This window comes from Mycolicibacterium peregrinum (assembly GCF_001665625.1).
GTDB classification, from domain to species: domain Bacteria; phylum Actinomycetota; class Actinomycetes; order Mycobacteriales; family Mycobacteriaceae; genus Mycobacterium; species Mycobacterium peregrinum_B.
Genome location: NZ_LZSY01000028.1, coordinates 1 through 54732, shown reverse-complemented (window position 1 = coordinate 54732; position 54732 = coordinate 1). Strand labels below are relative to the sequence as shown.

Below are 54732 nucleotides of genomic sequence, written 5' to 3'. Positions count from 1 at the left end.
GTTCGTCGATGTCGAACGTCGGCTGATGTAGATCGAGTTGCGGCCCCTGTCCGCTCCAGACGCCGAGCCGGCCCATGGCACCGGGCACGTCTTCCAGGTACCACGAGAAATCCTCGCCACCGCCGGACTGATGGGTGTCGGCGAGCACGTCGGGGCCGATGGCCTCGATGGCGTGCGTGAGGATGCGGGTGGACACCTCTTCGTTGACCACCGGGGGCACGCCGCGCCGGTAATTGAGGCTGTGCGAGATGTTCAGCGGCGCGAGCAGCGACGTAACCGTCTCTTCCACAATCGATTCCAGCGTCAGCCAGGTATCGCGACTTGCCGTGCGGATGGTCCCGGCCAGGGTGCCGATCTGCGGGATGGCATTGGCCGCCACACCCGCATTGACCGCGCCCCACACCATCACGGTGTCGTGGCGGGGGTCGATGCGACGGGACAGCACGCCGGGCAGCCCGGTGATCAACGTTCCCAGCCCGTAGACCAGGTCACCGGTCAGGTGCGGCCGGGAGGTGTGCCCGCCGGGCGAGTGCAGGGTGATCTCGATGGAATCTGCAGCCGACGTGATCGGTCCGGGCTTGGTGGCCACCTGGCCGACGACCAGCCGAGGGTCGCAGTGCAGAGCGAAGATCCGGCTCACCCCGGTCAGCACACCCGCGTTGATCGCGTCGATCGCGCCGCCGGGCATCAGCTCCTCCGCCGCCTGGAACAGCAACCGGACGCCGACCGGCAGCTCCGGCACCGACGCCAACGCCATCGCAGCGCCGAGCAGTACCGCGGTGTGGGCGTCGTGCCCGCAGGCGTGCGCGACGTTGGGCACCGTGGAGGCGTAGGACGCGCCCGTGCGGTCGGCCATCGGCAGGGCGTCCATGTCGGCGCGCAGCGCGATCCGCGGGCGGTCCTCCGGCCCGAAGTCACACGTCAACCCGGTGCCGCCGGGTAGCACCTTGGGGTTCAGCCCGGCCTCGGCCAGGTGTCGGGCCACGAACTCGGTGGTCGCGAACTCCTGGCGACCAAGTTCAGGATGGGCGTGCAGGTGCCGCCGCCACGACACCATCTCGTCGTAGTTGGCCGACAACCAGCGGGCAGCCGCATGCTGCAGCACACTCATGACGCCTGCCTCCTCTGCAGCGCCTCCAGGACCCGGTCCCGCTGCGCAGGCGTCTCGGCCAGCTGAACGACGCTGCGGGCCAACATGATTGCACCTTCCAACACGGCCTTGTCGGCACTCGGACCCGCCGCGGCAGCCGTGAACGCCGGTTGGTGGATCGCGGCGCCGCCCGAGTCGATACCGATCACCGGATGGATGCCGGGCATCACCTGACTGATGTTGCCCATGTCGGTACTGCCCAGTGGCACACTCGCCTCCACGTTCTCCGGCAACGGGTTACGGCCCAGGCGCAGCATCTCGGCGCGGATGGTCTCCGAGAGCCACGGATCGGGCACAAGTTCGGCGTAGGCCGGGCCGATCTCGGTGACCTGGTGCTCGCAGCCCGTCGCCAGTGCCCCGGCCGAAAAACAGCCCGCCATCCGGTCTTCCAGCTCGCGCAGGGCCGACATGTCGGTGGCCCGCATCGTGTATCTCATTTCGGCCCGACCGGGAATGACGTTGGTGGCCTGCCCGCCGTGGGTGACGATGCCGTGCACCATCTGCCCCGGCATGAGCTGCTGACGCAGTAGCCCGATCGCGACCTGCGCGACGGTGACCGCGTCACCGGCGTTGACACCCAGATAGGGCGCCACGGCGGCGTGCGATTCCCGGCCGGTGTAATTCACCGTCACCTCGGAGAGCGCCAGCGAGCGCGCCGCGGCGATGTCCACGGGCCCGGGATGCAGCATGACCGTGGCGGCGATGTCGTCGAACACACCGGCATTGAGCAGCAAGACTTTTCCGCCACCGAGTTCCTCGGCCGGGGTGCCGATCAACACGACGGTCAGGCCGAGCTCGTCGGCGACATCGGCGAGAGCCAGCGCGGCGCCGACCGCCGAGGCCGCGATGATGTTGTGTCCGCAGGCATGCCCGATCTCGGGCAGGGCGTCGTACTCCGCGCAGATCCCGATCACCAGCGGGCCGCTGCCGTAGGAGGCCCGGAACGCGGTGTCCAGCCCGCCGGCTGCCGCGGTGATCTCGAAGCCGTACTCGGCCACCAGCGCCTGGGTCTTGGCGCAGCTGCGGTGCTCGGCGAACGCCAACTCAGGCTCGGCATGTATCGAGTGGGAGAGTTCGACGAGGTCGCCACGACGCCGGTTGATGGCGTCCTCGACGCTCAGCGAGGCGGTGGCAGACGGCATCCTCGCAGTATCTCACTGCCCGTTTCCGGCGGTTAAGCTCGCCTATCGTGACCGATCCCCAGGCATCCAGCCAGGCAGCCGCCGCCATCGCCGAACGGACCGGCGTCGAACGCCACGATGTCGCGGTGGTGCTCGGATCGGGTTGGGCACCCGCGGTAACCGAGCTGGGCGAGCCGGTGGCAACGGTGCCGATGGCCGATCTCCCCGGCTTCACCCCGCCGACCGCGACCGGCCACGGCGGCCTGGTGCACTCGGTGCGCCTCGGGAGTCACCGCGTGCTGGTGCTGGCCGGGCGCATCCACGCTTATGAGGGCCACGACCTGCAGCATGTGGTGCATCCGGTCCGGACGGCTGCGGCAACGGGCGTGTCCACCGTGGTGCTGACCAACGCGGCCGGCGGGCTGCGTGCCGAGTATCAGGTGGGCCAGCCGGTACTGATCAGTGACCATCTCAACCTCACGTCGCGGTCGCCGCTGGTAGGTGCGCAGTTCGTCGACCTGGTCGACGCCTACTCCCCCAAACTTCGAGCCCTGGCCCGAGAGATCGAGCCGACCCTGGCCGAGGGCGTCTATGCCGGGCTGCCGGGCCCGCATTACGAGACCCCGGCCGAGATCCGGATGCTGCGCACCCTGGGAGCCGATCTGGTCGGCATGTCGACGGTGCACGAGACCATCGCCGCCCGGGCCGCCGGCCTGCAGGTCCTGGGCATCTCGATGGTGACCAACCTGGCTGCCGGGATGACGGGTGAACCGCTCAGCCACACCGAGGTCCTAGAGGCCGGGCGTCAGTCCGCAACCCGGATGGGTTCCCTGCTGGCTTCGGTGATCAGACAGATCTAGCCGACGAGATACCGCTGCAGGGTGGGGCCGATCCAGTCGACGACCTCCTGACGCGACATCGTGACCAGCGGCGGGAATTCCAGGACATAGCGGCACAACGCCATGCCCAGTACCTGGGACGCGGCGAGACTGGCCCGAACCGGGGTGTCGGGAGCGTCGCCACTGGTCTCCGCTATCGCCGGGGCGAGCTGTGCGGCGAAGATCGTGCGCATCCGCTCGGCCACTGCCTCGTTGGTGACACCGGCGCGCAACAGGATCAACAGCGCCTCGTCGCGCTCCCAGCGTTCGAGGAAATGCGCGGCCAGCGCGGCGCCGATCTCTTCGCGTGGGATCCGCGTGAGATCCGGTAGTTCCAAGTCGAATTCGGCGGCCGCGGCGAACAGCCGCTCCTTGTTGCCGTAGTAGCGCATCACCATCGCCGGGTCGATCCCGGCGTCGGCCGCAATCGCCCGGATCGTCGCGCGCTCGTATCCGTCGGCGGCGAAGCGCTCCCGAGCCGCGGCGAGGATCACGGACTTGGTCTCGGCTGCCGGTCGTCGCATGTCAACAAGTGTAGGTCAACGACCGTTGACATCCAGCCCGCCACGGGCCTACCTTGAAGTCAACAAGCGTTGACCAACAGTTGTTGACAAAGGAGTCGAAGATGCAAGCGCTCACCACCGACGTCCTGATCGTCGGAGCCGGACCCGTCGGCCTGACCGCCGCCATCGTGCTCATCCAGCACGGTCACGAGGTGACCGTCGTGGATCGACAGGCCGAGGGCACCAACACCTCGCGGGCCGCCGTGGTCCACCCGCACACGCTGGAATTGCTGGAGCCCTACGAGGTGGTCGCGGACCTCGTCGCTCGCGGCGTGCACACGCCGACCTTCGCCATCCGGGACCGCGACGATCTCCTGGTCGCGGTGCCGTTCAGCCAGCTGCCGACCCGCTACCCGTACACATTGATGATCTCGCAGGCCGACACCGAGGCGTTCCTGCTCAACCGGCTCGAGGAGCTGGGCGGCAAGGTCGTCCGCCCCGCTTCGGTCATCGGGATCCAGCAGACCGCCGACCAGGCGATGGCTACGTTCGCCGATGGCCAGCAGATCCGGGCCCGGTACCTGATCGGCGCCGACGGCATGCACAGCACGGTCCGCGAACACGCCGGGATCGCGTTCAACGGCGGCACCTACGGCGAGTCGTTCGCGCTGGCCGATGTCCGGCTGTCCGGCGGCGTGCCGGCCGACGAGGTGATCCTGTACTTCTCGCCGGCCGGGCTGGTCGTCGTCGCACCACTGCCCGACGGGATGTACCGCATCGTCGCGACGGTGGACGAAGCCCCGCAGCACCCGGACGTCGCGTTTGTGCAGTCGCTGCTGGATGAGCGCGGCCCGGTGGCCGAGCCCGCCGTGGTCGAAGAGGTGGTGTGGGGCTCCAGGTTCCGGGTGCATCACCGAGTTGCCGACGCGTTCCGCGACCACCGCATCCTGCTGGCAGGCGACGCCGCCCACGTGCACTCCCCCGCCGGCGGGCAGGGGATGAACCTCGGCATCGAGGATGCCGTCGTCCTCGGCGAGCACCTGGCGCAGGTACTGGACGCCGGAGCCGACGACGCCGTGCTCGACGAGTACGCGGCCACCCGCCGCCACACCGCACGTCGTGTGGTCTCGATGACCAGCCGGCTCACCGAACTCGCCACCGCATCGGCCCGCCGCCGCCCGCTCCGCAATCGCGTCATGCGACTGGCCGGCAAGCTGCCCGCCGTCCGCCGCGCGCTTGCCTGGCAGTTGTCCGGCCTGAACCGGCGATGAGCAGGCCGATCAGCTATCGCCCGACGGCGGCCACCGGTTCGTCGGCCTCCCGGTCGTGAGGCTCGTCGCGGCGCCGGGCCAGCCGGGCCATGACCCGCGCCATGAGCGGGGCGGCGAACAGCATCAGCAGCACCCGGAGCACCTGGGCGGCGATGATGAAGGTGACGTTGGACCCCGTCTCCACGGCGGTGGCGAGCACCGCATAGACGCCACCCGGACTGGTCGCCAGGTAGCCCTCCAATTGCGTCATCCCGGTGACGTTGGCCAGCACCACCCCGAGTCCGGCGGTCGCCACGCCGAGCACGACTATCAATGTCAACGCCAACGGAAGTATCCGGCCGATCGTCCGTAGCGAGTCGCGGGTGAAGGCGATGCCGGCCTGCCAGCCGATCACCATGTAGGCGGCCTGCACCAGAAGCACCGGAACGGCCAGCCCGAAGGACAGACCCGTGAGCTGTAGTGCCACCGTCAGGGCCAGCGGGCCGAGCAGTCCGGCGCCCGGCAACCTGGCCCAACGCCCGCCGACCACCCCGACTGCGACGATCGCGGCAAGCATGGCCAGGCTGAGATACCAAGGTGCCGAAGCAGTTTCAGCCGGGTCCGACGGCGGATGCGACCGGTCGGCGTGGAAGACCAGGGTCACCACGAGCGGAATGGTCCCGGTGACCAGTGCCACCCGAAGATATTGGACGACGGACACGACGCGATCGTCGCCGCCGAGTTCCCGGGCGATGGCCACCAGGCCCGACGCGCCCCCGGCCACGAGCGCGAGCGAGCCGGTCAGCGGACTGACGTCGCGGTGCAGACCGAGCAATCCGCCGGCGAGGATGCTGAGCACCAACGTGGCCACGGTGATCACCAGCACGATCAGCCAGTCCGATCCGAGCGCACTGACGGCGTCCCGATGGACCATCGTGCCGATGTACACGCCCAGCACACCCTGGGCGATCACCCCCGCCGGGCGCGGCATCTGTTCCGGGGCGAGCGAGACCAGCGCCAGCACGATGCCTACCGCGAGTCCCGCGAACAGCGCGGCCGAGGGCACGTCGACGAGGGTGAGCGGGACGGTGACGGCGACGGTCGCGACGAGAAGCAACATCCACCGCAGCGTCCGTGTCATCCCCGTCATGCACCTCCTACCGAGATAGTAAGGGATACCTTCGCAATATTCACGGTGTAATGGCATTCAAATGCTTCAATCGCGTCGAATACCAAGGTATAACCTTCTTATGGCAGCAACATCGGCGACTGAACTGCGCGAGTCGATGATGGCGGTGACCCGGCAGATGCGGCGGCACCGTCCGGATCACGGCCTGACGTTGAGCCAGCTGGAGCTGCTGGGCGAGGCGAGCCGCAGCGGAACCACCACCCCGGCCGAGATGGGCGCGCGGCTGCATGTGCGGGCCCAGTCACTGACCGACAGCATCAACGAACTGGTGCGCCGCGGGCTGATCGCGCGACGTCCCGACGAGAACGACCGCCGCCGACAGCTCATCGAGATCACCGCGGCAGGAGCTGCGTTGCTGCAGGCCGACCGTGACGAACGCGATGCCTGGCTGCACGCCACGATGCGGGAAAACCTCACCGATCTGGAGTTCGATCTGCTGATGCTGGTGGCACCGGTCCTGCGCAAGCTGGCGTACTCCGACGCCGCTGCGGGCACACTTGGGTCATGACCACCATCGCGACCGCCGCCGCCGAATGGATCGCGCATGACCCCGACCCTCAAACCGCGGCCGAATTGTCCTCTTGCACTCCCGAAGAACTCGACCGCCGGTTCAGCAATCCGCTGACCTTCGGCACCGCCGGGCTGCGCGGACCGTTGCGGGGCGGGCCCGATGCCATGAACCTGGCCGTTGTCATCCGTACCACCTGGGCACTGGCCCAGGTCCTGAAGGACAGATGCCTGGGCGGGTCGCACGTGGTGGTGGGCCGCGATGCCCGGCACCGTTCCGACGAGTTCGCTCTGGCGGCCGCCGAAGTCCTTGCCGCCGAGGGTTTCCAGGTTGTCCTCATGATGGCCGCAGTCCCCACACCGATCGTCGCTTACACCGTTCGGCACCTGCCTGCCGTTGCCGGCATCCAGATCACCGCGTCGCACAATCCGCCGACGGACAACGGCTACAAAGTGTTTCTCGACGGTGGCATGCAGATCATCTCCCCTGCCGACCGTGAGATCGAGGCAGCGGTGGCTCGGGCGCCGTACGCAGATGAAATCCGCCGATCCCCCGTGGAAACCGGTGGGCGCCATCAGGTCTACGGATACCTGGAGCGGGCCGCCCGAGTCCGTCGCAGCACAGGTTCGGTGCGGGTGGCGCTGACGCCCCTGCACGGAGTCGGCGGCGAGTACGCGCTTGATGCCCTGGCCCTGGCCGGATTCGACGACGTGCACGTGGTCGAGGAACAGTTCGCGCCCGACCCGGACTTCCCCACGGTCAGCTTCCCCAATCCCGAGGAGCCGGGTGCGGTCGACGCGCTGCTCGCCCTGGCTGACGACATCGACGCCGAGATCGCGATCGCCCTTGACCCCGATGCCGATCGGTGCGCCGTCGGGGTGCCGGGCCCAGACGGTTGGCGCATGCTCACCGGTGACGAAACCGGCTGGCTGCTCGGCGATTACATCTTGTCTCAGCTCGAGCCCGGCCCGGTGAGCGAAGCTGCCCTGGTCGCCAGCACCGTGGTGTCCTCGCGGATGCTGGCCGCCATCGCGGCGGCGCACGGTGCCCAGCACGCGGAAACCCTCACCGGATTCAAGTGGTTGGCCCGCGCCCAGTCACCCGGTAACACCCTGGTCTACGCCTACGAGGAGGCGATCGGGCATTGTGTCGACCCGGCCTCGGTACGCGACAAGGACGGGATCAGCGCGGCCATCCTGGCCGCTGATCTGACGGCCGCACTACGCGCTCAGGGGCGCACCATACTCGACGCCCTGGATGCGCTGGCCAAGGCGCACGGCGTGCACGTGACGGGCGCGGTCACGCGCCACGTCGACGACGCCGAAACGGCCATGGCCCGATTGCGCGAGGACTCGCCGACCGAACTGGCCGGGATCGCCGTCACCGTCGAAGATCTGCTGGAGCGGCGTGGACAACAACGCACCGATGCGCTGATCTTCACCGGTGAGGACGCAGGCACCTCGGTCCGCGTGGTGGTACGTCCATCGGGAACCGAGCCGAAACTCAAGTCCTACACCGAAGTTCGTTGTGCACCGACCGATGATCTGGATACCGCACGGGCCCACGCTCAGAAGCTGAGCCAGGACCTCGCCGACGCCGCCGCGCGCTGGTAGCCGGATACGTAATGCCGGACTGGACTTATCAACCGCTTCGCCCCATCGCGTCCGCCGTCCTCGGGGAACACCGCACCCAGCGCTGGGCGTTGCGGTTTCTGGCCACGCTGGTCGAGGCGGGCGGGTATCGCTGGATCCCAAGGGTTTTCGATCACCCGCCGGTCCCGCCGGAGTGGATAGGCCGCTTCGGGGCGGTGGTCCCGCCGTCGGTGGCGCGCGACGCCGTACTGGTGTTGCCGGTCCAGGGTGCCGGCATCATCGAGATCGCACCCGTGACCGCCGCCGACGTCGAAACCGTACGTCGGGCCGCCACGGGTCGGCGCTGCCGTGTCGTCGCGCGGGTGGATTCGGCCGAGGTAGCCGAACTGATCGCCGCTGACGTCGACGACGTGATCATCGGTGCAGGCCGTGAGCACCGCTACCTGTCGGATCCTGACGTCACGGCCACCGTTGTGGCGCTGCAAGATCCGGACGTCATCGTGCTGGCCCGGCCGAGCGTGCTGCTCGCGACCGGTCCGGGCTGGTTCAACCGCGTGATCGAGGCGGCCTCGCAGACATCGACACCGCCGCCGGGCCTGGCCGATGCCGGGCTCAACCCGTTTCGCTGGCCGGGCTGGCTGTGGGGTGTGCTGGCCGGACTCGGCTTGATGGTGGCCGGTGTCGGTGCCGGCGCCATCACGCTCGGTCCGGTGTTGCTCAGTTATGACCGTTCCTATCTCGACCTCGGGGTGGATGACCTGCGCCAGATCAACGACAACCTGGTGCATTTCATCCAACATGACCGGATCAGCATGGCGGGCAACATGATCGGCCTCGGCGCGCTGTACACCGGATTGTCCTGGGGCGGCATCAGGCGCGGCTTGGCATGGGCGCGCACGGCCCTGCTCATCTCGGGCCTCGTCGCGTTCCTCACGCTGTTCTACTTCGTCGGGACAGGGTTCGTCGATCCCCTGCACACGCTGGTGGTGGTGACGCTGTTCCCGATGCTGCTGGCCGCGGTCTGGAACAAGCCCGACCCGACCCGATGGCGGTCATTGCCGGACGGTCCGGAGCCACAGCGCCGGCGCGCGTTGTGGGGACAGTTGCTGTTCATCGGACTCGGCGCCGGGCTCGCCGTCGCCGGGGCGACCATCTCGTTCGTCGGGCTGACCGACGTGTTCGTCAGCACCGACCTGGGCTACCTGCACACCCACGGTGCGACGCTGCGGGCCGCCGAACCGCAACTGCTCGGCTTCATCGCCCACGACCGGGCCGGATTCGGTGGGGCTCTGATCGGTTCCGGGCTCGCGATCGCATTGATCGCGCTGTGGGGATTCCGCCGCGGCGAGCGCTGGGTGTGGTGGTCGTTGTTGATCGGGTTCGTGACGGGCACGTTGCCTGCGCTGGCCGTGCACTACGCGATCGGGTACACGACCTTCATCCATCTGCTGCCGGTGTATGTGCTCATGCTGGCCACCGCGGCGGCGCTGGTGTTGTCCCGGCCGTACCTGACGGCGACCGAGCCTGAGCGGCCTTAACGCGGGCCGAACTGACGGTCCCCGGCGTCGCCGAGCCCCGGGACGATGTAGGCGATCTCGTTGAGGCCCTCGTCGATGGTCGCGGTGATCAACCGGATCTCGGGGGCGACCTTCTCCAGCGCGGCGATCCCCTGCGGAGCACACACCACACACACCGCGGTGATGTCGTCGGCGTTGCGCTCTTTCAGCAGGTTGAGGGTGTAGGCCATCGATCCGCCCGTCGCCAGCATCGGGTCGAGCACGAACACCGACCGCGTACTCAGGTCGTCGGGCAGCGACGCCAGGTAGGGCGTGGGCTGGTGCGTCGACTCGTCGCGCGCCATCCCGACGAACCCGACCTGTGCCTCCGGGATCAGCGCGTGCGCCTGGTCGACCATCCCGAGCCCCGCCCGCAGCACCGGCACCAACAGCGGCGGATTGGCCAACCGCGACCCGGTCGTATCGGTCACCGGGGTGCGCACCGCGATCTGCTCGCAGGGAGCGTCCCGGGTCGCCTCGTACACCAGCATCATCGTCAGATCACGCAGCGCCGCACGGAACCCAGCGTTGTCGGTCCGCTCGTCCCGCAGGGTGGTCAGCCGCGCGGCGGCCAGGGGGTGGTCGACGACGCGCACATCCATGCGCTGACCTTAACGGTCGGCGCCGTCGGCGTGCATGTCTATCCGGTGTCCACCCCACGGACTACGAGGACCACGGATTCTCAAGGGTCCGCTACGAGCTTTCGCGAACCAGGCTGAGGACACATTCGTTCTTGTTCTCAAACGCTGGAGTTCTGATCATGACGAGAGTCGTAACCGCCCCGTCAGCCGATATCACGTCAGTAGCCGACTGTGACGCGCAACTGGCTGCCCGGTTCGTGCGCGACGCCATGCCATTTCACTCCGTCCTGCTGCGCACCGCGCGGCGCCTGACGCACAGCCAGGCCGACGCCGAGGACCTGGTCCAAGACACATTGATGAATGCCTACACCGGTTTCCACCGGTTCGAACCGGGCACCAATCTCCGTGCGTGGCTGTTCCGCATCCTGCACAACCGGTGGATCAGCACGCACCGCATGAAGCAACGTCGTCCCGACACGTTCGCCGTCCCCGAGTTCACCGACAGCGACATGTTCGGCAGCGCAACCCATTCCACGACCGTGCAGCGCTCCGCCGAGGACCTTGCGCTCGACCTGTTCTGCGACGACCGGATCCGTGATGCGTTGCAGGCACTGCCCGAGGGTTTCCGAACGGTGTTGTACTACGCCGACATCGAGGGTTGCACATATGCCGAGGTCGCCGCACGCATGGGAATCCCCCTGGGAACCGTCATGTCACGCATCGCGCGCAGCCGCGAACGCCTGCGGGCCGCGCTCGCCGATGTCGCAGACGACCGCTGGACCACCCACGAAGACGGCGGCACCCGAAATGTCGCGTGACGAACAACGAGAGGACACCATGGAATCCGGATCGACAGAACTCAACGGCTATCGCGCACTGGTCACCGGCGGCACCGCGGGCATCGGCCTGGCCTGTGCCGACCTGCTGGCCCGAGCCGGCGCGGCGGTGACCATCACCGGGCGAGATGAACAACGGGGACGCGACGCCGCGGCCACGCTCGGTGGGGACGTCCGGTTCGTCAGCGCCGACCTCGCCGACCTCGACTCGGTGCGATCTCTCGCACAGCAATGCGGCGAGCTCGACATCTTGGTCAACAACGCCGCGGCGTTCCCCGGTGCACTCACCGTCGAACAGGATGTCGCCTCCTTCGAGCGGACTTTCGACACCAATGTGCGGGGCACCTATTTCCTCGTCGCACACCTGGTGGGCGGCATGCTCGAACGCGGCCGCGGCAGCATCGTCAACGTCACCTCGATGGTCGCGTCCAAGGGCGTACCAGGTGCCTCGACCTACAGCGCTTCCAAGGCCGCCGTCGAATCGCTGACCCGCACCTGGGCCGCCGAATTCGGTTCCGGCGGAGTGCGAGTCAACAGTGTCGCGCCGGGGCCCACCCGCACCGAAGGCGTCGCGGCTCAATGGGGCGACACCAACGAGGAACTCGGCCGCGCCCTACCCCTGGGACGCACGGCAACCCCGGAGGAGATCGCCCACGCGGTGCTGTTCCTGAGTTCGCCGCGGGCGGCATTCATCACCGGCTCGGTATTGCATGCCGACGGCGGTGGCACGGCCATCTGAGAGTCAGGTCTGCCTCGGGCGCTGCGCCGGGGACCGGGCATGCGAACGCGGCGCGAATCACGCGGAACCGATCAGGGGCGGCGGACGTCCTAACCACATGACCGCCGACCCCCTGCGCGCCGACATGACGGGCATCCACGCCCTCGGCGGCGCCTTCGACGCACACGCCACCGATCTCAGCGCGGTGGCGGCAACCCTGCGGTCGATGCCGTCACCGGCAGGCGCCCTCGGCCCGATCGGCGAACGATTCGTAGCCGCGTTCGCCGCATCCGTCAGCGCCCACATCGACGCGGTGGCGGCGCTGAGTGCCCGGGCCGACGCGGGTGCCGTCAGCGCCGGGGCCACCGCCGCCGGCTACGACGCCGCTGGTCAGCGGGCGGCCGCACTGTTGCCGCGGGTATAGCCCGTGCCCGCGTCCGCCGCCGCGCTGGCCACGCCGCTGTATGCGCTGCGTGACCTGGTGGGCAGTGGCCCGCCGGAAACCGGGCCCACCGTGACGACGCTGGACGCGGCGCATTCCGCATTGTCGGATATCGCCGCGGCACTCGGCCGATCGTGGGAACGCGCCGCCGGCGACTGGTCGGGTACGGCGGCAACAGCGGCCGCCGACTTCGCCGCAGGCACCGCGGCGGAGGTGACCGAGCTGGCCGCGCAGGCTCAGGTACTGAGCGCTGCTGCCCGGCGTGCGGGCTCAGCCGTGGCGGAGGCGAGGTCGCGACTGCAGGCGATCATCGACCGCTTCGAGGATCGCGCCGCATTGTTGATCCCCCATCTCGACGAACCCGGTGTGGCTCAGGAGCTGCAGGCCGAGGCGCGGCGCGCGGTCGCTGAGGCGTCGGCCGTCGTCGACGAACTGCGCGCTGAACTGGACGGTCAGGCCGGTGCGGTCACCGCCGGGATGCACGCGGGCTCGACGGGGCTCCCGGCCGGTGCCCCGACGTCGTCGGGATTCCCAGGGTCGGGATTCTCAGGGTCGGGATTCTCAGGCGCCGGGCCTCCGGAGGCCGGGTTCTCCGGCGCGGGGCTCTCGGGAGGCACACCGCTGGGCGGCTGGGGTGGCGCCGCAGACCTACCGGCGGCATCGGGTGTCGATCGCTCCGAAGCGCCGACCGGGCTCCGTGACCCGGGGATGTTCGGCGACGGCGTAGCGGTGCGGCTGCCCGACGGCAGTACCGCGGTGGCCCCCAATGCCGTGGCAGCCAGCGCCGTGCGACATGCGCTGACACAACTCGGGGTCCCCTACCGGTGGGGCGGCACGACACCGGGCGTCGGCCTGGACTGCAGCGGGCTGACCCAATGGGCCTATCACGAAGCCGGGCTGGACATTCCGCGGCTGGCCCAGGAGCAGGACATCGGCAAGGCGGTCTCAGCGGGGACCCTGCGCCCGGGTGACCTGGCGGTATGGGACGGCCATGTCGCCATGATCGTCGGCGAGAACACGATGATCGAGGCGGGCGACCCGGTCAAACTCTCGCCCGTCCGAACGACGAATGCCGGGCAGGGCTTTCAGGGGTTCTGGCGCCCCACGGTGTGATACCACCCGAACCGGTCCCCGAACGGGAGACAACCTGACTGGCGTCAGAGGCGTCCCATTAGGCTGTGCCGCATGGCTGCTGACATCGTGCCGATCAGGCTCGGGCTGACCAAGGGCGACCTCTACACACTGTGGGCTCCGCGTTGGCGGGATGCCGGTGACGAGTGGGAGGCCTTCCTCGGCGAGGGTGACGCCCTGTTCGCCTTCGAATCGGTCGCTGACCTCGCGGCTTTCGTCCGCACCAACACCGACAACGATCTCGCCGACCACCCGGCGTGGGAGAAGCTGACCGCAGCCAACGCCCACAAGCTGCAGCCGGCCGACGACCGTGAATACGACATCGTCGGGCTGCCGGACCTGGTCGCCGACAAGCCGACCGAAGAGTCCGTCGCGACGGTGCACCGCACGCTGGTGGTGGTGTCCTCGATCGGCTCGGTGTGTGAACTGGCGGCCATCAGCAAGTTCTTCAACGGCAACCCGGTGCTCGGCACCGTCGGTGGTGGGTTGGAAGGCTTCACCGGCCGCTCCGGGCGCAAGCGTTGGGCCGAGATCGAAGCCGTGATCGCGCGGGGCTGGGACGGTGTGCTCGACGCCATCGACGAGATCGTCACCGTTCCCGAGGACATCGACGAAGCCGCGGTCAAGAAGGCCGAGGTCGAACTCGAGGAAGACGCCCCTGAGGAGGATGAGGACGACCTCGCCGTCGACGCTGACACCGAAGATTCCGAGGGCGACGACGACGAGGACGCCGAACCCGCGCGCAGCGTTGCCGACACCGCTGTCCTGGGCGACGACGAGGACTTCTGGCACAAGGTCGGTATCGACCCGGTGCGCATCATGACCGGCTCGGGAACCGTCTACACCTTGCGCTGCTACCTCGACGATGATCCGGTCTTCCTCGGCCGCAACGGTCGCATCAGCGTGTTCAGCTCCGAGCGGGCCCTGGCTCGCTACCTGGCCGACGAGCACGACCACGATCTGTCCGACCTGGCCACCTATGACGACATCAGGACCGCCGCGACCGATGGCTCCCTGCGGGTCGAGGTCGCCGACGAGAACGTCTACGTCTTGTCGGGCATCTCCGACGACATCGCCGACGGACCCGACGCGGTCGACCACGACCAGCTGGAGTTGGCCGTGGAGCTGCTACGCGATGTCAGCGACTACTCCGAGGACAAGACCGTCGATGAGACGCTCGCCGAGACCAAGGCCCTCGGCAAGTTCGTGAGCTATGTGCTCGGCGACGAGGGCGCCCGCAAGCCCGATGCGCCGTACGCCCAGGCCGTCGAGCAGTGGGACGCGTTGGAGCGTTTTGTGGAGTCGCGGCTGCGGGCTGAGTAACCCGAGCCGATGAGTTCTGGCCGCGCCGGCGGTCAGATCACTCATGACCGCATCGACCAGCCTTTCCACGCACACCGTCGAGGTTCCCGGCGCGCGCCTGCACTACGAGGTGCGCGGCGAGGGCCCGCTGTTGCTGATCCTCGGTGCGCCGATGGCCGCCGCCGAATTCGCGCCGCTGGCCCACGCGCTGGCCGGGGACCGCACCGTGGTGACGGCCGATCCGCGCGGCGTCGCGCACAGCTGCCTCGACGATCCGACCGAGAATTCCATCCCGGAGCGCCGGGCTGATGACGTCGCCGCGATCCTCAATGATCTGGGCGCCGACTCCGCTGACGTGTTCGGCTCGTCCGGCGGTGCGGTGACGGGTCTGTCATTGGCGGCCCGTCACCCCGACCGGGTGCGCATCCTCGTCGCGCACGAACCTCCGCTGCTGGAGTTGCTACCCGATGCCGCCGCACAACGCGCCGCGACCGAGGACATCATCGCGACGTTCAACCGCGACGGGATGTTCGCGGCCTGGGGCAAGTTCATGGCCAACGCCGGCTTCGACGTACCGCCCGGGGCACCGGAGATGCCCGCGCCGAGCGATCAGGAACTGCGCGACGCAGACCACTTCTTCAACCACGAACTCCGGGGCACCACCCGCTACCTGCCCGATGTCGCGGCGCTGAAAAACGGACGGGTTGTGCTGGGACTCGGTGAGGAGTCCGGACGCCTGTTGACCAAGCGGACCACGATGGCACTGGCCGACCTGCTGGGCGTGCGCCCGGTGAAATTCCCTGGCGACCATGGTGGATTCATGGCTGCGCCAGGGGCTTTCGCCGACGTACTCCGTGGGGCGCTGCGCGGCTGAGGTGTCGGGCGTTCTCAGCAGGGGTCGCCGGGCGGGGTGAAGTACGGAACGCCTTCGACGGTGTAGCACGGGACTTCGCCCGGTACGTAGGGAACATGGGCGGCCGCGATGGCCGCGCCGGTCGCGACATCGCCGGCGATGTTGGTGCAGCCTCCGGCAGCGAAATGGCGTCCGTCTGCTCCGGCGCAGACGTCGGCGCCGGCGGTCGGTACCGCGACAACCGGAAGGAACACCGCCGCCGTTGCCAGCACTGCGCCGGACAACACCGTGGTGAGGGGTCGGGCCATGGGGTCTCCTTGTTGATCCGGGCACGATCTTGCGTCGGGCCTGCTGGATTGTCGCAGCCGTAAACGCTGCCGTTACAGCGTTTCCAGTGGAAATTTTCGGTGGGGAGAATTTGCCCGACGCGGTGACTCAGCCGACCAGGACCGCGTACCGGGGTTTGATGACTTCGTCGATGATGGCGAGCCGCTCATCGAAGGGGATGAAGGCCGACTTCATCGCATTGATGGTGAACCGCTCCAGGTCGCTCCAGCCGTAGCCGAAGGCCTCGACCAGGCGCAGCATCTCCTGGCTCATGGTGGTGTCGCTCATCAGCCGGTTGTCGGTGTTGACGGTGACGCGGAACCGCAGTCGTGCCAGCCGGTCGAACGGATGCTCGGCGATGCTGGGCGCCGCCCCGGTCTGTACGTTGCTGCTGGGGCACATCTCCAGCGGAATTCGCTTGTCCCGCAGGATGGATGCGAGCCGGCCCAGATGCTGGGTACCGTCGTCGAACTCGGTGATGTCATCGACGATGCGCACCCCGTGGCCCAGCCGGTCAGCCCCGCAGAATGCGATGGCCTCGTGGATGGACGGCAAGCCGAACGCCTCACCGGCATGAATTGTGAAGCGCGCGTTGTTTCCTCGCATGTACTCGAAGGCGTCGAGATGCCGGGTGGGCGGGTACCCTGCCTCCGCCCCCGCGATGTCGAAACCGACAACGCCCTTGTCGCGGAAGCGGATTGCCAGTTCGGCGATCTCCCGGGAGCGAGCAGCGTGACGCATCGCGGTGACCAGGCAGCGCACGGTGATGGTCCGCCCCTCGGCCGCGGCCGCCTTCTCGCCGTCGGCGAAGCCGGCCAGCACGGCGTCGACCACCTCGTCGAGAGACAGGCCGCGGTCGATGTGCAGTTCGGGGGCGAACCGGATCTCGGCGTAGACGACGTTGTCGGCGGCGAGGTCCTCGACGCACTCGTAGGCGACGCGGTGCAACGCCTCCGGAGTCTGCATGACCCCGACGGTGTGGGCGAACGGCTCCAGGTAGCGCACCAACGAGCCGCTGTGCGCGGCGGTGCGGAAGAACGTGGCCAGCTCGTCGACCTCGGTGGCCGGCAGGTCGTCATAGCCGAGCTGGTCGGCCAGGTCGAGCACCGTAGCCGGCCTCAGGCCGCCGTCGAGGTGGTCGTGCAGCAGGGCCTTGGGAGCGTGCTGGATCTTGTCCAGACTCAGCGGCGTACTCATGCCCCCATCATGCGCGTCAGCGGCGCCGCCGCGCCGCCGAAACCGGGCCGTGGCGGGTGACGATCAGACCAATAGCGGCCTATTCGTGAGTGTCTGCCGATTGGCGCCGCGTCAGGAGATCCGGTCGATGATCAGGGGTCGCTGCATGGGCGCGGTGTCGCCGACCGTCCAGGCGCCGTCGAGCTCAGCAAGAGCACCCGGCAGCCGCTCGGGCGTTTCGGTGTACAAGGTGAACAGCGCCTCGCCTGCGGCGACCGGCTCCCCCGGCTTGCGGTGGATCCGCACGCCGGCGCCGAACTGCACCGGTTCGCCCGGCTGGGCACGGCCGGCGCCCAACCGCCACGCCGCCAGCGCCACCCCCATGGCGTCGAGATCGCCCATGATGCCGCCGTGCGGGGCCGTCACGGTCTCCGTGGCCGTCCCGATCGGTAGCGGGCGGGTCAGATCCCCGCCCTGGGCCGCGACCAGCGCACGGAAGCAATCCATCGCACTGCCGTCCCGCAGGGTCTCGGCCGGATCGGGGTGACCGATACCGGCCGCATCGAGCATCTCGGTCGCGAGCGCCAGCGTCAGCGCGACCACGTCGGACGGCCCTCCGCCGGCCAGGACCTCCAGCGATTCGCCGACCTCCACGGAGTTGCCGACGGTCCGGCCCAGCGGGCAGTTCATGTCGGTGAGAAGGGCCCGGGTCGGCACCCCGTTGGCATTGCCGAGGTCGACCATGGTGGCGGCCAGCGTCCGCGCCTCGGCCTCGGTCTTGAGGAAGGCACCGCGCCCGACCTTGACATCCAGGACCAGCGACCGCGCGCCCTCGGCCAACTTCTTGCTCATCACCGAACTCGCGATCAGCGGCAGCGACTCGGTGGTGGCGGTGACATCGCGCAGGGCGTAGATCTTGCGGTCGGCCGGCGCCAGCTCACCCGCCGCGAACACCGCCGCACCGATGTCCCGAAGCTGTTGGCGGATCTGAGCTTTCGACAGTTCCGCGGTGAATCCCGGGATCGCCTCAAGCTTGTCGAGGGTGCCGCCGGTGTGCCCGAGCCCGCGGCCGGCCGCCTGCGGAACGGCCGCACCACAAGCCATCACCACGGGAAGCAGCGGGATGGTGATCTTGTCCCCCACCCCGCCGGTGGAGTGCTTGTCCACCAGGGCAAGCGGCTGACCATCTCGACGAAGGTCCGAGAAGTCGAACCGGTCCCCGGAATTGACCATGGCCGCCGTCCACCGGGCGATCTCGGCCGGTGCCATGCCTTTGAGGAAGATTGCCATCAGCAGCGCCGACATCTGTTCGTCGGCGACCCGTCCGTGCGTGTAGCCGTCGATCACCCAATCGATCGCGGCGTCGGACAGCGTGCCGCCGTCACGTTTGGTCCGGATGACGGTGGGGGCGTCGAGATGCGACATGGCCGTCAACCTACTCGCCAGTAACCCGGAGTTGTTGGACCACTTGGCCTTACCTGCGCTCCAGGTCGTCGGGCCCGAACGCGTCGGGCAGTAGCTCCCGCAGCGGCCGCGGGCCCTGAGAATGGTCGATGAGCAACTCGGGGCCGCCGTGCTCGAGCAGTACCTGCCGACAACGTCCACAGGGCATCAACGCGCCCCCGTCGGGGCCCACACACGCCAGTGCGACGAGCCTTCCGCCGCCTCCGGAATGCAGGGCGCAGGCCACAGCACACTCGGCACAGAGACCTAGGCCATATGAGACATTCTCCACATTGCATCCGGTCACGACGCGGCCGTCGTCGACGAGCGCGGCGGCTCCCACCGGGAATCCCGAATAGGGCGCGTAGGCATGGGATGAAGCCTCGATCGCCTTGTAACGCAACAGGTTCCAGTCGACATCGACCGTCATGCGACCACTCCCGGCAAAGGTTCTGAATGCATTCCGAAACCCCAATTCCCGACCCGCACAGTAAGATAGGTAAGCCTAACTTTCTCGCTTTTTTGCGGTAGAACGGCTCAACCGTAATTCCTTCGCCAGCACAAATGGGTTTAGAGTCGCCCCGAGGTTTGGGGCTAATTCACAGGCAGGTCCCGAACGTCCACCGAAGACGTTGGAGGGCGAGATGAGTACTCAGACGGAGGTGCCGGCTCCGCAACCCAGGAAAACCCGTCGGCGCACCCTGTACAAGGGTGACCCGGGAATGTGGTCCTGGGTATTACACCGTATTACCGGTGCCACGATTTTCTTCTTCCTGTTTGTACATGTCCTTGATACCGCGCTGGTCCGGGTGAGCCCGCAGGCCTACAACGAGGTCATCGAGACGTACAAGACGCCCATCGTCGGACTGATGGAGATGGGCCTGGTCGCCGCAGTGCTCTTCCACGCACTGAACGGCATCCGCGTCATCCTCATCGACTTCTGGCAGCAGGGTCCCCGCTACCAGCGGCAGATGCTCGCGGTCGCCGTCGGCGTCTTTGCCGTGGTCCTCATCGCAGCACTAGGAGTTCTCGGTATGCACATGGCGGAGCGGTTCCTGTGAGCGCGCCAGGAGCGGGCGAGTCGCGGTTGGGCCGTCCGGCGCCGGTGATGGAACGCGAGCACGACCGGCCGGCCGCGCTGGACCACCCGCGCGCACCCCGTCGCCCCCGCGGCATCCCCTACTTCGAGAAGTACGCCTGGCTGTTCATGCGGTTCTCCGGCCTGGCGCTGGTGTTCCTCGCGCTCGGCCACCTGTTCATCATGCTGATGTGGCAGGACGGCGTGTACCGCATCGACTTCAACTACGTCGCACAGCGCTGGGCCTCCCCGTTCTGGCAGATCTGGGACATGGCCCTGCTGTGGCTCGCGATGATCCACGGGGCCAACGGCCTGCGCACCATCATCGGCGACTATGCCCGTAAGAACGTCACGAAGTTCTACCTGAATTCGCTGCTGCTGCTGGCGACAGGGTTCACGTTGGTTCTGGGTACCTACGTCCTGGTCACCTTCGACCCGAATATTGGGGGTTAACCAATGATTCAGGAACACCGCTACGACGTCGTCATCGTCGGCGCCGGCGGCGCCGGCATGCGCGCTGCCGTCGAGGCCGGCCCGCGCGTCCGTACCGCAGTGCTCACCAAGCTGTACCCGACCCGGTCCCACACTGGCGCGGCCCAGGGCGGCATGTGCGCCGCATTGGCCAACGTCGAAGAGGACAACTGGGAGTGGCACACCTTCGACACCGTCAAGGGCGGCGATTACCTCGCTGACCAGGACGCCGTCGAGATCATGGCCAAGGAGGCCATCGACGCGGTGCTGGACCTCGAGAAGATGGGCATGCCGTTCAACCGGACGCCCGAGGGCCGCATCGACCAGCGCCGGTTCGGCGGGCACACCCGCGATCACGGCAAGGCCCCGGTGCGCCGGGCCTGTTACGCCGCCGACCGCACCGGCCACATGATCCTGCAGACGCTGTACCAAAACTGCGTCAAGCACGACGTGGAGTTCTTCAACGAGTTCTACGCACTGGACATCGCGCTGACCGACACCCCGACGGGCCCGGTGGCCACCGGCGTCATCGCCTACGAGCTGGCGACCGGCGACATCCACATCTTCCACGCCAAGGCGGTCGTCTTCGCCACCGGCGGTTCGGGCCGGATGTACAAGACCACCTCCAACGCCCACACGCTGACCGGTGACGGCCTGGGCATCATCTTCCGCAAGGGACTTCCCTTGGAAGACATGGAATTTCACCAGTTCCACCCGACCGGCCTGGCCGGCCTGGGCATCCTGATCTCCGAAGCCGTGCGCGGCGAGGGCGGCCGGTTGCTCAACGGCGAGGGCGAGCGGTTCATGGAGCGCTACGCGCCGACGATCGTCGACCTTGCGCCGCGTGACATCGTCGCCCGTTCGATGGTGCTCGAGGTGCTCGAAGGCCGAGGCGCCGGACCGAACAAGGACTACGTCTACATCGACGTGCGCCACCTCGGCGAGGAAGTGCTGGAAGCCAAGCTGCCGGACATCACCGAGTTCGCCCGCACCTACCTGGGTGTGGACCCGGTGACCGAACTGGTGCCGGTGTACCCGACCTGCCACTACGTCATGGGCGGTATCCCGACCACGATCCACGGCCAGGTGCTGCGCGACAACACCAATGTCATCCCGGGCCTGTACGCCGCCGGTGAATGTGCGTGCGTGTCGGTGCACGGCGCCAACCGCCTTGGCACCAACTCGCTGCTGGACATCAACGTGTTCGGCCGTCGCGCCGGGATCGCCGCCGCCGAGTACGCCGCCAACCACAACCACGTCGACCTGCCGGAGAACCCGGCGGACATGGTGGTCGGCTGGGTCGGCGACATCCTCTCCGAGCACGGCAACGAGCGCGTCGCCGACATCCGCACTGCCCTGCAGCAGTCGATGGACAACAACGCCGCGGTGTTCCGCACCGAGGAGACGCTCAAGCAGGCGCTGACCGACATCCACGCGCTCAAGGAGCGGTACAGCCGAATCACCGTGCACGACAAGGGCAAGCGCTACAACAGCGACCTGCTCGAGGCGATCGAGCTGGGCTTCCTGCTGGAGCTGGCCGAGGTCACCGTGGTCGGTGCGCTCAACCGCAAGGAATCCCGCGGCGGGCACGCGCGTGAGGATTACCCCGACCGCGACGACACCAACTACATGCGCCACACCATGGCCTACAAGGAGGGCAGCGAGCTGCTGTCCGACATCCGGCTGGACTACAAGCCCGTGGTCCAGACCCGGTACGAGCCGATGGAAAGGAAGTACTGACCGTGAGTGCACCTGTCATCGACAAGCCCGAAGCCGGCGATCCGCCGCTGCCCCCGGTCCCCGAGGGCGCGGTCATGGTCACCCTCAAGATCGCCCGGTTCAACCCCGAGGACCCCGACGCCGCGGGCTGGCAGAGCTTCCGGGTTCCCTGCCTGCCAAGCGACCGGCTGCTCAACCTGCTGCTGTACGTGAAGGGCTACCTGGACGGCACGCTGACCTTCCGACGCTCCTGCGCCCACGGTGTGTGCGGCTCGGATGCCATGCGGATCAACGGCGTGAACCGGCTGGCCTGCAAGGTCCTCATGCGGGATCTGCTCCCCAAGAAGGCGAGCAAGCAGCTCACCATCACCATCGAGCCGATCCGCGGCCTGCCCGTGGAGAAGGACCTCGTGGTGGACATGGAGCCGTTCTTCGACGCCTACCGCGCCGTGAAGCCGTACCTGATCACCAGCGGCAACCCGCCCACCAAGGAGCGCATCCAGAGCGCCACCGACCGGGCCCGCTACGACGACACCACCAAGTGCATCCTGTGTGCGTGCTGCACCACCAGCTGCCCGGTGTACTGGAGCGAAGGGTCGTACTTCGGCCCGGCCGCGATCGTCAACGCGCACCGGTTCATCTTCGATTCGCGTGACGAGGCGGCTGCCGAGCGGCTGGACATCCTCAACGAGGTCGACGGTGTGTGGCGCTGCCGCACCACGTTCAACTGCACCGAGGCCTGCCCTCGTGGCATCCAGGTGACCCAGGCGATCCAGGAGGTCAAGCGCGCTCTGATGTTCGCGCGCTAGGTTTCTCTTTTCCCGAGTCTGAGCTTGTGTACGAGATTTCGCGAGAATCTCGAACACAAGCTCAGTTTCGTCAGTAGGGAGCGCCGGCCGCCTGCAGCGCGTGGCGGGTGCGGTCGATGACTGCGCGAGGACGATTCTTCAGCAAATCAGCCCCGACCCGGACCAGCCGCCAGCCAAGTTCGCGATACTGCGCGTCCTGGTCGATGTCCTTGGTGCGTTGTCTCGGATCGGTCCAATGCTGGATCCCGTCGTATTGAACGCCGACCTTCCACCTCGGCCAGCCCATGTCGATACGGCCGATGAAGGTGTACTCGTCGAAGACGTTGATCTGGGTGTGCGATGGACGCATGCCTGCCTCCGTGTACAGCAGACGCAGCCGGGTCTCCTGTGGCGATTCCGCACCGTCATCGGCGAGGTCGAGTACCTCGCGGAGCTGAACGAGACCGCGCATCCCCTTGTGCCGCAACACAAGCGGGTGCACTTCCGAGATCTTCAGGGAAGTGGCCTGTAGCAACGCATCCACACGAATCACAGCTGTCGTGAGTCCACGTCGACGGCCGAGGTCGAAGGCCGTTCTGTGGGGAGTTGTGGTCCTGATGCCGCGCACCAGGCAGATCTCATCGTCGGCGAGAGCGTCGCTGTGCAACACGATGCCAGCGGTCTTGTGCTGGCTGGGTTGGTTGAGTTCGGCGGGGTGTTTGGCGTCGATCCATTCCGAACGGTGCAGCGCAGCGGCTGACAGGCCTGCCACCCTCGCGCGCCGGCCCGACCAGAGCCAGGCCGCCACTGCCTTGTCTTCAGGAGTGAGGTTGGTGCCCCGCGGGACGTAAACGCCCCTGTACACCGCGTCGTACCGGGTGCGCAGCTGGTACCGGTTGAGCTTGCCGGACGCCAGCGCCTCGGAACCCAGAAACGGCATGTAGTTACGACGCCGAGGGCTGATCGCCGGTTCCCCGCGCGCCGAACCTGAGCTTGTGTGCGAGATTCCAGCGAAAACTCACACATAAGCTCAGGCTCGCCTGTCACCGAACCGCGTTCGGCGCTACTCCCCGATCGTGCGTAACTCCCAGGGCTGCATGCCGATAACCTCCGCCAGGTTCCGTTGCAGCGCAACACCGGCCGGCAGCGTGCGGTAGAAGATGTTGACCTCGGCGATCTTGCCGTCCGCGTCGAGCAGGACGAGAAATACCCCGTTGACTGCGGCGTCTCCGACTTGTAGGCGAAAGTGTGCGGCGTGGTGGGTGTCGCCGCTGAGCACCTCCATGTAGGTGTCATCGGACGCGAGTCCGTTGACGGCCTTGATGGTTCCCACGGCGACCTCGCGGCCGGTGATCGGCTTATCGCTGAACGGGCCGTACAGCACCACATCCTCGGCCAGCAGACCGCTGAGGACGTCTTCGTCTGCGCCGCCGTTGATACAGTCGACGAAGGACGCCAAGGTGTTGCGGTGCGGGGCGAATGTGGTCACGGATACTCCTCGTGGCATCGTGCGAAATTCATTGGTGGGCAACAGATATTCTTATCTCCGAGAAGTAGTGGCCGTTGTCCAAGTCGGCGAGCAGTTTGGGCTGAGCGGGTTCCCAGCCCAGGGCCTGGCGGGTGATGAGGCTGGAGGCCGGAAGGTTCATCGTGACCAGATTCGTGAACATGCCGAAGTATCCCGGCAGCATCAGTGCGTCCACCGGCACACTCACGGTGGGCAGGCCCAGACGGCTGCCGATGGCCTCGGCGATGTCGCGGAACGCGATTCCCTCGTCCTCGACCGCGTGCCAGTAGCTGCCGGCCGGTCCCTTCTCCAGCGCCAACCGGAACAGGGTGGCGATATCGCTGATGTGCACCGCATTCCACAGATTCGCGCCATCGCCGGGGTAAGCAGCGAAACCCTTCGCCTTCGCAAGTGCGATCAGGCCGGGGAGGAACCCAGCAGTGTCGGTCGTGTCGTGCGCGATGGTGGGAAACCGCACGATCGACGACCACACTCCCCGCTCGGCGAGTCCGATTACGGCGAGTTCCACGGCGTTACGGAATCGCAGGGTGCCCGAGTACTCCTGCCCGGCGGGCAGGGCCGGGTCCTCCTCGGTGGCCGGGCGCCCCAGCTTCCCGAATGACGACGAGGCAATACTGCCCGCCGCGACCAACGGCTTTCCGGTTCCCGCGAGTGCCTCCCCGTAGGCGTGGATGACCGGGACCTCCGCGGCGGTCACCGCGTCGATCCCGCCGGCGGGCAGCAGATCTTGCCGGTGCGCGACGTGGATGACGCCGTCGGAGTCCGCGGCCGCCTCCTTGAGCCCGTCGAGGTCCTCGAGGCTGCCGCGACGCACCTTCGCGCCGAGTGCGGACACGGCTGCCGCAGCCGTGTCGGATCGAGCCAGCCCGGTGACCTCGTGCCCGGCGGCGATGAGCTCGGGAATGATGTGCGTACCGGAATGACCGGTCCCGCCAGTGACGAAAACACGCATGTGACTGTCCTTTTCAGGGTAGGCAGCAGATCAGTTGAGGGCGTTGACGCCGAGGGAGAAGTTGGTGTGCCCGACGGAGTGGTTGACGAGGCTTATCTCCAGCAGGCCCGCGCTCTCCAGGGCCCGCGCCATCAGCAGCGGCCCGGCGTCCAGCGGACGCAGCCCCAGGCTCTCGATGAACGCCGACACGCGCGCCTTGGCCTGCGCGTCGTCGCCGGCGATGAAGACGTCCACCGGGCGGCCGTCGGACAGAACGTTGGAGAACAGGGTGTTGAACGCTTTGACGACGTGCGCGCCGGCGGGGACAGCCTTGGCGATCTCCTGCGCGCCGGAACTGCCGTCGGGGGTGACGAAGCCCGTCATGTCGGCCGCGACAGGGTTGGTGATGTCGACGATGACCTTGCCGCGCAGGGCATCCCCGTACTCGCTGACCACCGCCGCCGCGCTGGCATACGGCACAGCGAGGACGACGATGTCCCCCGTCGGGCCATTGCCGGCCATCCCTACTGTGGCGCCGTCGAGTTCGGCAGCCAATTCCTTCGCTTTCACCGGGTCGCGGCCGATGATCTCGACGGCGTTGCCGCCGGCGAGCGCCCGGTCCGCCAAGGCGCGGGCCATGTTTCCCAGGCCGATGATGCTGATGCTGCTCATGAGGTGTCCCATCGTGATTGACGATCAAAAAGGTTGACGCGTCAACATTAAGCCGGATTTTGATGATGCGTCAACCAATCGCGGTAACATCAGGGCCCATGGAGCCGAACTGGCTGAACCCTCGCGAAGACCGCGCCTGGCGAGCGTTCATACACGCCCATCAACAGATCGAGGCCCACCTGAGCCGACGCCTACAGGAATCGGGACTGTCCGGAGCCGACTACGAGGTCCTCGCGGCGCTCTCGGCCCTCGACGGAGACCGCATGCCCGCACACGCCCTCTGCAATGCCCTGAACTGGGAGAAGAGCCGCCTCTCCCACCAGTTGCGGCGTATGCAGAAGGACGGGCTGATCAACCGCGAACCGAACCCCGACGACGCCCGCAGCACCATGGTCTGCCTGCTGCCGGCCGGCCGCGCCACCATCGAGAAGGCTGCACCCGGCCACGTGCAGGATGTCCGCCGCAACTTCATCGACCTGTTCACCCCAACCGAGCTCGACATGCTCGCCGACCTCAACGAACGAATCCTGCAGCACCTGACCGAGGACGACGACCCGCCCCGCTGAGGCGGCTAGTTCTCGCCCACGCCGCACGTTGGCGCTGCCGCCGGGATGGCCTTGTCGATCAGAACGGCTGCGACAGCGGCTGCGGTGGCGAAGGTTTCGGCATTGAGGACCCGGTTGCGGGCCGACGCGCCATCCAGGAGCAGCGCCAGCTGTTCGCCGAGCTGTTCGGAGTTGGTGGCACCGGCCTCGCGGGCGGTTTCGACGAGCCGCGCGGCAAAGGCCAACTTGTAGTCGCGGGCGTGGAGGCGTGCCGGGTGGCCCGGGTCGTTGATTTCGACAGCCGCCGCGATGAACGGGCACAGGGGCGCGTGGATATCGAAGACGGCCAGTAGCCGTTCGCGGGGGGTGAGGTCGGTGCGGTCGAACACCTCGGGCAGGACGTCGGGATCGAAACGGCGTAGATGTTCGGCGATCAGCTCGTCCTTGCTGGCGAAGTGCTGGTAGAAGGTGCGCTTGGACACCTGGGCCACCGCGCAGAGCTCGTCCATGCCGGTGCTGTTGATGCCTTGATCGCGGAACAGTTGTCGTGACGCGCCGAGGATGCGCTCTCGTGCGCCCCTGCCGCGGCGCAGGCCTCGCGGCCCCTTCTCCAGCTCCGTCATATGCCCAGCGTAGCCCAATCGGGTACCGATCGGTGTGCATAGCTTGCGCTCGACATCGCCTTCCATTACGTTAAGCACTCAGATCGGTGTACCTAACATCGGCAGTCTCGGAGAGATGGAGCGATCGTGGGAAAACTTGATGGCAAGGTCGCGGTGATCACCGGCGCGACGAGTGGGATGGCACTGGCCGGTGCCAAGTTGTTCGCCGACGAGGGAGCCCACGTCTTCATCTCGGGGCGGCGGAAGGATGCACTGGACGAAGCCGTCGAACAGATCGGGCGGAATGCGACTGGCGTACAGGGTGATTCCGCCGACCTCGACGATCTGGACCACTTGTTCGACACGGTCAAGCGGGAGAAGGGCGCGATCGACGTGTTGTGGGCGAGCGCCGGGGTGGGCAAGCAGAGCAGGCTCGGTGACATCACCGAGGAGGACTTTCACGACGCTTTCTGGCTGAACGCGCGCGGCACCCTGTTCACGGTCCAGAAGGCGCTGCCGCTGTTCAACGATGGCGGCTCGATCTTCATGACCGGGTCGAACGCATCGCTGCGGGGCTACCCAAATTGGAGTGTCTACGCGGGAAGCAAGGCCGTGCTGCCCGCCTACGCACGGGTGTGGGTGTCGGAGTTGAGGGACCGGAAGATCCGGGTGAACGTGCTGACCCCCGGCCAGGTCGCCTCGCCGATGTTGGCGGAGGTGATGGACGAGGAGATGAAGGCGCAGTTCGAGTCCGTGATCCCACGGCGAGAGATGGGCGACCCAACGGAGATCGCTTCGGCCGCATTGTTCCTCGCCTCCGACGACTCGAGCTATGTCAACGGCATGGAACTGGTGGTCGACGGCGGCACGACGGTGATCTGAGGAGCGACCATGACCACATTCGCCGCACACCGCGACACCGTGGAGGCGTTCGTCGACTGCATGCACGGCGGCGCCGACAAAGACGCTCTTTCCGCGATTCTCGCCGAGGACGTGGTGCTGTACGGCCCGCTCGGCGATGAGCCGGTCACCGGCCGCGAGGCAGTGCTGGAAGCCATCCAGACCGTCAGCGCGGTGGCCGCCGACCTCACCTACAAGGAAGTCCTCAGCGGAAGGACACACCACGCCGCGCACTTCCGGCTCCAGGTCGACGACGCGATGGTCGACGGTATGGACTGCTTCCGGCTCGACGCCGACGGCAGGATCGCCGAGGTGACCATATGGTGGCGCCCGCTGCCTGCCGGCGTCCAGATGCAGGGGCACCTTGCCCGTCTCCTCGGCGTCAAGCCGTGGGAACTCCTCACCCCACTCTGACCGCCGGGCTACGCCCGCCGAACCTGAGCTTGTGTGCGAGATTCCAGCGAAAACTCACACACAAGCTCAGGCTCGGCCTGTCACACATTCCGGGGCCATCTCGTCTAACGGGTATGACCGAGACGAAGACACGAATCCCCGCTGTTACCCCCAAACAAGCCGGCCTGCTGACCCGCGCCATGTACTGGTACGCCAAGCGCCAGTTCGGTGAGGTGCCTGAGCCGTTCGCGGTGGCCGCTCACCATCCGCGTCTGTTGGTCGCCAACGGTGTCCACGAGATGCTGCTGCAGGGCGGCTCCAAGAAACTGCCCGCCACCGTCCGCGAGCTCGCGGTGTTCTGGACTGCCCGCACCGTCGGCTGCTCGTGGTGCGTGGACTTCGGCTCCATGCTGATGCGGTTGGAGAACCTCGACGTGGAACGGCTCAAGTCGATCGACGACTACGCAACCTCGCCGCTGTTCACCGATGACGAGCGCGCCGCAATCGCCTATGCGAACGCGATGACCACGGACCCGCACACCGTCACCGACGAGCAGGTGGCCGATCTGCAACGCCGGTTCGGCGACGACGGCGTGATCGAGCTGACCTATCAGATCGGGGTGGAGAACATGCGGTCGCGGATGTACGCGGCGCTGGGCATCACCGAGCAGGGCTTCAACTCCGGCGATGCGTGCCGGGTGCCTTGGGCGGAGTGAGCGCGGGGAGCAGTGACTCCGGAGTGAACGTCGGGGGGCTGGCTTCAAGCTGCGGCCAGGTGGTAGAACACGTTACAGAAACAGTGGCCCCCGCTGCTGAAACCACCTGCTCAGCGAGGAGCGCCCATGCATTGGTACACCGGCAACACGTTCTACGACACCGTGCTGACCGCGGCCTTCGCATTCGCCGTGTTCGTGATCATCGGCGGCTTCTTCGCACAGAGCTCGTATGGGCGTTTCTCGACGACGAAACTCGGCCTCAACCTCAACCCGAAGCTCGGCTGGTGGCTGATGGAGATCCCCGCGACCGTGGTGTTCTTGATCAGCTACCTGGCCGGGCCGAACCGGTTCGAGCCGACGTCCCTGGTACTGGCCGGAATCTGGATGCTGCACTACGCCAACCGGGGCTGGTTCTTCCCGCTGGCGATCCGCCAGATGCCAGGCAAGCGCGGCACCTTCAACGTCTCGGTGATCGTGATGGGCATGCTGGTCACATCGATGCACGGCTACCTCAACGGGACCCTGTTCAGCCATGACTTCTTCGGGCAGTACACCACCGCGTGGTTGACCGACCCGCGATTCCTGGTGGGGTTGGTGATCTACCTGTGCGGGTTCGCGCTGTTGGTCAACTCCGAGTCGATCGTGCGGAACCTGCGTGAGAAGAACAACCCCGGCGTTGCCGAGTACCGGATCCCGTTCGGCGGCGGCTTCCGATTCGTCACCAGCCCGGCATATCTGGGCGAGATCATCGCCTGGTCCGGGTTCGCGCTGCTGACCTGGGCCCTGCCCGGCGTCGCGATCCTGCTGATCACTGCAGGCAACCTGGTTCCCCGGGCGCTGGGCACCCACGGCTGGTACCAGGAGAAGTTCCCCGAGTACCCCACCGATCGCAAGGCGTTGATCCCCTACGTCCTGTGAGCGTCACGCCTCCGCGGGCGTGATCTCGATGTAAGCCGTGGGTACCCCGGCCAGTTGACTGCCGTAGTCGAGGCTGCGTTCGAACACCTTCATCGGAGCGCTCCAGTTGGCGGCAATGACCGCCTCGGCGTGGGCGTGTTCGGCCTCGGGCAAAATGCGCGCCACGCCGGCAACGACGGGCCCACTGGGCTTGCCGCGCAGATTGCTCGCGACCACAAGGACTTTCGGGTTGTTGCGGATTCGCTTGACCTTCCCGGTCGACGGATCGGTGCGCACATAGATCTTGCCGCCGGCCACACCGTGGTTGATCGGGCTGGGCATCGCCTCACCTGATCGCTTGAAGGTCACCAACACGATCTGGCGGTAGTCCTCGAACCCGGTGAAGTCCGATCCGGTCGGTGCGCCGATGTCGAAGGCGTCGCGATGGCGCATCTTGTCCATGCCGCGGAACATCATTCGGCTCAACGTGTGGGCCAAGGTGCCCGGTTCGTTCGGCATCATTGAGCACCTCGCAGGGGCGATCCGGTGAACTTGTCAGGGTTGGCGATGTCCCAGACCGCACAGACCAAGCCGTCGCGAACGGTGAAGATCGTCACCCGCGGCATCATCTCGGGGTAGCCGTCACCGGCGGGAGCGCCTGCCGTGTAGACCCCCAGCTGGCCGTTGACGAGCGCAAATTGACTGCCTGCCAACCAGTTCGGGCCATACTTCTTGGACAGACCGAGGATGAACCGGGCCACCTTGTCCGGCCCGTGGATGACGCGGGCAGCGGTCGGGGCACGACGGTTCGAATCACCGGTGAACGTGACGTCGGGATGCAGCAGCCGGACGACAGCATCGAGCTCCCCCGACGCCAGGGCGGCCATCAGCTCGCCTGCGACCTGATTGTGCAGGTCGTCGGGCGACGAAGCAGGCGGATTGTCGGACACCGCGCGGCGGGCCCGCGAAGCCAATTGGCGGGCCGAGGCATCGCTGACACCGAGCACGCCGGCGATCTCGCTGAAGGGCAGGCCGAACCCGTCGTGCAACACGAACGCCACACGCTGATCCGGGGTGAGCCGCTCCAACACCACCATCGCGGCGAACCGGGCGTCTTCCCCGGCCACCACCGCGTTGAGCGGGTCGTTGGCGTCGAGCCCGGTCACGACAGGCTCCGGCAGCCATTCCCCGTAATAGGCCTCACGGCGGTGGGCAGCCGAGCGCAGCCGGTCCAGACCCAGCCGGCTCACCACAGTGGTCAGCCAGGCCCGCAGGTCGGCGATCGTGGTCTGGTTGGATTCCCAGCGGATCCACGCGTCCTGGACGATGTCCTCGGCATCGGCGAAGGTTCCGGTGAGGCGATAGGCCACGGCAAGCAGGTGTGGCCGCAACTCCTCGAACTCGCCGACCCGAGCGCTCGCGGTCATGCCCCCAGTTTAGGGCGCGCCCTCAGACACCGATCATGACGTACGTCTTGCGGATCGCCTCAGTGACGAACCACGTCCCGCGCCACCCTCGGGGCAGGACCAGCAACGTGCCCGGCCCGATGTCGGCGCTCGTTCCGTCCTCGCCGACCACGCTGCCTGCGCCCGAGATGATGTGACAGACCTCTGTCGCACTCGAACGGTCCGCGGTGAACTCCCCCGGGCCGCATTCCCACACCCCGGTGTCGGTCACCGCATCGGCCCAGACACTGATCGCAGATTCCAGCTGACCGCTGACACTCGTCGGTTTCGGTTGCGGCTCGGGCAGTTCGGCAGTTGTGGCGTCAACATGCAGCAGGTTCACAGTCGTCTCCATGGCGTCAGCGCCCCGTGATCTTGTTGGCCACCCGTGCCAGCCCACTGGTACCGGCCAGCCCGCGGGTGGACTCGCGACGGTCAGCGGTGCGGTACAGCGCATACATCGCCTGGACCCCGAGCCACCGGAATGGCTCCGGTTCCCACTTGCGGACCCGTCGCCCCACCCAGGGCAACCGGGTGAGCGCGGTGTCACGCTTGAGGACGAGGTCGGCAAGTGTGTGCCCGGCCAGGTTGGTGGTGGTCAGACCGCTGCCGACATACCCTCCCGCGGTGCCGAGCCCGCTGGCCTGGTCGAAGTCCACGGTGGCGGTCCAGTCGCGTGGCACTCCGAGCACACCGCACCAGGCGTGCTCGATCGGAACATCGCGGGTCGCGGGGAACATGTCGCGAACGAGCGCCCCGAGAGCGTCGATGGTCCACTGCTGGGTGGCGCCGCGATGGTCGAGCGCCGATCCGTACCGGTAAGGAATTCCACGGCCGCCCAGGGCAATTCGATTGTCCGCCGTACGCTGGGCGTACATGTAGCCGTGCGCGTAGTCGCCGAGGAGCTCGGCCCCCTTCCAGCCGACCTCCTGCAGCACGGATTCCGGAAGCGGTTCGGTCACCACCATCGACGAATTCATCGGCAGCCACGCGCGGCGTTGTCCCGGCATGGTCGCGGTGAAACCTTCGAGACAGCGCAGGATCACGGGGGCGCGGACATCGCCGCGCGCCGTGATGGCACGACCAGCCTTGATGTCGGTCACCTCGGTCTGCTCGTAGATCGCGACGCCCATGCCCTCCACCGCGCGGGCCAGTCCGCCGACCAGCTTGGCCGGCTGCACCCGTGCGCAGTGCGGGGTGAACAACGCACCCATGGCGCCTTCTACCCGGATGCGGGCGTTGGACTCGTCACCGGTGAGCACAACGAAGTCGTCCTGGGTCGCACCCCAGCTCCGCTCGTAGTCGAGCGACTCACGCAGCCTGCCCATCTGGGCCTGGTTGCGTGCCACGTGCAGCACACCGTCCTTGACGATGTCGGCCTCGATACCCTCGGATTTCGTGACGCCGATGACCTCGTCGACGGCACCCCGCATGGCCCGCATGAGTTCCACGACGCCGCCATGACCGTGCGTGGAGGCATAGGCGTCGCGGGACCCGGCGAGTTCCGCAGACAGCCATCCACCGTTACGGCCGGACGCCCCGAATCCGGCGAACTCCTTCTCCAGCATCACGATTCGCAGGTCAGGCTGCTCCCGCTTGAGGTAATACGCTGCCCACAAGCCGGTCAGCCCCGCCCCGACGATGCAGACGTCGGCTTCGAGCGACCCCGGCAAGGGCGGTCTCGATTTCGGAAAACCCGCCGCGCGATACCAGAACGACACACTGCCGTTCACGAAGTCATTGGCGAGACCGCTGGTCGTGCGACCGTCGGGGGACATCTTGGTTCTCCTGTACTCGTGGCTGTTGTCAGTGATGGATACGCCGGCCGACGTCATGTGTCGGCGGGCAGGATCGTGGCGACATCCGGATCGAAGGTCAACCAGACCTTCTGCCCCGCTTGGGTCGGCGTGATGCTGTCCGCGCTTTCCCGGACGAGCGCGACGGTGCCGTCGGGCAGACTGACCTCGACCTTGCGGGAGTTGCCCAGGTAGATCTCCTGAATCACGGTGCCCGGCACCGCATTGACGGCCTCGGGCTCCCCGTCGCCGGTGAGGATGCGGATCCGCTCCGGACGCACCACCACGGCCACCGCGTCTCCACTGGCAGCATCGCCCCGGCCGGCCACGATCCGCCGCCCATAGGCGTTCACGGCGAGCCCGTCTTCGAGCTTTCCGTAGAACAGCGACGACTCCCCGAGGAACCGGGCCACGAAGATGCTCTTCGGGCGCTCGTAAAGATCTGTGGGCGAACCGATCTGTTCGATTCGGGCCTTGTTGAACACTGCGATGCGGTCCGACAGCACCAGGGCCTCGTCCTGATCGTGCGTGACGTAGACGAACGTGGTGCCGAGCTCGCCGTGGATGCGCTTGATCTCCAGTTGCAGCGAATCGCGCAGTTTCTTGTCCAGCGCACCGAGCGGTTCGTCCATCAGCAGCACCCGCGGTTCGTAGACCATGGCGCGGGCGAACGCGACCCGCTGCTGCTGACCACCGGACAGTTCCTTGGGCATCCGCTTGCCGTAGCCGTCGAGGCCGACCGTCCGCAGCGCGGCGGCCACCTTCTCGCGACGCTGAGCCTTGGCCATCTTGCGTTGCCGCAGCGGGTATTCGACGTTGTCGATCACCGTCATGTGCGGGAACAGCGCGTAGTGCTGGAACACCATGCCGATGTTGCGGCGGTACGGCGGCAGATCGGCCACCGGCCGGCCGTCGATCAACAGCTCGCCCTCCGTGACGTCGGCGAAACCGGCAATCATGTTGAGCGTGGTGGTCTTTCCCGACCCGCTGGGACCGAGAAGGGTGAGGAACTCACCGGGCCGCGCGTCGAGGTCGATGGCGTTGACGACGGTCTCCGACCCGTAGGTCTTCGTCAGGCGCCGCATGGTGATCGACGCTCCGTGCGGGGTTTGGTCAGTGGACACGGTTCCTCCTGCGCGAATAGATGCCCGCGACGACCGTCAGACACGTCGTGAGGGCAAGGATGAGGGTGGCGGCCGCAGCGATGGTGGGATCGGTGTCACGCGTGACCGAGGCATACATCTTGACCGGCAACGTCTGCAGATACGGGTTCTGGATGAACAGCGACAACACCACTTCGTCGAAGCTCGTCGCGAACGCGAACAGCGCACCCGAGAGCACCCCTGGGGCCACCGACGGCAGTGTGACGGTACGGAAGGTGGTCCAGCGGCCGGCACCGCAGATCGCCGCGGCATCCTCCAGGCGCCGGTCGAACCCCTGCAGGCTGGCCATCACCGGCACGATGACGAAGGGCAGCGCCAACATGCTGTGTGCGACGACGAAGCCGAACACCGTCCCGAGCAGGTTCAACCTCAGGAACAACGCGTACAGACCGACGGCGACCACGATCACCGGAACGACCATGGGAGCCAACAGGAATGCGCGTATCCCCTGCCGGCCGGCCAGCGAAGTGCGGCTGAGCGCCACCGCCGCGGCAGTGCCGAACAAGGTGGCGAACACGGCCACCAGGACGCCGACTTCCAGGCTCGCCTTCAGGGCCGAGATCCACGCCGGGTCCTCGAAGAACGTGTGATACCACCGCGTCGACCATCCGGTCGGCGGGAACGCGAACGAGGGCCGGTCGGTGAAGCTCAGCGGCACCACGATCAACGACGGTGCGACCAGCCATAATCCGACACCCGCGCAGAACAGTCCGAGCAGGACGTTCCAGAACGTCTTCATGTGCCGTGTCATGCCGTGCGCTCCTTCCGGTTTCGGCGCAGCAGGTACATCAGGGCCGCGAGGACCAAGAAGGTGACGAGCAGCAGGACCACGCCCATCGCACCTCCCCTGCCCCAGGCCAGCAGGCTCGTGACCTGCACGTAGATCTGCTGACTGATCAGGGCGTCATCCGGAGCGCCGAGCAACGCCGGGGTGACGTAGAAGCCGAGGCTGCTGATGAACACCATCAGGCAGCCCGCTCCCACGCCGGGCATCGACAACGGAACCCAGATCCTGGCGAACGAGATCACCGGCCGCGCACCGAGACTCGACGATGCGAGCACGAGCCTGCGGTCGATACCGGACATCACGGCGTACAGCGGCAGCACCATGAACGGCAGCAGGATCTGGCTCATCCCGATGACCACGCCCAGATTGGTGCGCAGCAACGGCACACCGCCCAGCCCGACGAAGGACAGCAGGGTTTGGATCGGTCCGCCGTCCTCCAGCAGGATCACCCAGGCGAAGGTGCGCACCATCAGGCTGGTCCAGAACGGCACCAGCACGATCAGTGTCAGCGCGATACGCACCGCCGGTCCGAACGCGACCATGGCGTACGCGTACGGGTAGCCGAGAACCAGGCAGATCGCCGTGACCTCCAGGCCCGTGGTGAACGTGCGCAACAGAACGCTGCGTTGCACGGAATCGCCCAGGTACCAGGCGAAATTGCCGAAGCCGAGTTCTGGATCGCTGAATGCCTGCCAGAACATGATGGCCAGCGGCAGTCCGAACACCCCGACCACGAGCAGGATCGACGGCAGCAACAACCCGACGTCGCCCAATCTCCGACCCGAAGGCGGGGCGGTTGTCTGGATCTTGGGTGGCGCACCACCGGCCAGAACATCGACCATCGACATACGACGAAACCCTCCTAGCCCGCGAGCCAGGCCGTGTACTTGGAGGCGATGTCCTCCTGGTGTTCGGCCCAGTAGTCGAGGTCGAGCGGGAACTTGTCCTTCTCCCGCTCCGGCGTGGTGGTCAGATACGACCGGGCTAGGTCATCGAGTTGAGGCTTGGCATCGACGTTGATCGGGCTGTACGACGTCAGTTCAGCGAGCTTGGCCTGCTGCTGCGCACCGAGATAGAAGTTGATGAACGCCATGGACGCCTTGGGATTCCGGGCCCCGATCGGCACGGCGATCGTGTCGGCCTCGGGCATCCACTGGTCCCACATCGGAGCGAATGGCGCGCCGTTCTTGACCGCCGAGTAGGCGCGACCGCTCCACACGAGCGCCATGTCGACCTGGCCGGATTCGATGAGCTGTTGAGGCTGTGCGCCGGTGGTCCAGAAGATTGTGTCATTGCGGATGGAGTTCATCTTCTTGAGTGCGCGGTCGAGATCGATCGGGTAAACCGCGTCGGGAGCGACACCGTCGGCGAGGAGGGCCCCCTCGGGCACTCCGGGGTCGAGCTCACCGGGCACGCCCTCGATGGTCCGCTTGCCGGGGAACTTCGCGGTGTCGTAGAAGTCGGCCCACGTCTTCGGCGGGTTCGCACCGTACTTCTTGGTGTTGTAGACCACGATCAGGCCGTAACCCATTGCCGGAACGGAACAGTCGTCGGTCTTGGTTCCCGCGGGCAGCTTGCTGATGTCCACGATGCTGGTGTCGAGCGGCATGAAGAGCTTGCCGCAGTTCTTGGCGGTGAACACGTTCGTGCTGTCGACCACGTCCCAGGTCACGTTCTTGGAGTCGACCTGGGCTTTGATCTTCGAATTCTCGGTGGGCCCGTCCTGCAACACTTTTGCCCCGGACTGCGCCGCGAACGGTTCGATCGCGGCCTTCGCCTGACCGTCCTGGAAGATGCCGCCGTAGGAGACGAACGTCATCGTGGTGCCCTTGAGCGCACCCTCCTTGATGGTGCCCGCCTGCGGCGGTCCGCTCCCGAGGTCGACGTCGGCGGCCTGGCCGGGACCTGCCGGGGTACACGCGGTGGCCAGGAGGACGCCTGCGGCGATCAAGGCGGGCACACTGCGCGCTACACGTGACTTGTTCATTTGCGGATCTCCTTTGATCTGGGCGGAAAGGTGTTCGCGGATGCGGTCACATCCGTAGCGGGCGGGCGGCCCGTCAGGTCGGCCAGTCAGTCGGGGGGCTGACGATCCAGATGAGTTCGACCGGCGCGTCACTCAAGTTGTGAACGGTGTGCGGCATGGATGTCCGGTACTCCGCGCTGTCGCCCGGTTCGAGCAGGTAGCGCTCGCCGTCGAGCTCAAGCGTCGGAGTACCGGCGATGACGATGAGAATCTCCTGCGCGTCACCGTGCACATACGCCTCGCCCGCACTCGAGCCGGGCGACAGTTCCCCCGCGTACACCTCGAGGTTGCGAAGCGGCTTCTGCGACAACAGGTACTTCGAGCTCAGCTCCGACACCTCGATGGTGGGACGGGCCGCCTTCCGGAGAATGCGGACGTCGCTGACCTCGTCGTCGGTGAAAAGGTCGGGCAGGACGATGCCCAGTGATTGCGCCAATCGGCGCAACGTTCCGACACTGGCGTTGACCTGGCCGCGCTCGACCTGGCTGAGGAAGCCCGGGGAGATACCGGCCCGGTCGGCCAGCTGCCGAAGAGACATCTTCCGCGCGGCGCGGAACTGCCGGATCCGGGCACCGACCACGGTGTCTGCCGTCGTCCCAGCGGGATCGGGCTCGACAGTCGCACTCATATCGAAACATCCGTTCGTCTCATAAGAGCAAGAGGATTGTTTTCAGCGAACACTTTGTTCGCTCAGGCCGAACCCTATGTCTGCTTCGAGTGCGCGCGCAAGGCCTGGATCACATTCCCCACACTTTGTGGGATAGGACACACTGGCGCGTTATCAGCAGCTGTCAGCAGAAATACCGATGATCAGCCCGGTCAAATACGCCGCCAACGACTGATTCCGTAGAACGCCCGCAGGCCTTCTAGTGCCTGCCGAGCACATGCGGGCCGGTGCGCGCGGGCACGCCCTGCGAGAAGCGCGCCAACGACCAGGCGGCCACATCGGCGTCCGGCACGCGTCCCTCGGCCAGATCCGCCAGCACCTCGCCCATCAGCGCGGAGTACTTGAAGCCCTCCCCCGAGTCCCCGCAGGCGACCACGATCCCACCGGCGAGCCGATCGACGACGAAGGTGCCGTCGGGAGAGTCGGTCCAACTGCACACCTGGGCATCGAGAACCGTCGGATCCACCGAGGACATATCGGCGCACACCCGGTCCCGCAGCACGGCAGTCCGCTCGGCATCGGGCGTCCGATCGATGTCGCCGGCACGGTAGTCCCGCAAGGGTTTGTCCAAACCGATCTTGTACCCCGCACCCGGCGAGGGCATGGCATAGATGCCGGGGCGGTCCTCACCCGGCCCGTCGAACAGGCACGGAAAGTCGTCGGTGGCAGCAGGATCCGCCGGATCACCGAAGTACACCACCTGTTCCAGGTATGGGTGCAGCGACAGCTCGAGGCCGAGCGGCGACAACAGCGGCCCCGACCCCGGCCCCGCAGCGATCACCACGACGTCGGCGTCGATGGCGTCACCGTCGTCCAGGACCACCCGCACGCCGTTGGCCACCGTCTCGACTGCGGCCACATCCCGCTCCAGAACCGTTGCGCCGGCAGCACTCCGGAAGAGTCTCAGCTGCGCCCTGAGCGATTCTCCGGCCAGGACGACACCCGCCACCGGCTGCCACAGGGCATGGCGCCCGTCGCCGCGCAGACCGGGGAAGAACCGGCCCACATCGCCAGGAGCCACGCTCGTGTACGACACCCCGAGAGCGTCCAGCGTCGACTGCACGCCAGGCAGTGACTGGTCGTCACGCCACAGCAGGCCACGAGTGAGGAACACCGGGGTGCCGGCGCGTTCGGCCAGGCGCCGCATCGCGTCAACTCCACGCTGCGCCAACCGAACCCGGAGCGGGTCGGGATCGGCCAGCCGCCACAACCGGGTCGACCCTCCGGATGACGACAGCGTGTTGAGCGGGCCGTAGCGATCGATCAGCGTCACCCGGTGCCCGCGGCGGGCAAGTTCGGCCGCAGTGGGCAGGCCCCAGGCACCGGCGCCGATCACCACGCACTTCATGGCCACGGCTGCATTCCCTCCAGATGCGTCAGCGCTTGTTGAAAACCGTTCGGTGCCATTCTTTTTCGGCAACCCCGGTGATGTCGCTCATCACATGTTTGATGGTCAGGTACTCCTCGAACGAGTAATCGCTCATGTCCTTGCCGAAGCCCGACGCGCCGACGCCACCATGCGGCATCTCGCTGATGATCGGGATGTGGTCGTTGACCCACACGCATCCGGCGTTGATCTCGCGCGAGGCGCGCTGGGCGCGGTACACGTCGCGGGTCCAGGCCGAGGCTGCCAGACCATAGACGGTGTCATTGGCCTGCCGGATCGCGTCGTCGTCATCGGTGAACGGCCGCACGGTGAGAACCGGACCGAAGATCTCGTCGCGATAGACCTCGGAGGTCTCGGCGACGTCGGCGATCAGGGTGGGCCGGTAGAACGCACCCGGGAGATCGGGCGCAACCCCGCCGGTGACGACGCGGCCGCCCTGCTCGGGTGCGCGCGCCACCATCTGCGCGACCTTGTCGCGGTGGGCGAACGAGATGAGCGGGCCCAGGTCGGTGTCGGGATCGTGCGGGTCACCGACGACCATCTTGCTCATCACCTCGGCGACGCCGGCAACGAAGTCGTCGTACAGGTCCCGGGCCACGATCGCCCTGGTCGCAGCGGTGCAGTCCTGGCCCGTGTTGATCAGCGAACCGGCCACCGCCCCCTGGATCGCGGCGTCCAGATCGGCGTCGTCGAACACCACGAACGGCGCCTTGCCACCCAGCTCAAGCTGGGTGCGGTGGCCGTGGACGGCGGCGGCCGCCATCACCTTGCGGCCGACGGCGGTCGAGCCGGTGAAGGTGACGACATCCACGTCGCGGTGCCCGGCAAGGGCGTTGCCCACGTCGGCGCCACCACCGGTGACCACGTTCAACACTCCGTCGGGCAGCCCGGCCTCGGTGGCCAGCCGCGCCAGAGTGAGGGTGGTCAGCGGGGTGATCTCGGCCGGCTTGATGACGACCGAGCAGCCGGCCGCCAGCGCCGGGATGACCTTCCACACCGCCATCTGCAGCGGGTAGTTCCACGGGGTGATGGTGGCGACGACGCCGACGGCTTCGCGCCGAATGCTGGAGGTGTGGTCACCGGAGTACTCGGCCGTGGCCTTGCCCTCCAGGTGGCGGGCCGCACCGGCGAAGTAGTCGATGTTGTCGATGCTGCCCGGCACGTCGAACTCGGTGGCCAGGCGCACCGGCTTGCCGGTCTGGCTGACCTCCTCGGCAATCAGCTGATCAGCATGTTCGTCGGCGAGCTTGGCCAGCTTGGCCAGCACCGCGGACCGCTCGGCGGGTGTCGCCTTGGACCACCCGGGGAACGCCTGGCGGGCGGCAGCGACGGCGTTGTCGACGTCGTCCGGGGTGGCCAGGGCGTAATCGGCAACGGCCTGCCCGGTGGCCGGGTCGATGATCTGGTGGGTCGGCCCGGAGGTCGCCACGGGCGCCCCATTGATCCAGCTGCTTGTCACATTCACTGCCACGCTCATGGAGCCCCACGGTAACCGATGCCACATTTCTTCTCTACGCAATCCCGCGTTGGACCCGGTTCAAACAAGGGATTTCATCGATTCGATTGCCACAAACGACGGATTCCGTGCACAATCGGAGGCATGAGCAACCCTGAGGGTGACGACCTTCAGCCCGTCCCGCTGCGGGTGAACAACAATTCTCGCACCGCCTTTCAACTCGACGACCTGTCGAAGGCGATCATCGAGAAGCTGCAGGCCGACGGCCGCCGTTCGTATGCCGGGATCGGTAAGGCCGTGGGCCTGTCCGAGGCCGCGGTGCGCCAACGCGTGCAACGCATGGTCGACGCGGGTGTCATGCAGATCGTCGCGGTCACCGATCCGCTGCAACTCGGGTTCGCGCGCCAGGCGATGATCGGCATCCGGTGCACCGGCGACACCCTCAAGCTGGCCGAGAAACTGTCCGCCATCGACGCCGTCGACTACGTGGTACTGACCGCCGGATCCTTCGACGCCATCTGCGAAGTGGTCTGCGAAGACGACGACAGCCTGCTCGAACTTCTCAACACCCAGATCCGCTCGCTGCCGGGAGTGATAACCACCGAAACCCTTGTTTACCTGAAACTTGTCAAACAGCAATACAATTGGGGAACGCGATGACTATCGCAGAACACGCACCAACCACCTCCACCACAGATCTGGCCGCCAAGGCGAACCGCCACCTGTGGGGACACTTCGCCCGGCACGGCGAAGGCATCACACCGCCCATCATCACCCGCGGCGAGGGTGTTCGGATCTTCGACGACAAGGGCAAGAGCTACATCGACGGCCTGTCCGGCCTTTTCGTCGTCCAGGTGGGCCACGGCCGCAAGGAACTTGCCGAGGCTGCCGCCAAGCAGGCCGAGAAACTGTCCTTCTTCCCGCTGTGGTCCTACGCCACGCCGCCGGCCATCGAACTGGCCGAACGCGTCGCCAACTACGCCCCCGGCGACCTGAACCGGGTCTTCTTCACCACCGGTGGCGGCGAGGCCGTCGAAAGCGCCTGGAAACTGGCCAAGCAGTACTTCAAGCTGACCGGAAAGCCCGGTAAGCACAAGGTGGTCTCCCGCGCGATCGCCTACCACGGCACCCCACAGGGCGCACTGGCGATCACCGGCATCCCGGCGTTCAAGGCGCCGTTCGAGCCGCTGACCCCCGGCGGCTTCCGCGCTCCGAACACCAACTTCTACCGGGCACCTGCCGAATACGCCCACGACGAAAAGGCTTTCGGCCGTTACTGCGCGGACCGCATCGCCGAGGCCATCGAATTCGAGGGACCCGAGACCGTGGCCGCGGTGTTCCTCGAGCCGGTGCAGAACGCGGGGGGTTGCTTTCCACCCCCGCCCGGCTACTTCGAGCGGGTCCGCGAGATCTGCGACCAGTACGACGTACTGCTGGTGTCCGACGAGGTGATCTGCGCCTACGGTCGCATCGGGTCGATGTTCGCCTGCGACGACTTGGGCTACGTGCCCGACATCATCACCAGCGCCAAGGGCCTGACCTCGGGCTATTCACCGCTGGGGGCGATGGTGGCCAGTGACCGCCTCTTCGAACCGTTCAACGACGGCAAGACCGTCTTCGGCCACGGCTATACCTTTGGCGGGCACCCGGTTTCAGCCGCAGTCGCCATGGCCAACCTCGACATCTTCGAGCGCGAGGGCATCAACGACCACGTCAAGCAAGCCGCCCCGGCGTTCCGGGCCACCCTGGAGAAGCTCTACGACCTGCCGATCGTCGGCGACGTCCGCGGCGAGGGCTTCTTCTACGGGATCGAACTCGTCAAGGACAAAGCCACCAAGGAGACCTTCAACGACGAAGAGTCCGAGCGTCTGCTGCGCGGGTTCCTGACGCCGGCACTGTGGGAGGCCGGCTTGTACTGCCGTGCCGACGACCGTGGCGACCCAGTGATCCAGCTGGCCCCGCCGCTGATCAGCGGGCAGGCCGAGTTCGACGCGATCTACGAGATCCTGCACGGCGTGCTGTCCGAGGCAGGAAAGCTGTTGTAGCCCCACCCCTTTGCGTCGAAACGGCATTCCGGCAGAAGAAGTTCGAGTAACTCTCTGCCGGAATGCCGTTTCGACGGCAGACTGGCGGCGTGCCACGTAAACCCCCGATCGATCCGGTCCGTTGGACTCCGCCCCCCATTGACGAGTTGCCGAACTTCGGCCCTGCCGAACTGACCATCGTCCCGCTGCCTGGCGACGGGCCCGAGGATGTCGTGGTCGACGCCTCCGGGCAACTGTGGACCGGGCTGGTCGATGGACGCATCGTGCGGGTGTCGCCCGACGGAGCGGCTGAAGTGGTGGGCAATACCGGCGGACGTCCGCTGGGCCTGCATGTCGCCCGCGACGGCCGGTTGCTCATCTGCGACAGCCACCGCGGACTGCTGGCATTGGAACCTGCTACTGGAGTGTTGTCCACGCTGGTGGAATCGGTGGATGGCCGCCCGTTGAGGTTCTGCTCGAATGTCACCGAGACGGCCGACGGCACAATCTATTTCACCGAGTCGACCAGTCATTTCCATTTCGAGCATTTCGCCGGCGCCGTCATGGAAGCCCGTGGGCGCGGCAGCCTGTTCAGGTTGAATCCCGACGGCTCGGTCACCACACTGCTGAACGGCCTGTACTTCGCCAACGGCGTGACCACCACTGCCGACGAGTCCGCATTGGTGTTCGCCGAAACCCAAGGCCGCCGGTTGTCGAAGTACTGGCTGAGCGGACCGCAGGCCGGGTCGGTGACCCCGCTGGCGGTGCACCTACCGGGCTATCCGGACAACATCTCCACCGGCGCCGACGGCCGGATCTGGGTGGCGATGGTGTCTCCGCCCAACGCTGCCGCCGAAGCCCTCGCACCGCGCGCGCCGGTGATCCGAAAACTGCTGTGGCAGTTGCCTGACCGACTCCAACCCAAGATCCGTCCCCAGGTGTGGGTGCTGGCCTTCGACGCCGACTCCGGCGAGGCGCTCGCCGGGCTGCGTACCACCCGGCCGAATTTCGGTACGGTTACCGGGGTTGTGGAATCCGCAGGCAGGCTGTGGATGTCGACGATCGCCTTCCCGGCGCTGGCCTGTGCCGAACTTCGCGACTTGGGCTAGTTGCGGTTCTTCAAGGCATCGCCGACGCGTCTGGCGCTGTCCCCCAGAGCGTTCATCTGGTCCCGGTCCAGCGGCGCGAGATAGAACTGCCGCACCAGCATGGCGTATGTGCGCAGCACCGGCCGCAGATAGTCCTGACCCTGCCGGGTGATCCCGACGGCGATTCCTCGCTTGTCCTCGCGGCTACGAAACCTGCGCATCAACCCGCGTTCCTCCAGGCGAGGCCTCCTCTGCAAAGTAAAGCCAGACCCGCCAACAGCGCTGCCGAGCTTCCTCCGGGTCGGGGGACGCCGGGTAACCGGCAAGCATTCGGGTCCCATCCTCCGCGGGGCCCGAATGTCTGCCCGGATCGACATGCCGAGCCGACCACGCATGCCCACCGCCGCATACAGCACGTTCACATTTGTCACACAAACCACACACGTCACAGCGTGGCAAACGGGAAATTGTGTCCGAGTCACCTAATCTTCGGACACGATGGCGACCTTGCGGAGGACTACCCAGCGCGCAGTGTCCGTGTTTGCGGCACTGACGATGCTGACGGCACCCCTGATGACGGCCGGCGTAGCCAATGCTGACCCGGCGCCCGAATGCCCGTACAAGGTGACCACTCCCCCTGCGGTCGACGCCTCGGAAGTGCCCAAGCCGGGCGAGGTCGCACCGGGACCACTGCCCGTACCCGCCAAGACGGTTGGCGGTGAGGCGCTTTCAGGCTGCGGAGTGATCACCGCCGCAAACACTCCACCACTGCCCAACGATGTCTCTGCCGAGGCCTGGGTGGTCGCCGATCTCGACAGTGGCGACATCATCGCCGCCCGCGACCCGCACGGCCGGCACCGCCCGGCCAGCATCATCAAGGTGCTGGTGGCCACCGCTGCGCTCAACGAACTCAACCTCAACAAGTTGGTTGCCGGCACCCAGGACGACGCCAACTCCGAGGGCACCCGGGTAGGCGTCGGGCCCGGCGGTCAGTACACGATCAACGACCTGCTGCACGGTCTGTTGATGCACTCCGGCAACGACGCCGCACATGCTCTCGCGGTTCAGTTGGGCGGCATGGACCCCGCGCTACAGAAACTGAACATCCTGGCGGGCAAGCTCGGCGGGCGCGATACCCGCGCGGCCACCCCTTCTGGCCTGGACGGCCCCGGTATGAGCACCTCGGCCTACGACATCGCCCTGTTCTACCGCTACGCTTGGCAGAACCCGGTCTTCGCCGACATCGTCAGGACGCAGACCTACGACTTCCCCGGACGTGACGGCAATCCGTCCTACCAGGTGGAGAACGACAACAAGCTGCTCTACAACTACCCGGGCGCGATGGGCGGCAAGACCGGTTACACCGACGACGCCGGCCAGACCTTCGTCGGCGCGGCCGAGCGCGACGGCCGCCGCCTGGTGGCCATCCTCATGAAGGGCACCCGGGTCCCGATCGCGCCGTGGGAGCAAGCCGCACACCTGCTCGACTACGGGTTCGCCACTCCCCCGGGAACCAAGGTCGGAACTCTCGTCGACCCCGATCCGTCGCTGACCGCCCCCAAGCGTGAGGAACCGACTGCGGCACAGGCAGCCGCACTGCTCCCTCCGGCGGACGCCCTGCCAGTGCGCGTCGGGGTGGCCATCGTCGGGGCCCTGATCGTGTTGATGCTGATGATGGGCGCACGGTCACTGAACCGCCGAACCATTCGCTGATCTGCGATCTATCGGCATCTGCGAAATGCTTCGGCGGCAACCTCTTCGGATTGCACGCAGCCGGCCATAGTGCGCCCCGGGATAGACACCTTCATCTGCTATGTAGATGACATCCATCGAAAACGCTCGTTGGATGCGATGACTCAATCGTGTTCGACTAGATGGCGTGATCTTCGGACAAGGCCCGTCTCTGCAGGAGGAGTTCTAGAAGTGTCGACCGAAATATCTGACGCCGAAAACGCCGCACCGGCCCCCCGCGCCCCACTCAAGTCCATGCTTTCAGGCTGGACATTGACGTGGTTCCTCATCGTGGCGATCGCCGTCGGCTCAACCCTCGCGGCGTGGGTGGTGGGCGGCGTCAACGGAGCCAACCTCGGCATCCGCATCACTGCCCGGACATCGGCGATCCTTTTCCTGCTCGCCTTCACCGCGTCGTCGCTGTACCAGTTGTGGCCGAACAACACCACCAAGTGGATCCGCCGCAACCGACGCTATCTCGGCGTCGGCTTCGCCGGATCTCACTTCGTCCACGCCGCATTCATCGTCACGACAATCGTTCTGAACCAACAGCGGTTCGAGACTCGCGTCGTCGATCCCACCCCCCACGGTGTCTTTGTCCTGGACTTCATCGCCTACGGATTCATCATCGCGATGACCATCACCTCGTTCGACCGCATCTCCAAGCGCATGCAGTACTCGACGTGGAAGAACCTGCACCTCACCGGCAGCTACGTCATCTGGTTCACGTTCTTCATCGCCTACTGGCGTCGAGGCGTCACCTACACGGAGTTCTACGGACCGTTCCTCATGATTGTCCTGGCCGCGCTGATCATCCGGTTCATCGCCAAGGCGAAGCGAGGTGCGGCGAAGGCCTCGCGCACCTAGCGACGGTGCACCCTTGCCAATGTCTGACCGATCGGTCTAATCTCAGACCATGCGGTCTGAACGCACGAAAACGTTTACCGAACAGGCCCGGCGCCGGCAGATCGTCGAGGGCGCCCTGGAGGTGATCGCCGAACAGGGCTATCCGCAGGCTTCCCTGGCGCGCATCGCCGAGCACATCGGGATCGCGAAAAGCGCTGTGCTCTACCACTTCACCAGCAAGTCCGAAGTCGTCGAGGCGGTCTTCACCGAGATCTTCACGCGTGGTGCCGCAGTGATCGTGCCCGCGGTGAATGCCGAAACCACCGCAGCGGCAAAGCTGTCCGCTTACATCCGGGCCAACGTGGCGTTCGTCGCGGCCAACCGAGCCGCGGCCGTGGCAATGCTCGAGCTCATCTCCGGCTACCGGGACGCAAACGGACTACGGGTTGACCAAGCGGCCGCCAAAGCCGTTCAAGACCATCCGCCGACCGGGGATCTAGCCGCCCTGGACCCGCTGACCGTCTTCGAGGCCGGAATGAACGACGGCGAATTCCGGGAACTGTCACCGCTGTTCATGAAGAACATCCTGCGCGGCGCGTTGGACAGTGCGGCGCAAGAGTACGCCCGAGATCCCGACTACGACGTGATCGGCCATGGTGAGGTGCTTGTCGAGATCTTCGCGAAGGCCACGGCACCGTGAGCACCATCGCGATCATCGCCATCGGCAGTCGCGGTGATGTCGCACCGCTGACCGGGGTCGGTATGCGGCTGCGGCAAGCCGGCCATCGCGTGATCGTGTTGGCATTTCAGGCATTCGCCGATCTGGTGACCGGATGCGGGCTGGAGTTCCGCGGCCTCGACGACGACCCAGCCGATCTATCGGACGTGTCGGCACGCCAGGCCGCGCAGGCGATGGCAGCGTTCCTCTCCCCACGCGGCATGCGAGGGTTGGGCGAGGGCGTGCTGGCCGCCGTGGGCGACGAGGGGATCGACGCCCTGCTGCTGTCGCCGTTCGCCGAACTGGTCGGCCATCCGCTGGCCGAGGCGCTCGCCATCCCCAGCATCGGCGTGCGGTTGCAGCCCATGTCGACGACTTCGGACCACCCGCCGGCGTTGATGGGAGCGTGGACCGCCGGTCGGTACGGAAACCGGGCGGCGGCGCGGATCGGCGAGACGATGATCGACGGCCTATACGGCAGGACTACCAACCACTTTCGCGAGAGACTCGGTCTGTCGAAGGCCTCGGATCGATCACTACGACGGCAACGCAGCGACGTTCATTGGCCCATCCTGTACGGCTACTCCCCTGCGGTTGCGCCGAGGCCGTCGGACTGGAGAACGGGGATCGACGTCGTCGGCTACTGGTGGCCGGCACGCCCGGTCGGGTGGCAACCACCCGCCGAACTGGTGAGGTTCCTCGACGCCGGCCCACCGCCGGTTGTCATCGGTTTCGGCAGCACCGTCAACAGCCGCGTCGCGGCCGAGACCTTGTCCACCGTTGTGGCGCAGGCCGTTCGAACCGCAGGCACCCGGGCAGTGATCCAGGCCGGATGGTCGGGACTCGATGCCTGCGGCGACGACGTGCTCGCCGTCGGCGAGGTGCCACACGACTGGTTGTTCCCACGGGCGGCAGCCGTCGTACATCATTGCGGCGCGGGCACGACAGCCGCCGGCCTGCGGGCGGGCGTACCAACAATTGCGGTCCCGGCCGGCTTCGGAGACCAACCGTTCTGGGCACAACGGCTCGTCGAACTCGGCGTCAGCCCGCCACCGCTCCGGCAGAATCGCCTCAACCCGGACAATCTGGCCACGTCGATTCGAATAGTGTTGTCGACCAATATATTTCGAGACAGCGCCGAAAGCCTTGCCGTCCAGATCAACGCCGAGGACGGTGCGGGCAAGGTGGCCTCGATCGTGGAGGAGGCTCTCAGCTACCGGTAACGAATTCGCCGATTCGGCTGACACATAATTGCCGAGCGAGTTAAATACGTCCCGGGCCTGCCAATCCGCCGCCGCTCTCGGCGGTTTGGCAGGCTCATCACTGCCAACGTCGCAGTAGCTGCTCGGCGCCGTCGGACAGCGACCGCACGATTTCGGCAGCACCGGCCTCCCGCTGCACCGCACCTACGCCCTGTCCCGCGTTGACGGGCGATCCACGCAGCACTCGCTCGGGAATCGTCGCCGGCCACCGATAGCCGGCGGCGACGTCGTAGCCGGTGGTGAGCTCGGTGTCGTCACCCGCCGCGGCCAGCAACGCATCACGCGCCGGCGCCGGCGTCAGCGCCTCGACACACGCCGCGAATGCCGTGCCGACCCAGGCGGCACCCGCTCCCGCCGCCAGCACCGCAGCCACCGCGCGCGGCGAGGAGATCCCGCCGGCGGCCAGTACCGGTATGTCGACGGCGTCGAGTACCTCGGTCAACAGCGGCAGCGTCCCGACCGTTGGCTCACCGTGGCCGCCACCTTCGGCGCCCCGGGCCACCACCACGTCGACACCGGCGTCGACTGCACGCCGGGCGGCATCGACCGTCGCCACCTGGGTTGTCACCGTGAGGCCCGCATCATGCGCCCGACGCACCCAGTGCCAGTCATCCCCGAAGCTCACGCTCAACAGCGCCGGCTGGGCGGCCAAGGCCACGTCGAACAGATCGGGCCGATCCTGGGCAACCCAGTGCACCAAGCCAATTCCGAATCGCTGCCCGTCGAGTTGAGCCAACTCGGCGGTCAACTGGTCAGCTGTCGCCGAGCTGCCCATGCCGACCATGCCCAGACCGCCGGCAGCCGAGACCGCGGCGGCCAGCCGGCCTCCTGCCGCACCGCCCATCGGCGCGTTGACGATTGGGACATCGATGCCGATCGACCGCGACCAGGTGGTTGCCAAGCTCACAGCCCGCAATGTTACGTCGTTGTTACAATGGGAGTCGCCAGCACATGGCACCGGACGAGGCGCACCCGTACCCGGCCAGCGACAAGACGGGGTGTTTGGAGGTGTGCCATGGCATGGCTGATTCTCGTCGTCTCAGGTGTCCTGGAAGCGGTCTGGGCGACTGCCCTGAGCAAGACAGAGGGTTTCACCCGTCTGGTTCCGTCGGTGATTTTCGGTGTGGCCCTTGTGTTGTCGATGATCGGGCTGGCGATCGCGATGCGCAGCCTGCCGCCCGGCACCAGCTATGCGATCTGGGTCGGCATCGGCGCGGTGCTCACCGTCGCCTTCGCCATGATTACCGGCGCCGAGTCCGCGTCGGTCATCAAGGTTCTACTGATGCTCGGCGTCGTCGGCTGCATCGTGGGCCTCAAGGCCGTCAGCCACTAGACGTTTTCCCGCCCCGCTTTGTCACGCCAGCGTGGCTGTCGACCGCCGGCGCCACTCTGGCGTGACAAAGTGCGGCGGGTGCGCACTCCAGCGTGACGCTCGACCGCGGGCGCCACTCTGGCGTGACAAAGCCGTGGGTGAGCCGCAGCCACCGACCACCGGCCGTCCGGTTACTAGCGGCGCAGCAGGCGCGAAAGCCCGAGGGCACCAATGGCTCCCATGGCGGCCGCGGCCAAGGCTCCGGTCACCCCGATACCCTCGTGGACCTGCACCCTGGTGACGATCTGCGCAGGATCCGGCGGTGGCACCGGCGCCTCGGCCAGGCTCTCCGTGGACGTCGCCGCCCAGGCTGTCGCGAACAGGATCAGCCGCGCGGTGACATAGGCGAACACCATCAAGCCCAGCACGGGGCCGAACGTCGCCCCAGCCGGGCCGTTCAGCACGGACTGCAGGTAGATCGACGCCACCTGCTTGAAGATCTCGAAACCCACGGCAGCCAGGAGGCCGGCTCGGATCGACCGGCGGAACGGCACCGGTTCGCGCGGCAACCGGGAGATGATCCAGGTGAACAACAGCCACGAGATCGAGACCGACACCGCGATCGAGATGACGCGCAAGCCGCCGCCGAGTAGGGCGCCGTCGTGAAGGCCGATCCAGCGCAATATCTTCCGCATCAAGGAGGGGTCCCCGAGCACGGTCAGCCCGATGGTGACCACCATCGCCAGGAACGCCGACACCAGTGCGAGCAGATCCGACAGCTTGTTGCCGACGAAGCTGGACTCGGCGTGTTGCTCCCACATCTGGCTCAGTGCCTCACGCAGATTGGCCATCCAGCCCAGTCCGGCCCACGCCGCGGTCGCAAGGCCGATCACGCCGACCGTGCCGCGCGAGGCGATGGCCGAGTCCATCAGCGTGACCAGTTGCTGGCCGAGGTCACCGGACACCGCCTCACGGATCCGGTGCTCGATTTCTTCGAGCAGATCCGGACGGCGCGACAGCAGGAAGCCACCGGCGGCGAACCCGACCATCAGTAGCGGGAACAGGGCGAAGATCGTGAAATAGGTGATGCCAGCGGCGTAGAAGTTGCCGTTGCAGTCGTTATAGCGCTCCTGTGCCCGCATCACGTGGTCGAACCAGGGGAAGCGGGCGCGGACCCGTGCCAGTAATCCCGGCTTCTCCGGCTCGTTCACCGCCGACCCTCCCCTGGCCACTCATCACGTTTGCTGGAGAAACCCTATCTTGTCGTAAACCCGGGCGAGGGTCTTCCCCGCGACCTCCCGGGCGTGTTCCGCCCCGGCGGCCAGAACCGACTGGAGTTCGGTCGGATCGGCCAGGAGTTCATCGACCCTGGTCTTGATCGGCGTGACGAACTCGACCACGGCCTCGGCGGTCTCCTTCTTGAGATCGCCGTAGCCGCGGCCCGCATAGCCTTCGACCAGCTTGTCGATGTCGGCCCCGGTCACCGCGGACTGGATGGTGAGCAGGTTGGAGATACCCGGCTTGTTCTCCTGATCGAACCGGATCTCACGCTCGCTGTCGGTCACCGCGGAGCGGATCTTCTTGGCTGTGGCCTTCGGATCGTCGAGCAGGCTGATCAGCCCGGCATCGGACGCCGCAGACTTGCTCATCTTCGCCGACGGATCCTGCAGGTCGTAGATCTTGGCCGTGGCCTTGGGAATCATGGCCTCGGGCACCACGAACGTGTCGGGGAACCGGGCGTTGAACCGCTGCGCCAGGTCGCGGGCCAACTCCAGGTGCTGACGCTGATCCTCTCCGACCGGCACCAGATCGGTGTCGTAGAGCAGGACGTCGGCGGCCATCAGCACCGGATAGGTGAACAGGCCCACGGTGGTGGCGTCCGCACCCTGCTTCTGCGACTTGTCCTTGAACTGTGTCATCCGCGATGCCTGGCCGAAGCCGGTGAAACATCCGAGCACCCAAGCCAATTGGCTGTGCTCGGGGACATGGCTCTGGACGAACACGGTGCTGCGCGCCGGATCGATGCCCAGCGCCAGGTACTGCGCAGCGGTCACCAGCGTGCGCCGACGCAGGGTCTCGGGATCCTGCGGCACGGTGATGGCGTGTTGGTCGACGACGCAGAAGAACGCCTCGTACCCATCCTGTAGCTGCGCCCAGTGCGTGACGGCACCCAGGGCATTACCGAGGTGCAGGGAGTCCGAGGTGGGCTGAGCGCCCGAGAATACGACCTGTTTGCTTCCGCTACTCATGATGCTGTTGATTTTCGCACTGGCGTCATCCGCATTATTCAGGGGTCATCCGCTGCAGGACCCGCAAGAACACTTTTCGCTCCTCGGCAGTCAGCTCGCCCAGCCAGCGCTCCTCCCCGCGCTGGATCTCCCGTTGGACCGCATCCTTGACGGCCCGGCCCGCCTCGGTGATGCCCAACAGCCGGACCCGACGGTCGTCGGGATCGGCCTCGCGCTCGATGAAGCCCTGCTGCTGCAGGTCATCGAGGGTGCGGATGATGCGGGTCTTGTCCGCGCCGATCGCCTCGGCCAGCGCCGCCTGCGTCCGCACCGAGGACCGGTCGAGGGCGAGCAGGACGACGTAACCCCACATCGACACACCGTGAGCGTCGAGGACCGGTTGTTCGGCGGCCATCAGCTCCCGCAACAGCGGGGCGAGCATGGCTGCCAGATCCGGACGCTTCGACACCCTGATCAGCGTAGGCGTTGCTATATGATGTGCTCACGCTTATCGTAAGCATATGCCTACTATTGAAACAGACCCACGTACCTTTCACCGCGTCGCCGTGCTGCGCTCCGTCGAGGCCGTCGGCGCGGTCCGCGCGTCCGACCTGGACCGGCCCACTCCCTGCACCGGGTGGACGCTCGCCGACCTGCTGGCCCACATGACCGTGCAGCACCACGGATTCGCCGCGGCCGCGCGCGGAAATGGCGCCGACGAAGCGGTATGGCAGGTGGCGACGGTGGCCGACGCCGTCCGCGCCGACCCGGCCGGCACCTATGCCGCTGCCGCCCACGACGTGCTGGACGCGTTCGCCGCCGACGGAATCACCGAGGCAACGTTCGCCTTGCCCGAGTTCGGTCCGGATGCGACGTTCCCCGGCGCCCTGGCGATCGGCTTCCACTTCGTCGACTACGCCGTCCACGGGTGGGATGTCGCGGCTTCGATGGGTGTGCCGTACCAACTGCCCGACGACGCTGTCACCGCATTGCTGCCACTGGTCATGGGGATTCCCGACGGGGACTTCCGTGACAGTGCGGCCTCACCGTTCGACCGCGCGGTCGACGCCGCGGCCGCAACGGATTTCGAGAAGGTCCTGCTGCATCTCGGCCGGAGGCCGAACTGGCCTCAGCCGTAGTTGACCGTCACCGGTGAGTGATCCGACCACCGCAGCGCGTACAACTCGGCCCGGTCCACCCGGGCTGCGGTCGCCCGGCCGGCCAAGGTTGGGCTGGCCAGGTGGTAGTCGATGCGCCAGCCGGCGTCGTTGTCGAAAGCCTTACCGCGCCACGACCACCAGCTGTACGGTCCGGCCACGTCGGGATGTAGCACCCGCACCACATCCACCCAGCCGGTGCCCAAGAGTTCGGTGAGCCAGGCCCGCTCACCGGGCAGGAAGCCGGCCTTCTTGACGTTGCCCTTCCAGTTCTTGATGTCGTTCTCGGTGTGGGCGATGTTCCAGTCCCCGCACAGCACCGCGTCATGCTCCAGCAGCTCGGCCATCCGGGCGGCGACGGTGGCCATGAACCGTTCCTTCTCCAGCTGACGGTCCGTCTCCGCCTCGCCCGTCGGGACGTACACGCTGGCCACCGTCACTCCCGCGGTGTCCACCTCGAGGTAGCGGCCGTGGGCCTCGAACTCGTCGGACACCAACAGTCGCGCAGCCTCGATGGGGTGCCGGGACAACACCGCAACCCCGTTGCGGCCCTTGACATGCGGGACGGCCGAGGCCAGATTCCACCCGTCGGCCAGAGCTGGGGCCAGGGCATCGTTGAGCTGCTCGTCGTCGGCGCGGGTCTCCTGCAGACACACCACCTCCGCCTCGGTTTCCTTCAGCCAGGGCAGCAGGCCCAGATTCTCGGTGGACCGCTGCTTGACCGCGGCGCGAATGCCGTTGACGTTGATGGTGCTGACAGTCAGAGGTGCCGGAGATGCCACGCCCAGACCCTACCGATCCGCACCGACAGGCCCTTGCGGTACCGGCGGTATCACCTTAATGTCGGGCGACATGGCTGAACGTGCCCCCATTCACCTGGGATCAGGCGAACCGATCCTGCTGCTGCACCCGTTCCTGCTGTCGCAGAGCGTGTGGAAGTACGTCGCACCCCAACTCGCGCAGACCGGGCGCTACGAGGTGTTCGCGCCCACCATGGCCGGCCACCACGGCGGTCCGCATGCCCCGATGCTTCTCGACGTCGCAACCCTGGCGGACGACGTCGAACGCCGGCTCGACGAGCTGGGCTGGTGCACCGCGCACATCGTCGGGAATTCGCTCGGCGGCTGGGTGGCCTTCGAACTGGAACGCCGTGGCCGGGCCCGCACGCTGACCGGCATCGCTCCCGCGGGAGGCTGGTCGCGGTTCACCCCGGCGAAGTACGAGATCATCGCCAAGTTCATGGCGGCCCTGCCGGTCGTGCTGTCCACCGCGGTGTTGCGTCAGCAGCTGCTCAAACTCCCGATGACGAAGCAGATCTCATATCTGGCCGTGAGCGCGACCCCCGAGGTGCTCAACGACAGCGACCGTCGCGATTTGATCGACGATCTGGCACACTGCCCGGCCTACTTCAAGCTCATGGTCAAGGCACTGACCACCGCGGGACTGATGGAGATCAAGAACTCGCGGACCCCAACCCAACTCGTGATCTGCGAGAAGGACCGGGTGCTGCCCGCGCCGCGGTTCACCCGGCACTTCACCAAGAGCCTGGCACCCGATGCCGTGGTCACCACGCTGAAGGGTGTGGGACACGTCCCGATGTTCGAGGCACCCGACACCATCACCAGGCTGATCACCGAGTTCGTCGACCGGCACACGGACCAAACGCGCGCGACAGGCTAGCCCGCGTCCGCAGGCGCCAAGGACTGACCGCCAGACAGCAGTCGGGGGGGGGGGGGGGGGGGGGGGGGGGGGGGGGGGGGGGGGGCGGGGGGGGCGGGGGGGGGGGGGGGGGGGGGGGGGGGGGGGGGGGGGGGGGGGGGGGGGGGGGGGGGGGGGGGGGGGG

General features: G+C 66.9%; 60 protein-coding genes, 1 pseudogene and 1 riboswitch (1 of these 62 only partly in view). Of the genes and pseudogenes, 30 read left to right on the top strand and 31 right to left on the bottom strand.

Translation table 11 applies throughout. The annotated features are described in order from the left end of the window. On the bottom strand, positions 1 to 1111 hold the 5' portion of the coding sequence (locus tag A5779_RS04640) for a M20 family metallopeptidase (RefSeq protein ID WP_064879413.1). 56 nt of this gene lie to the left of the window's left edge; only the first 1111 of its 1167 coding nucleotides appear in the window; its start codon is at positions 1109 to 1111; its stop codon lies off the left edge, out of view. After that, positions 1108 to 2292 (bottom strand): M20 family metallopeptidase, encoded by a 1185-nt coding sequence (locus A5779_RS04635; protein ID WP_064879411.1) that lies wholly within the window; start codon positions 2290 to 2292, stop codon positions 1108 to 1110. The genes A5779_RS04640 and A5779_RS04635 overlap by 4 nt, the downstream gene beginning before the upstream one ends. Before the next feature lie 47 nt (positions 2293 to 2339). Between A5779_RS04635 and A5779_RS04630 the strand changes: the two genes are divergently transcribed. Beyond that, the gene (locus A5779_RS04630) at positions 2340 to 3131 is read left to right on the top strand and encodes a purine-nucleoside phosphorylase (RefSeq protein ID WP_064879409.1); all 792 of its coding nucleotides are present in this window, start codon (positions 2340 to 2342) and stop codon (positions 3129 to 3131) included. Here A5779_RS04630 and A5779_RS04625 read toward each other — a convergent pair. Further along, positions 3128 to 3673, bottom strand: a complete 546-nt coding sequence (locus tag A5779_RS04625) for a TetR/AcrR family transcriptional regulator (RefSeq protein ID WP_055109569.1) — start codon at positions 3671 to 3673, stop codon at positions 3128 to 3130. The two genes, A5779_RS04630 and A5779_RS04625, sit on opposite strands and share 4 nt — an antisense overlap. Before the next feature lie 101 nt (positions 3674 to 3774). Between A5779_RS04625 and A5779_RS04620 the strand changes: the two genes are divergently transcribed. Further along, a complete protein-coding gene (locus tag A5779_RS04620) occupies positions 3775 to 4923 on the top strand; it encodes an FAD-dependent oxidoreductase (RefSeq protein ID WP_064879408.1) in 1149 nt (382 codons plus the stop codon). A 13-nt stretch (positions 4924 to 4936) separates the two neighbouring features. On the opposite strand, the gene A5779_RS04615 is transcribed toward A5779_RS04620, so the two are convergent. Next, positions 4937 to 6043 carry an AbrB family protein gene (locus tag A5779_RS04615; protein WP_064879407.1) on the bottom strand — a complete coding sequence of 369 codons (1107 nt, stop codon included), beginning with the start codon at positions 6041 to 6043 and terminating at the stop codon, positions 4937 to 4939. 109 nt (positions 6044 to 6152) lie between these two features. Between A5779_RS04615 and A5779_RS04610 the strand changes: the two genes are divergently transcribed. Genes A5779_RS04610 through A5779_RS04600 form a run of 3 tightly spaced genes read left to right on the top strand, consistent with a single transcriptional unit; the run spans position 6153 to position 9729 of the window. After that, on the top strand, positions 6153 to 6599 hold the full coding sequence (locus tag A5779_RS04610) for a MarR family winged helix-turn-helix transcriptional regulator (RefSeq protein ID WP_207549024.1): 447 nt from the start codon (positions 6153 to 6155) through the stop codon (positions 6597 to 6599). Then, complete coding sequence (locus A5779_RS04605; RefSeq protein ID WP_064879405.1) at positions 6596 to 8212, top strand: phospho-sugar mutase; 1617 nt, start codon at positions 6596 to 6598, stop codon at positions 8210 to 8212. The genes A5779_RS04610 and A5779_RS04605 overlap by 4 nt, the downstream gene beginning before the upstream one ends. A gap of 11 nt (positions 8213 to 8223) precedes the next feature. Further along, positions 8224 to 9729: a hypothetical protein gene (locus A5779_RS04600; RefSeq protein WP_064879403.1), complete on the top strand. Its 1506-nt coding sequence runs from the start codon at positions 8224 to 8226 to the stop codon at positions 9727 to 9729. Here the strand turns inward: A5779_RS04600 and upp are convergent. Then, on the bottom strand, positions 9726 to 10349 hold the full coding sequence (gene upp, locus A5779_RS04595; protein ID WP_064879401.1) for a uracil phosphoribosyltransferase: 624 nt from the start codon (positions 10347 to 10349) through the stop codon (positions 9726 to 9728). The genes A5779_RS04600 and upp overlap by 4 nt on opposite strands. Positions 10350 to 10507: 158 nt before the next feature. On the opposite strand from upp, the gene A5779_RS04590 reads away from it, so the two are divergent. The 6 genes from A5779_RS04590 to A5779_RS04565 all read left to right on the top strand — a co-directional run bounded on the left by A5779_RS04590 (position 10508) and on the right by A5779_RS04565 (position 15631). Continuing rightward, entirely contained in the window at positions 10508 to 11146 is a 639-nt protein-coding gene (locus A5779_RS04590) for a sigma-70 family RNA polymerase sigma factor (RefSeq protein ID WP_064879399.1), read from the top strand. A 19-nt stretch (positions 11147 to 11165) separates the two neighbouring features. Continuing rightward, a complete protein-coding gene (locus A5779_RS04585; RefSeq protein ID WP_064879465.1) occupies positions 11166 to 11903 on the top strand; it encodes an SDR family NAD(P)-dependent oxidoreductase in 738 nt (245 codons plus the stop codon). Positions 11904 to 12000: 97 nt separating this feature from the next. Further along, positions 12001 to 12306 (top strand): hypothetical protein, encoded by a 306-nt coding sequence (locus A5779_RS04580; protein ID WP_236734646.1) that lies wholly within the window; start codon positions 12001 to 12003, stop codon positions 12304 to 12306. 3 nt (positions 12307 to 12309) lie between these two features. Beyond that, positions 12310 to 13437 (top strand): C40 family peptidase, encoded by a 1128-nt coding sequence (locus A5779_RS04575; protein ID WP_064879397.1) that lies wholly within the window; start codon positions 12310 to 12312, stop codon positions 13435 to 13437. 72 nt (positions 13438 to 13509) lie between these two features. After that, positions 13510 to 14778 (top strand): protein export chaperone SatS, encoded by a 1269-nt coding sequence (gene satS, locus A5779_RS04570; RefSeq protein ID WP_064879395.1) that lies wholly within the window; start codon positions 13510 to 13512, stop codon positions 14776 to 14778. 43 nt (positions 14779 to 14821) lie between these two features. Beyond that, the gene (locus tag A5779_RS04565) at positions 14822 to 15631 is read left to right on the top strand and encodes an alpha/beta fold hydrolase (protein ID WP_064879393.1); all 810 of its coding nucleotides are present in this window, start codon (positions 14822 to 14824) and stop codon (positions 15629 to 15631) included. Between the two features lie 14 nt (positions 15632 to 15645). On the opposite strand, the gene A5779_RS04560 is transcribed toward A5779_RS04565, so the two are convergent. From A5779_RS04560 to A5779_RS04545, 4 genes are all read right to left on the bottom strand, one after another. Then, positions 15646 to 15918, bottom strand: coding sequence for a hypothetical protein (locus A5779_RS04560; protein WP_055109588.1), 273 nt, complete (start codon positions 15916 to 15918; stop codon positions 15646 to 15648). A 127-nt stretch (positions 15919 to 16045) separates the two neighbouring features. Beyond that, positions 16046 to 17134, bottom strand: coding sequence for an adenosine deaminase (locus A5779_RS04555; RefSeq protein WP_064879391.1), 1089 nt, complete (start codon positions 17132 to 17134; stop codon positions 16046 to 16048). A 111-nt stretch (positions 17135 to 17245) separates the two neighbouring features. Continuing rightward, a complete protein-coding gene (locus tag A5779_RS04550) occupies positions 17246 to 18538 on the bottom strand; it encodes a thymidine phosphorylase (RefSeq protein WP_064879389.1) in 1293 nt (430 codons plus the stop codon). Between the two features lie 49 nt (positions 18539 to 18587). Beyond that, positions 18588 to 18986, bottom strand: coding sequence for a cytidine deaminase (locus A5779_RS04545; protein ID WP_064879387.1), 399 nt, complete (start codon positions 18984 to 18986; stop codon positions 18588 to 18590). Between the two features lie 214 nt (positions 18987 to 19200). Between A5779_RS04545 and sdhC the strand changes: the two genes are divergently transcribed. Genes sdhC through A5779_RS04525 form a run of 4 tightly spaced genes read left to right on the top strand, consistent with a single transcriptional unit; the run spans position 19201 to position 22633 of the window. Then, on the top strand, positions 19201 to 19617 hold the full coding sequence (gene sdhC / locus A5779_RS04540) for a succinate dehydrogenase, cytochrome b556 subunit (RefSeq protein WP_082448777.1): 417 nt from the start codon (positions 19201 to 19203) through the stop codon (positions 19615 to 19617). A gap of 47 nt (positions 19618 to 19664) precedes the next feature. After that, positions 19665 to 20087, top strand: coding sequence for a succinate dehydrogenase hydrophobic membrane anchor subunit (locus A5779_RS04535; protein ID WP_003882378.1), 423 nt, complete (start codon positions 19665 to 19667; stop codon positions 20085 to 20087). Positions 20088 to 20090: 3 nt separating this feature from the next. Then, on the top strand, positions 20091 to 21845 hold the full coding sequence (sdhA, locus tag A5779_RS04530) for a succinate dehydrogenase flavoprotein subunit (RefSeq protein WP_055109597.1): 1755 nt from the start codon (positions 20091 to 20093) through the stop codon (positions 21843 to 21845). Positions 21846 to 21847: 2 nt separating this feature from the next. Beyond that, on the top strand, positions 21848 to 22633 hold the full coding sequence (locus A5779_RS04525) for a succinate dehydrogenase iron-sulfur subunit (protein WP_064879385.1): 786 nt from the start codon (positions 21848 to 21850) through the stop codon (positions 22631 to 22633). A gap of 70 nt (positions 22634 to 22703) precedes the next feature. On the opposite strand, the gene A5779_RS04520 is transcribed toward A5779_RS04525, so the two are convergent. The 4 genes from A5779_RS04520 to A5779_RS04505 form a co-directional block, all read right to left on the bottom strand. Beyond that, a complete protein-coding gene (locus A5779_RS04520; RefSeq protein WP_064879383.1) occupies positions 22704 to 23552 on the bottom strand; it encodes a type IV toxin-antitoxin system AbiEi family antitoxin in 849 nt (282 codons plus the stop codon). Positions 23553 to 23675: 123 nt separating this feature from the next. Beyond that, complete coding sequence (locus A5779_RS04515) at positions 23676 to 24101, bottom strand: nuclear transport factor 2-like protein (protein ID WP_064879381.1); 426 nt, start codon at positions 24099 to 24101, stop codon at positions 23676 to 23678. A 28-nt stretch (positions 24102 to 24129) separates the two neighbouring features. Further along, positions 24130 to 25092 (bottom strand): SDR family oxidoreductase, encoded by a 963-nt coding sequence (locus tag A5779_RS04510; RefSeq protein WP_064879379.1) that lies wholly within the window; start codon positions 25090 to 25092, stop codon positions 24130 to 24132. 30 nt (positions 25093 to 25122) lie between these two features. Next, the gene (locus A5779_RS04505) at positions 25123 to 25743 is read right to left on the bottom strand and encodes an NADPH-dependent F420 reductase (protein WP_064879376.1); all 621 of its coding nucleotides are present in this window, start codon (positions 25741 to 25743) and stop codon (positions 25123 to 25125) included. A gap of 98 nt (positions 25744 to 25841) precedes the next feature. On the opposite strand from A5779_RS04505, the gene A5779_RS04500 reads away from it, so the two are divergent. After that, positions 25842 to 26309, top strand: coding sequence for a MarR family winged helix-turn-helix transcriptional regulator (locus A5779_RS04500; protein ID WP_064879375.1), 468 nt, complete (start codon positions 25842 to 25844; stop codon positions 26307 to 26309). Positions 26310 to 26314: 5 nt separating this feature from the next. Here A5779_RS04500 and A5779_RS04495 read toward each other — a convergent pair whose 3' ends face one another. Further along, positions 26315 to 26911, bottom strand: a complete 597-nt coding sequence (locus tag A5779_RS04495; RefSeq protein WP_064879461.1) for a TetR/AcrR family transcriptional regulator — start codon at positions 26909 to 26911, stop codon at positions 26315 to 26317. Positions 26912 to 27037: 126 nt separating this feature from the next. On the opposite strand from A5779_RS04495, the gene A5779_RS04490 reads away from it, so the two are divergent. The 4 genes and pseudogenes from A5779_RS04490 (at position 27038) to A5779_RS04475 (ending at position 29817) form a co-directional block, all read left to right on the top strand. Next, the gene (locus A5779_RS04490) at positions 27038 to 27772 is read left to right on the top strand and encodes an SDR family NAD(P)-dependent oxidoreductase (RefSeq protein WP_064879373.1); all 735 of its coding nucleotides are present in this window, start codon (positions 27038 to 27040) and stop codon (positions 27770 to 27772) included. Positions 27773 to 27781: 9 nt separating this feature from the next. Further along, positions 27782 to 28204: a nuclear transport factor 2 family protein gene (locus tag A5779_RS04485; protein ID WP_064879371.1), complete on the top strand. Its 423-nt coding sequence runs from the start codon at positions 27782 to 27784 to the stop codon at positions 28202 to 28204. Positions 28205 to 28284: 80 nt separating this feature from the next. Then, positions 28285 to 28899, top strand: a pseudogene (locus tag A5779_RS04480) (carboxymuconolactone decarboxylase family protein); the annotation flags it as partial. Positions 28900 to 29025: 126 nt separating this feature from the next. Beyond that, positions 29026 to 29817: a phosphatidylethanolamine N-methyltransferase family domain-containing protein gene (locus A5779_RS04475; RefSeq protein WP_064879367.1), complete on the top strand. Its 792-nt coding sequence runs from the start codon at positions 29026 to 29028 to the stop codon at positions 29815 to 29817. A 3-nt stretch (positions 29818 to 29820) separates the two neighbouring features. On the opposite strand, the gene A5779_RS04470 is transcribed toward A5779_RS04475, so the two are convergent. The 11 genes from A5779_RS04470 to A5779_RS04420 form a co-directional block, all read right to left on the bottom strand. Beyond that, positions 29821 to 30315, bottom strand: a complete 495-nt coding sequence (locus tag A5779_RS04470; RefSeq protein WP_064879459.1) for a PPOX class F420-dependent oxidoreductase — start codon at positions 30313 to 30315, stop codon at positions 29821 to 29823. Further along, the gene (locus A5779_RS04465; protein ID WP_064879364.1) at positions 30315 to 31223 is read right to left on the bottom strand and encodes a sigma-70 family RNA polymerase sigma factor; all 909 of its coding nucleotides are present in this window, start codon (positions 31221 to 31223) and stop codon (positions 30315 to 30317) included. The genes A5779_RS04470 and A5779_RS04465 overlap by 1 nt, the downstream gene beginning before the upstream one ends. A 22-nt stretch (positions 31224 to 31245) precedes the next feature. Next, positions 31246 to 31596 carry a cupin domain-containing protein gene (locus tag A5779_RS04460; protein WP_064879362.1) on the bottom strand — a complete coding sequence of 117 codons (351 nt, stop codon included), beginning with the start codon at positions 31594 to 31596 and terminating at the stop codon, positions 31246 to 31248. 4 nt (positions 31597 to 31600) lie between these two features. Then, on the bottom strand, positions 31601 to 33019 hold the full coding sequence (locus A5779_RS04455; RefSeq protein WP_064879455.1) for an NAD(P)/FAD-dependent oxidoreductase: 1419 nt from the start codon (positions 33017 to 33019) through the stop codon (positions 31601 to 31603). 53 nt (positions 33020 to 33072) lie between these two features. After that, positions 33073 to 34161 carry an ABC transporter ATP-binding protein gene (locus A5779_RS04450; RefSeq protein ID WP_082941526.1) on the bottom strand — a complete coding sequence of 363 codons (1089 nt, stop codon included), beginning with the start codon at positions 34159 to 34161 and terminating at the stop codon, positions 33073 to 33075. Then, positions 34151 to 34951, bottom strand: a complete 801-nt coding sequence (locus A5779_RS04445; RefSeq protein ID WP_236734645.1) for an ABC transporter permease — start codon at positions 34949 to 34951, stop codon at positions 34151 to 34153. Before A5779_RS04445 ends, A5779_RS04450 begins: the two co-directional genes overlap by 11 nt. Continuing rightward, positions 34948 to 35835: an ABC transporter permease gene (locus A5779_RS04440; RefSeq protein ID WP_064879357.1), complete on the bottom strand. Its 888-nt coding sequence runs from the start codon at positions 35833 to 35835 to the stop codon at positions 34948 to 34950. The genes A5779_RS04445 and A5779_RS04440 overlap by 4 nt, the downstream gene beginning before the upstream one ends. Before the next feature lie 14 nt (positions 35836 to 35849). Continuing rightward, on the bottom strand, positions 35850 to 36974 hold the full coding sequence (locus A5779_RS04435; RefSeq protein ID WP_064879355.1) for an ABC transporter substrate-binding protein: 1125 nt from the start codon (positions 36972 to 36974) through the stop codon (positions 35850 to 35852). A 73-nt stretch (positions 36975 to 37047) separates the two neighbouring features. Next, positions 37048 to 37641, bottom strand: a complete 594-nt coding sequence (locus A5779_RS04430) for a type II toxin-antitoxin system RelB family anti-toxin (protein ID WP_003882365.1) — start codon at positions 37639 to 37641, stop codon at positions 37048 to 37050. A gap of 238 nt (positions 37642 to 37879) precedes the next feature. Next, on the bottom strand, positions 37880 to 39028 hold the full coding sequence (locus tag A5779_RS04425; RefSeq protein WP_236734647.1) for an FAD-dependent oxidoreductase: 1149 nt from the start codon (positions 39026 to 39028) through the stop codon (positions 37880 to 37882). A 28-nt stretch (positions 39029 to 39056) separates the two neighbouring features. Next, complete coding sequence (locus A5779_RS04420) at positions 39057 to 40544, bottom strand: gamma-aminobutyraldehyde dehydrogenase (protein WP_064879351.1); 1488 nt, start codon at positions 40542 to 40544, stop codon at positions 39057 to 39059. A gap of 123 nt (positions 40545 to 40667) precedes the next feature. Between A5779_RS04420 and A5779_RS04415 the strand changes: the two genes are divergently transcribed. The 3 genes from A5779_RS04415 to A5779_RS04405 all read left to right on the top strand — a co-directional run bounded on the left by A5779_RS04415 (position 40668) and on the right by A5779_RS04405 (position 43656). Further along, the gene (locus A5779_RS04415; RefSeq protein WP_038566321.1) at positions 40668 to 41183 is read left to right on the top strand and encodes an Lrp/AsnC family transcriptional regulator; all 516 of its coding nucleotides are present in this window, start codon (positions 40668 to 40670) and stop codon (positions 41181 to 41183) included. Next, positions 41180 to 42568 carry an aspartate aminotransferase family protein gene (locus A5779_RS04410; RefSeq protein ID WP_064879349.1) on the top strand — a complete coding sequence of 463 codons (1389 nt, stop codon included), beginning with the start codon at positions 41180 to 41182 and terminating at the stop codon, positions 42566 to 42568. The genes A5779_RS04415 and A5779_RS04410 overlap by 4 nt, the downstream gene beginning before the upstream one ends. 89 nt (positions 42569 to 42657) lie before the next feature. Next, entirely contained in the window at positions 42658 to 43656 is a 999-nt protein-coding gene (locus A5779_RS04405) for an SMP-30/gluconolactonase/LRE family protein (RefSeq protein WP_236734644.1), read from the top strand. Here A5779_RS04405 and A5779_RS33775 read toward each other — a convergent pair. Then, a complete protein-coding gene (locus A5779_RS33775; RefSeq protein ID WP_131811565.1) occupies positions 43653 to 43856 on the bottom strand; it encodes a hypothetical protein in 204 nt (67 codons plus the stop codon). The genes A5779_RS04405 and A5779_RS33775 overlap by 4 nt on opposite strands. A 277-nt stretch (positions 43857 to 44133) precedes the next feature. On the opposite strand from A5779_RS33775, the gene A5779_RS04395 reads away from it, so the two are divergent. The 4 genes from A5779_RS04395 to A5779_RS04380 all read left to right on the top strand — a co-directional run bounded on the left by A5779_RS04395 (position 44134) and on the right by A5779_RS04380 (position 48153). Next, a complete protein-coding gene (locus A5779_RS04395) occupies positions 44134 to 45348 on the top strand; it encodes a D-alanyl-D-alanine carboxypeptidase (RefSeq protein WP_064879344.1) in 1215 nt (404 codons plus the stop codon). A gap of 210 nt (positions 45349 to 45558) precedes the next feature. Then, positions 45559 to 46233 carry a ferric reductase-like transmembrane domain-containing protein gene (locus tag A5779_RS04390; RefSeq protein WP_064879342.1) on the top strand — a complete coding sequence of 225 codons (675 nt, stop codon included), beginning with the start codon at positions 45559 to 45561 and terminating at the stop codon, positions 46231 to 46233. A gap of 49 nt (positions 46234 to 46282) precedes the next feature. Then, positions 46283 to 46912, top strand: coding sequence for a TetR/AcrR family transcriptional regulator (locus tag A5779_RS04385; protein ID WP_064879340.1), 630 nt, complete (start codon positions 46283 to 46285; stop codon positions 46910 to 46912). Next, the gene (locus A5779_RS04380) at positions 46909 to 48153 is read left to right on the top strand and encodes a glycosyltransferase (RefSeq protein ID WP_064879337.1); all 1245 of its coding nucleotides are present in this window, start codon (positions 46909 to 46911) and stop codon (positions 48151 to 48153) included. The genes A5779_RS04385 and A5779_RS04380 overlap by 4 nt, the downstream gene beginning before the upstream one ends. A gap of 97 nt (positions 48154 to 48250) precedes the next feature. Here A5779_RS04380 and A5779_RS04375 read toward each other — a convergent pair whose 3' ends face one another. Beyond that, entirely contained in the window at positions 48251 to 49099 is an 849-nt protein-coding gene (locus A5779_RS04375; protein ID WP_064879335.1) for a nitronate monooxygenase, read from the bottom strand. A gap of 31 nt (positions 49100 to 49130) precedes the next feature. Next, a riboswitch (guanidine-III (ykkC-III) riboswitch) is annotated at positions 49131 to 49195 on the top strand. Positions 49196 to 49207: 12 nt separating this feature from the next. On the opposite strand from A5779_RS04375, the gene A5779_RS04370 reads away from it, so the two are divergent. After that, positions 49208 to 49525 (top strand): DMT family transporter, encoded by a 318-nt coding sequence (locus A5779_RS04370; protein WP_064879333.1) that lies wholly within the window; start codon positions 49208 to 49210, stop codon positions 49523 to 49525. Positions 49526 to 49698: 173 nt separating this feature from the next. Here A5779_RS04370 and yhjD read toward each other — a convergent pair whose 3' ends face one another. The 3 genes from yhjD to A5779_RS04355 are packed head-to-tail and all read right to left on the bottom strand — an operon-like array spanning position 49699 to position 52174. After that, positions 49699 to 50715 (bottom strand): inner membrane protein YhjD, encoded by a 1017-nt coding sequence (yhjD, locus tag A5779_RS04365; protein WP_064879331.1) that lies wholly within the window; start codon positions 50713 to 50715, stop codon positions 49699 to 49701. A gap of 24 nt (positions 50716 to 50739) precedes the next feature. Continuing rightward, a complete protein-coding gene (gene trpS / locus A5779_RS04360) occupies positions 50740 to 51753 on the bottom strand; it encodes a tryptophan--tRNA ligase (RefSeq protein WP_064879329.1) in 1014 nt (337 codons plus the stop codon). 34 nt (positions 51754 to 51787) lie between these two features. Then, positions 51788 to 52174 (bottom strand): MarR family winged helix-turn-helix transcriptional regulator, encoded by a 387-nt coding sequence (locus tag A5779_RS04355; protein ID WP_064879451.1) that lies wholly within the window; start codon positions 52172 to 52174, stop codon positions 51788 to 51790. Positions 52175 to 52253: 79 nt separating this feature from the next. Between A5779_RS04355 and A5779_RS04350 the strand changes: the two genes are divergently transcribed. Then, positions 52254 to 52871, top strand: coding sequence for a TIGR03086 family metal-binding protein (locus tag A5779_RS04350; RefSeq protein WP_064879327.1), 618 nt, complete (start codon positions 52254 to 52256; stop codon positions 52869 to 52871). Here the strand turns inward: A5779_RS04350 and A5779_RS04345 are convergent. Continuing rightward, positions 52862 to 53653 carry an exodeoxyribonuclease III gene (locus tag A5779_RS04345; protein WP_064879449.1) on the bottom strand — a complete coding sequence of 264 codons (792 nt, stop codon included), beginning with the start codon at positions 53651 to 53653 and terminating at the stop codon, positions 52862 to 52864. The genes A5779_RS04350 and A5779_RS04345 overlap by 10 nt on opposite strands. A gap of 88 nt (positions 53654 to 53741) precedes the next feature. Between A5779_RS04345 and A5779_RS04340 the strand changes: the two genes are divergently transcribed. Then, positions 53742 to 54569: an epoxide hydrolase EphH gene (locus A5779_RS04340; RefSeq protein ID WP_064879447.1), complete on the top strand. Its 828-nt coding sequence runs from the start codon at positions 53742 to 53744 to the stop codon at positions 54567 to 54569. Positions 54570 to 54732 lie beyond the last annotated feature (163 nt).

What these genes read in the sequence shown, in the direction of transcription:
- sdhC (WP_082448777.1), top strand. Translation starts at nt 19,201, where the DNA reads ATGAGTACTCAGACGGAGGTGCCGGCTCCGCAACCCAGGAAAACCCGT.
- A5779_RS04600 (WP_064879403.1), top strand. Translation starts at nt 8,224, where the DNA reads ATGCCGGACTGGACTTATCAACCGCTTCGCCCCATCGCGTCCGCCGTC.
- A5779_RS04415 (WP_038566321.1), top strand. Translation starts at nt 40,668, where the DNA reads ATGAGCAACCCTGAGGGTGACGACCTTCAGCCCGTCCCGCTGCGGGTG.
- A5779_RS04440 (WP_064879357.1), bottom strand. Translation starts at nt 35,835, where the DNA reads ATGTCGATGGTCGATGTTCTGGCCGGTGGTGCGCCACCCAAGATCCAG.
- A5779_RS04580 (WP_236734646.1), top strand. Translation starts at nt 12,001, where the DNA reads ATGACCGCCGACCCCCTGCGCGCCGACATGACGGGCATCCACGCCCTC.
- A5779_RS04610 (WP_207549024.1), top strand. Translation starts at nt 6,153, where the DNA reads ATGGCAGCAACATCGGCGACTGAACTGCGCGAGTCGATGATGGCGGTG.
- A5779_RS04420 (WP_064879351.1), bottom strand. Translation starts at nt 40,544, where the DNA reads ATGAGCGTGGCAGTGAATGTGACAAGCAGCTGGATCAATGGGGCGCCC.
- A5779_RS04470 (WP_064879459.1), bottom strand. Translation starts at nt 30,315, where the DNA reads ATGCCGAACGAACCGGGCACCTTGGCCCACACGTTGAGCCGAATGATG.
- A5779_RS04605 (WP_064879405.1), top strand. Translation starts at nt 6,596, where the DNA reads ATGACCACCATCGCGACCGCCGCCGCCGAATGGATCGCGCATGACCCC.
- A5779_RS04500 (WP_064879375.1), top strand. Translation starts at nt 25,842, where the DNA reads ATGGAGCCGAACTGGCTGAACCCTCGCGAAGACCGCGCCTGGCGAGCG.
- A5779_RS04385 (WP_064879340.1), top strand. Translation starts at nt 46,283, where the DNA reads ATGCGGTCTGAACGCACGAAAACGTTTACCGAACAGGCCCGGCGCCGG.
- A5779_RS04585 (WP_064879465.1), top strand. Translation starts at nt 11,166, where the DNA reads ATGGAATCCGGATCGACAGAACTCAACGGCTATCGCGCACTGGTCACC.
- A5779_RS04545 (WP_064879387.1), bottom strand. Translation starts at nt 18,986, where the DNA reads ATGACGGTCGATGTCGACTGGAACCTGTTGCGTTACAAGGCGATCGAG.
- A5779_RS04565 (WP_064879393.1), top strand. Translation starts at nt 14,822, where the DNA reads ATGACCGCATCGACCAGCCTTTCCACGCACACCGTCGAGGTTCCCGGC.
- A5779_RS04485 (WP_064879371.1), top strand. Translation starts at nt 27,782, where the DNA reads ATGACCACATTCGCCGCACACCGCGACACCGTGGAGGCGTTCGTCGAC.
- A5779_RS04555 (WP_064879391.1), bottom strand. Translation starts at nt 17,134, where the DNA reads ATGAGTACGCCGCTGAGTCTGGACAAGATCCAGCACGCTCCCAAGGCC.
- trpS (WP_064879329.1), bottom strand. Translation starts at nt 51,753, where the DNA reads ATGAGTAGCGGAAGCAAACAGGTCGTATTCTCGGGCGCTCAGCCCACC.
- satS (WP_064879395.1), top strand. Translation starts at nt 13,510, where the DNA reads ATGGCTGCTGACATCGTGCCGATCAGGCTCGGGCTGACCAAGGGCGAC.
- A5779_RS04590 (WP_064879399.1), top strand. Translation starts at nt 10,508, where the DNA reads ATGACGAGAGTCGTAACCGCCCCGTCAGCCGATATCACGTCAGTAGCC.
- A5779_RS04505 (WP_064879376.1), bottom strand. Translation starts at nt 25,743, where the DNA reads ATGAGCAGCATCAGCATCATCGGCCTGGGAAACATGGCCCGCGCCTTG.
- A5779_RS04340 (WP_064879447.1), top strand. Translation starts at nt 53,742, where the DNA reads ATGGCTGAACGTGCCCCCATTCACCTGGGATCAGGCGAACCGATCCTG.
- A5779_RS04560 (WP_055109588.1), bottom strand. Translation starts at nt 15,918, where the DNA reads ATGGCCCGACCCCTCACCACGGTGTTGTCCGGCGCAGTGCTGGCAACG.
- A5779_RS04475 (WP_064879367.1), top strand. Translation starts at nt 29,026, where the DNA reads ATGCATTGGTACACCGGCAACACGTTCTACGACACCGTGCTGACCGCG.
- A5779_RS04550 (WP_064879389.1), bottom strand. Translation starts at nt 18,538, where the DNA reads ATGTCGCATCTCGACGCCCCCACCGTCATCCGGACCAAACGTGACGGC.
- A5779_RS04510 (WP_064879379.1), bottom strand. Translation starts at nt 25,092, where the DNA reads ATGCGTGTTTTCGTCACTGGCGGGACCGGTCATTCCGGTACGCACATC.
- A5779_RS04625 (WP_055109569.1), bottom strand. Translation starts at nt 3,673, where the DNA reads ATGCGACGACCGGCAGCCGAGACCAAGTCCGTGATCCTCGCCGCGGCT.
- A5779_RS04635 (WP_064879411.1), bottom strand. Translation starts at nt 2,292, where the DNA reads ATGCCGTCTGCCACCGCCTCGCTGAGCGTCGAGGACGCCATCAACCGG.
- A5779_RS04535 (WP_003882378.1), top strand. Translation starts at nt 19,665, where the DNA reads ATGGAACGCGAGCACGACCGGCCGGCCGCGCTGGACCACCCGCGCGCA.
- A5779_RS04425 (WP_236734647.1), bottom strand. Translation starts at nt 39,028, where the DNA reads ATGAAGTGCGTGGTGATCGGCGCCGGTGCCTGGGGCCTGCCCACTGCG.
- A5779_RS04620 (WP_064879408.1), top strand. Translation starts at nt 3,775, where the DNA reads ATGCAAGCGCTCACCACCGACGTCCTGATCGTCGGAGCCGGACCCGTC.
- A5779_RS04435 (WP_064879355.1), bottom strand. Translation starts at nt 36,974, where the DNA reads ATGAACAAGTCACGTGTAGCGCGCAGTGTGCCCGCCTTGATCGCCGCA.
- A5779_RS04350 (WP_064879327.1), top strand. Translation starts at nt 52,254, where the DNA reads ATGCCTACTATTGAAACAGACCCACGTACCTTTCACCGCGTCGCCGTG.
- A5779_RS33775 (WP_131811565.1), bottom strand. Translation starts at nt 43,856, where the DNA reads ATGCGCAGGTTTCGTAGCCGCGAGGACAAGCGAGGAATCGCCGTCGGG.
- A5779_RS04355 (WP_064879451.1), bottom strand. Translation starts at nt 52,174, where the DNA reads ATGCTCGCCCCGCTGTTGCGGGAGCTGATGGCCGCCGAACAACCGGTC.
- A5779_RS04445 (WP_236734645.1), bottom strand. Translation starts at nt 34,951, where the DNA reads ATGACACGGCACATGAAGACGTTCTGGAACGTCCTGCTCGGACTGTTC.
- A5779_RS04520 (WP_064879383.1), bottom strand. Translation starts at nt 23,552, where the DNA reads ATGCCGTTTCTGGGTTCCGAGGCGCTGGCGTCCGGCAAGCTCAACCGG.
- A5779_RS04465 (WP_064879364.1), bottom strand. Translation starts at nt 31,223, where the DNA reads ATGACCGCGAGCGCTCGGGTCGGCGAGTTCGAGGAGTTGCGGCCACAC.
- sdhA (WP_055109597.1), top strand. Translation starts at nt 20,091, where the DNA reads ATGATTCAGGAACACCGCTACGACGTCGTCATCGTCGGCGCCGGCGGC.
- A5779_RS04455 (WP_064879455.1), bottom strand. Translation starts at nt 33,019, where the DNA reads ATGTCCCCCGACGGTCGCACGACCAGCGGTCTCGCCAATGACTTCGTG.
- A5779_RS04495 (WP_064879461.1), bottom strand. Translation starts at nt 26,911, where the DNA reads ATGACGGAGCTGGAGAAGGGGCCGCGAGGCCTGCGCCGCGGCAGGGGC.
- A5779_RS04615 (WP_064879407.1), bottom strand. Translation starts at nt 6,043, where the DNA reads ATGACACGGACGCTGCGGTGGATGTTGCTTCTCGTCGCGACCGTCGCC.
- upp (WP_064879401.1), bottom strand. Translation starts at nt 10,349, where the DNA reads ATGGATGTGCGCGTCGTCGACCACCCCCTGGCCGCCGCGCGGCTGACC.
- A5779_RS04410 (WP_064879349.1), top strand. Translation starts at nt 41,180, where the DNA reads ATGACTATCGCAGAACACGCACCAACCACCTCCACCACAGATCTGGCC.
- A5779_RS04395 (WP_064879344.1), top strand. Translation starts at nt 44,134, where the DNA reads ATGGCGACCTTGCGGAGGACTACCCAGCGCGCAGTGTCCGTGTTTGCG.
- A5779_RS04460 (WP_064879362.1), bottom strand. Translation starts at nt 31,596, where the DNA reads ATGGAGACGACTGTGAACCTGCTGCATGTTGACGCCACAACTGCCGAA.
- A5779_RS04370 (WP_064879333.1), top strand. Translation starts at nt 49,208, where the DNA reads ATGGCATGGCTGATTCTCGTCGTCTCAGGTGTCCTGGAAGCGGTCTGG.
- A5779_RS04430 (WP_003882365.1), bottom strand. Translation starts at nt 37,641, where the DNA reads ATGAGTGCGACTGTCGAGCCCGATCCCGCTGGGACGACGGCAGACACC.